The 56,665-nt window shown below is 71.6% G+C and carries 51 protein-coding genes and 1 pseudogene (2 of these 52 running past the window's edge); 24 read left to right on the top strand and 28 right to left on the bottom strand.

Annotated features, from left to right (window positions below; genetic code table 11):
- The 3 genes from MQE23_RS30080 to MQE23_RS30090 all read left to right on the top strand — a co-directional run.
- A protein-coding gene (locus MQE23_RS30080; RefSeq protein ID WP_243380779.1) for an MMPL family transporter crosses the window boundary here: on the top strand, positions 1-612 show its 3' end. Its footprint begins 1,473 nt before the window's first position; 612 of the gene's 2,085 nt are visible here — the last part of the coding sequence; the start codon falls outside the window, past its left edge; the stop codon is at positions 610-612.
- A gap of 61 nt (positions 613-673) precedes the next feature.
- Entirely contained in the window at positions 674-1,942 is a 1,269-nt protein-coding gene (locus tag MQE23_RS30085; RefSeq protein ID WP_243380780.1) for a histidine kinase, read from the top strand.
- A complete protein-coding gene (locus MQE23_RS30090; RefSeq protein ID WP_020273170.1) occupies positions 1,939-2,601 on the top strand; it encodes a response regulator transcription factor in 663 nt (220 codons plus the stop codon). The genes MQE23_RS30085 and MQE23_RS30090 overlap by 4 nt, the downstream gene beginning before the upstream one ends.
- Here the strand turns inward: MQE23_RS30090 and MQE23_RS30095 are convergent.
- From MQE23_RS30095 to MQE23_RS30115, 5 genes are read right to left on the bottom strand one after another with little or no spacing between them, the layout of a single operon-like run.
- Complete coding sequence (locus tag MQE23_RS30095; protein ID WP_243380781.1) at positions 2,565-3,563, bottom strand: dihydrodipicolinate synthase family protein; 999 nt, start codon at positions 3,561-3,563, stop codon at positions 2,565-2,567. The two genes, MQE23_RS30090 and MQE23_RS30095, sit on opposite strands and share 37 nt — an antisense overlap.
- Positions 3,560-4,588, bottom strand: coding sequence for an ABC transporter ATP-binding protein (locus MQE23_RS30100; protein WP_243380782.1), 1,029 nt, complete (start codon positions 4,586-4,588; stop codon positions 3,560-3,562). Before MQE23_RS30100 ends, MQE23_RS30095 begins: the two co-directional genes overlap by 4 nt.
- Positions 4,585-6,561 carry a dipeptide/oligopeptide/nickel ABC transporter permease/ATP-binding protein gene (locus MQE23_RS30105; RefSeq protein ID WP_037669710.1) on the bottom strand — a complete coding sequence of 659 codons (1,977 nt, stop codon included), beginning with the start codon at positions 6,559-6,561 and terminating at the stop codon, positions 4,585-4,587. Before MQE23_RS30105 ends, MQE23_RS30100 begins: the two co-directional genes overlap by 4 nt.
- Positions 6,562-6,569: 8 nt before the next feature.
- Positions 6,570-7,532 (bottom strand): ABC transporter permease, encoded by a 963-nt coding sequence (locus tag MQE23_RS30110; protein WP_020273165.1) that lies wholly within the window; start codon positions 7,530-7,532, stop codon positions 6,570-6,572.
- Between the two features lie 4 nt (positions 7,533-7,536).
- Entirely contained in the window at positions 7,537-9,168 is a 1,632-nt protein-coding gene (locus tag MQE23_RS30115; RefSeq protein WP_243380783.1) for an ABC transporter substrate-binding protein, read from the bottom strand.
- Between the two features lie 204 nt (positions 9,169-9,372).
- Here MQE23_RS30115 and MQE23_RS30120 point away from each other — a divergent pair, with 204 nt between their 5' ends.
- Both MQE23_RS30120 and MQE23_RS30125 read left to right on the top strand, forming a co-directional pair.
- Positions 9,373-9,819 (top strand): hypothetical protein, encoded by a 447-nt coding sequence (locus MQE23_RS30120; protein WP_037669708.1) that lies wholly within the window; start codon positions 9,373-9,375, stop codon positions 9,817-9,819.
- A 101-nt stretch (positions 9,820-9,920) separates the two neighbouring features.
- A pseudogene (locus MQE23_RS30125) lies at positions 9,921-10,088 on the top strand (abortive phage infection protein); the annotation flags it as partial.
- A gap of 2 nt (positions 10,089-10,090) precedes the next feature.
- Here the strand turns inward: MQE23_RS30125 and MQE23_RS30130 are convergent.
- Both MQE23_RS30130 and MQE23_RS30135 read right to left on the bottom strand, forming a co-directional pair.
- Complete coding sequence (locus tag MQE23_RS30130; protein ID WP_243380784.1) at positions 10,091-11,572, bottom strand: alpha/beta hydrolase; 1,482 nt, start codon at positions 11,570-11,572, stop codon at positions 10,091-10,093.
- A 66-nt stretch (positions 11,573-11,638) separates the two neighbouring features.
- A complete protein-coding gene (locus MQE23_RS30135; protein WP_243382812.1) occupies positions 11,639-12,118 on the bottom strand; it encodes a GNAT family N-acetyltransferase in 480 nt (159 codons plus the stop codon).
- 190 nt (positions 12,119-12,308) lie between these two features.
- Here MQE23_RS30135 and MQE23_RS30140 point away from each other — a divergent pair, with 190 nt between their 5' ends.
- The 4 genes from MQE23_RS30140 to MQE23_RS30155 are packed head-to-tail and all read left to right on the top strand — an operon-like array spanning position 12,309 to position 14,368.
- On the top strand, positions 12,309-12,515 hold the full coding sequence (locus MQE23_RS30140) for a hypothetical protein (RefSeq protein ID WP_243380785.1): 207 nt from the start codon (positions 12,309-12,311) through the stop codon (positions 12,513-12,515).
- Positions 12,512-12,727 carry a hypothetical protein gene (locus MQE23_RS30145; protein WP_020273158.1) on the top strand — a complete coding sequence of 72 codons (216 nt, stop codon included), beginning with the start codon at positions 12,512-12,514 and terminating at the stop codon, positions 12,725-12,727. The genes MQE23_RS30140 and MQE23_RS30145 overlap by 4 nt, the downstream gene beginning before the upstream one ends.
- A 26-nt stretch (positions 12,728-12,753) precedes the next feature.
- Complete coding sequence (recO, locus tag MQE23_RS30150) at positions 12,754-13,500, top strand: DNA repair protein RecO (RefSeq protein WP_020273157.1); 747 nt, start codon at positions 12,754-12,756, stop codon at positions 13,498-13,500.
- Positions 13,501-13,534: 34 nt separating this feature from the next.
- A complete protein-coding gene (locus tag MQE23_RS30155; protein WP_243380786.1) occupies positions 13,535-14,368 on the top strand; it encodes an isoprenyl transferase in 834 nt (277 codons plus the stop codon).
- 90 nt (positions 14,369-14,458) lie between these two features.
- Here MQE23_RS30155 and MQE23_RS30160 read toward each other — a convergent pair whose 3' ends face one another.
- The 4 genes from MQE23_RS30160 to MQE23_RS30175 are packed head-to-tail and all read right to left on the bottom strand — an operon-like array spanning position 14,459 to position 17,601.
- Complete coding sequence (locus MQE23_RS30160; RefSeq protein WP_037669688.1) at positions 14,459-14,878, bottom strand: transcriptional repressor; 420 nt, start codon at positions 14,876-14,878, stop codon at positions 14,459-14,461.
- Between the two features lie 58 nt (positions 14,879-14,936).
- Entirely contained in the window at positions 14,937-15,839 is a 903-nt protein-coding gene (locus MQE23_RS30165; RefSeq protein ID WP_037669706.1) for a metal ABC transporter permease, read from the bottom strand.
- Positions 15,839-16,606: a metal ABC transporter ATP-binding protein gene (locus tag MQE23_RS30170; RefSeq protein WP_243380787.1), complete on the bottom strand. Its 768-nt coding sequence runs from the start codon at positions 16,604-16,606 to the stop codon at positions 15,839-15,841. The genes MQE23_RS30165 and MQE23_RS30170 overlap by 1 nt, the downstream gene beginning before the upstream one ends.
- Positions 16,607-16,626: 20 nt before the next feature.
- A complete protein-coding gene (locus tag MQE23_RS30175) occupies positions 16,627-17,601 on the bottom strand; it encodes a metal ABC transporter substrate-binding protein (protein WP_037669687.1) in 975 nt (324 codons plus the stop codon).
- Between the two features lie 183 nt (positions 17,602-17,784).
- On the opposite strand from MQE23_RS30175, the gene MQE23_RS30180 reads away from it, so the two are divergent.
- The 5 genes from MQE23_RS30180 to MQE23_RS30200 all read left to right on the top strand — a co-directional run bounded on the left by MQE23_RS30180 (position 17,785) and on the right by MQE23_RS30200 (position 22,598).
- Positions 17,785-19,167, top strand: a complete 1,383-nt coding sequence (locus MQE23_RS30180; RefSeq protein ID WP_020273151.1) for a glycine--tRNA ligase — start codon at positions 17,785-17,787, stop codon at positions 19,165-19,167.
- 144 nt (positions 19,168-19,311) lie between these two features.
- Positions 19,312-19,926 carry a LysE family translocator gene (locus MQE23_RS30185; protein WP_037669686.1) on the top strand — a complete coding sequence of 205 codons (615 nt, stop codon included), beginning with the start codon at positions 19,312-19,314 and terminating at the stop codon, positions 19,924-19,926.
- Between the two features lie 92 nt (positions 19,927-20,018).
- A complete protein-coding gene (locus MQE23_RS30190) occupies positions 20,019-21,023 on the top strand; it encodes an aldo/keto reductase (protein ID WP_037669705.1) in 1,005 nt (334 codons plus the stop codon).
- Between the two features lie 26 nt (positions 21,024-21,049).
- Positions 21,050-21,637, top strand: coding sequence for a TetR family transcriptional regulator (locus MQE23_RS30195; protein ID WP_020273148.1), 588 nt, complete (start codon positions 21,050-21,052; stop codon positions 21,635-21,637).
- 103 nt (positions 21,638-21,740) lie between these two features.
- Positions 21,741-22,598: a GNAT family N-acetyltransferase gene (locus MQE23_RS30200; RefSeq protein WP_037669703.1), complete on the top strand. Its 858-nt coding sequence runs from the start codon at positions 21,741-21,743 to the stop codon at positions 22,596-22,598.
- Positions 22,599-22,613: 15 nt separating this feature from the next.
- Here MQE23_RS30200 and MQE23_RS30205 read toward each other — a convergent pair whose 3' ends face one another.
- Both MQE23_RS30205 and MQE23_RS30210 read right to left on the bottom strand, forming a co-directional pair.
- Complete coding sequence (locus tag MQE23_RS30205; protein WP_037669683.1) at positions 22,614-22,820, bottom strand: hypothetical protein; 207 nt, start codon at positions 22,818-22,820, stop codon at positions 22,614-22,616.
- Positions 22,821-22,936: 116 nt separating this feature from the next.
- Positions 22,937-24,370 carry an MFS transporter gene (locus MQE23_RS30210; RefSeq protein WP_243380788.1) on the bottom strand — a complete coding sequence of 478 codons (1,434 nt, stop codon included), beginning with the start codon at positions 24,368-24,370 and terminating at the stop codon, positions 22,937-22,939.
- 101 nt (positions 24,371-24,471) lie between these two features.
- Between MQE23_RS30210 and MQE23_RS30215 the strand changes: the two genes are divergently transcribed.
- Entirely contained in the window at positions 24,472-25,383 is a 912-nt protein-coding gene (locus MQE23_RS30215) for a helix-turn-helix domain-containing protein (RefSeq protein WP_020273144.1), read from the top strand.
- A 107-nt stretch (positions 25,384-25,490) separates the two neighbouring features.
- Here the strand turns inward: MQE23_RS30215 and MQE23_RS30220 are convergent, their stop codons facing one another.
- The 3 genes from MQE23_RS30220 to MQE23_RS30230 all read right to left on the bottom strand — a co-directional run bounded on the left by MQE23_RS30220 (position 25,491) and on the right by MQE23_RS30230 (position 28,688).
- On the bottom strand, positions 25,491-25,922 hold the full coding sequence (locus MQE23_RS30220; protein ID WP_051185586.1) for a hypothetical protein: 432 nt from the start codon (positions 25,920-25,922) through the stop codon (positions 25,491-25,493).
- Positions 25,923-26,058: 136 nt separating this feature from the next.
- The gene (locus tag MQE23_RS30225) at positions 26,059-27,042 is read right to left on the bottom strand and encodes a DUF5937 family protein (protein WP_020273142.1); all 984 of its coding nucleotides are present in this window, start codon (positions 27,040-27,042) and stop codon (positions 26,059-26,061) included.
- A gap of 167 nt (positions 27,043-27,209) precedes the next feature.
- Positions 27,210-28,688 (bottom strand): MFS transporter, encoded by a 1,479-nt coding sequence (locus MQE23_RS30230; RefSeq protein ID WP_243380789.1) that lies wholly within the window; start codon positions 28,686-28,688, stop codon positions 27,210-27,212.
- A gap of 78 nt (positions 28,689-28,766) precedes the next feature.
- On the opposite strand from MQE23_RS30230, the gene dusB reads away from it, so the two are divergent.
- Positions 28,767-29,900 (top strand): tRNA dihydrouridine synthase DusB, encoded by a 1,134-nt coding sequence (dusB, locus tag MQE23_RS30235; protein WP_020273139.1) that lies wholly within the window; start codon positions 28,767-28,769, stop codon positions 29,898-29,900.
- On the opposite strand, the gene MQE23_RS30240 is transcribed toward dusB, so the two are convergent.
- From MQE23_RS30240 to MQE23_RS30250, 3 genes are all read right to left on the bottom strand, one after another.
- Entirely contained in the window at positions 29,901-31,559 is a 1,659-nt protein-coding gene (locus tag MQE23_RS30240) for a sulfatase-like hydrolase/transferase (protein ID WP_243382814.1), read from the bottom strand.
- A gap of 304 nt (positions 31,560-31,863) precedes the next feature.
- Positions 31,864-33,801: a glycogen debranching N-terminal domain-containing protein gene (locus tag MQE23_RS30245; protein WP_243380790.1), complete on the bottom strand. Its 1,938-nt coding sequence runs from the start codon at positions 33,799-33,801 to the stop codon at positions 31,864-31,866.
- The gene (locus tag MQE23_RS30250) at positions 33,798-35,111 is read right to left on the bottom strand and encodes a hypothetical protein (protein ID WP_243380791.1); all 1,314 of its coding nucleotides are present in this window, start codon (positions 35,109-35,111) and stop codon (positions 33,798-33,800) included. The genes MQE23_RS30245 and MQE23_RS30250 overlap by 4 nt, the downstream gene beginning before the upstream one ends.
- 220 nt (positions 35,112-35,331) lie before the next feature.
- Here MQE23_RS30250 and MQE23_RS30255 point away from each other — a divergent pair, with 220 nt between their 5' ends.
- The 4 genes from MQE23_RS30255 (at position 35,332) to MQE23_RS30270 (ending at position 42,891) form a co-directional block, all read left to right on the top strand.
- Entirely contained in the window at positions 35,332-36,558 is a 1,227-nt protein-coding gene (locus MQE23_RS30255; protein WP_243380792.1) for an ROK family protein, read from the top strand.
- Positions 36,559-37,017: 459 nt separating this feature from the next.
- Positions 37,018-39,711, top strand: a complete 2,694-nt coding sequence (gene ppdK / locus MQE23_RS30260; protein WP_020275169.1) for a pyruvate, phosphate dikinase — start codon at positions 37,018-37,020, stop codon at positions 39,709-39,711.
- Between the two features lie 429 nt (positions 39,712-40,140).
- The gene (locus MQE23_RS30265; RefSeq protein ID WP_243380793.1) at positions 40,141-41,424 is read left to right on the top strand and encodes an NYN domain-containing protein; all 1,284 of its coding nucleotides are present in this window, start codon (positions 40,141-40,143) and stop codon (positions 41,422-41,424) included.
- 219 nt (positions 41,425-41,643) lie between these two features.
- Positions 41,644-42,891 (top strand): erythromycin esterase family protein, encoded by a 1,248-nt coding sequence (locus MQE23_RS30270; protein WP_243380794.1) that lies wholly within the window; start codon positions 41,644-41,646, stop codon positions 42,889-42,891.
- Positions 42,892-42,925: 34 nt separating this feature from the next.
- On the opposite strand, the gene MQE23_RS30275 is transcribed toward MQE23_RS30270, so the two are convergent.
- Positions 42,926-43,444: an NUDIX hydrolase gene (locus MQE23_RS30275; RefSeq protein ID WP_243380795.1), complete on the bottom strand. Its 519-nt coding sequence runs from the start codon at positions 43,442-43,444 to the stop codon at positions 42,926-42,928.
- A gap of 105 nt (positions 43,445-43,549) precedes the next feature.
- The gene (locus MQE23_RS30280) at positions 43,550-44,593 is read right to left on the bottom strand and encodes an NAD(P)-dependent alcohol dehydrogenase (protein WP_243380796.1); all 1,044 of its coding nucleotides are present in this window, start codon (positions 44,591-44,593) and stop codon (positions 43,550-43,552) included.
- Positions 44,594-44,687: 94 nt separating this feature from the next.
- Here MQE23_RS30280 and MQE23_RS30285 point away from each other — a divergent pair, with 94 nt between their 5' ends.
- On the top strand, positions 44,688-45,281 hold the full coding sequence (locus MQE23_RS30285) for a TetR family transcriptional regulator (RefSeq protein WP_243380797.1): 594 nt from the start codon (positions 44,688-44,690) through the stop codon (positions 45,279-45,281).
- 421 nt (positions 45,282-45,702) lie between these two features.
- Here MQE23_RS30285 and MQE23_RS30290 read toward each other — a convergent pair whose 3' ends face one another.
- From MQE23_RS30290 to MQE23_RS30300, 3 genes are all read right to left on the bottom strand, one after another.
- Positions 45,703-46,860 carry an alkaline phosphatase PhoX gene (locus MQE23_RS30290; RefSeq protein ID WP_243380798.1) on the bottom strand — a complete coding sequence of 386 codons (1,158 nt, stop codon included), beginning with the start codon at positions 46,858-46,860 and terminating at the stop codon, positions 45,703-45,705.
- Between the two features lie 132 nt (positions 46,861-46,992).
- The gene (locus tag MQE23_RS30295; protein WP_243380799.1) at positions 46,993-48,483 is read right to left on the bottom strand and encodes a HAMP domain-containing sensor histidine kinase; all 1,491 of its coding nucleotides are present in this window, start codon (positions 48,481-48,483) and stop codon (positions 46,993-46,995) included.
- Positions 48,480-49,265, bottom strand: a complete 786-nt coding sequence (locus tag MQE23_RS30300) for a response regulator transcription factor (protein WP_243380800.1) — start codon at positions 49,263-49,265, stop codon at positions 48,480-48,482. The genes MQE23_RS30295 and MQE23_RS30300 overlap by 4 nt, the downstream gene beginning before the upstream one ends.
- A 217-nt stretch (positions 49,266-49,482) precedes the next feature.
- Between MQE23_RS30300 and MQE23_RS30305 the strand changes: the two genes are divergently transcribed.
- The 3 genes from MQE23_RS30305 (at position 49,483) to MQE23_RS30315 (ending at position 53,756) form a co-directional block, all read left to right on the top strand.
- Complete coding sequence (locus MQE23_RS30305; RefSeq protein ID WP_020275163.1) at positions 49,483-50,088, top strand: carbonic anhydrase; 606 nt, start codon at positions 49,483-49,485, stop codon at positions 50,086-50,088.
- 935 nt (positions 50,089-51,023) lie between these two features.
- Positions 51,024-52,739 carry a SulP family inorganic anion transporter gene (locus tag MQE23_RS30310; RefSeq protein ID WP_243380801.1) on the top strand — a complete coding sequence of 572 codons (1,716 nt, stop codon included), beginning with the start codon at positions 51,024-51,026 and terminating at the stop codon, positions 52,737-52,739.
- A gap of 90 nt (positions 52,740-52,829) precedes the next feature.
- Entirely contained in the window at positions 52,830-53,756 is a 927-nt protein-coding gene (locus MQE23_RS30315) for an oxidoreductase (protein WP_243380802.1), read from the top strand.
- 3 nt (positions 53,757-53,759) lie between these two features.
- Here MQE23_RS30315 and MQE23_RS30320 read toward each other — a convergent pair whose 3' ends face one another.
- From MQE23_RS30320 to nirB, 4 genes are all read right to left on the bottom strand, one after another.
- Complete coding sequence (locus MQE23_RS30320; protein WP_243380803.1) at positions 53,760-54,701, bottom strand: superoxide dismutase; 942 nt, start codon at positions 54,699-54,701, stop codon at positions 53,760-53,762.
- Between the two features lie 118 nt (positions 54,702-54,819).
- On the bottom strand, positions 54,820-55,662 hold the full coding sequence (locus tag MQE23_RS30325) for a maleylpyruvate isomerase family mycothiol-dependent enzyme (RefSeq protein ID WP_243380804.1): 843 nt from the start codon (positions 55,660-55,662) through the stop codon (positions 54,820-54,822).
- A 73-nt stretch (positions 55,663-55,735) separates the two neighbouring features.
- Positions 55,736-56,086, bottom strand: coding sequence for a nitrite reductase small subunit NirD (gene nirD / locus MQE23_RS30330; RefSeq protein ID WP_020270018.1), 351 nt, complete (start codon positions 56,084-56,086; stop codon positions 55,736-55,738).
- Positions 56,083-56,665 carry the end of a nitrite reductase large subunit NirB gene (gene nirB, locus MQE23_RS30335; protein WP_020270019.1) on the bottom strand. The gene runs 2,015 nt beyond the window's last position, so 583 of the gene's 2,598 nt are visible here — the last part of the coding sequence; the start codon falls outside the window, past its right edge — the gene reads right to left on this strand; the stop codon is at positions 56,083-56,085. The genes nirD and nirB overlap by 4 nt, the downstream gene beginning before the upstream one ends.

Here is a 56,665-nt window from a genome sequence, read left to right on the forward strand (position 1 = left end):
GCGCAGCAGATCGATCTGGCCGACAGTGAGTCCCGGGACCGGAAGGTGATCGTGCCGCTGGTGCTGGGCGCCGTGTTCGTCATCCTGGTCGGGCTGTTGCGCAGTCTCGTCGCGCCGTTGCTGCTGCTGGCGGCTGTGGTGGCCGTGTGGGGTGCGGCTCTCGGGATCGGGGGGCTGGTGTTCGAGCCGGTGCTCGGGTTCGGCGGGACGGATCCCGGGCTGGGGCTGCTGTCGTTCGTGTTCCTGGTCGCCCTGGGGGTCGACTACGGCATCTTCCTGATGCACCGGATGCGGGAGGAGTCCGTGAAGGGGGTCGAGCCGGAGGCTGCGGCTCTTACCGCGTTGCGTACGACCGGTGGGGTCATCGCTTCCGCGGGTGTCGTGCTGGCGGCGACGTTCGCCGTGCTGACGACCTTGCCGATGGTCGGGCTCGTCGAGCTGGGGTTCGTCATCGCGGTCGGGGTGCTGCTCGATACGTTCCTTGTGCGGACGTATCTGGTGACCACGGCGAGTGTGCTGTTGCGGCGGCGGGTGTGGTGGCCGGGGCGGCTCTCCCGGGCTCCGGAACTGCCCGCTGTCGCTGAGCCGGGGCGGGTGCGCAGCCCGGCGTAGCGGGGTGCCGCTGATCGATCAGGCGTCCCTCCCTCCCGGAGGGACGCCTTCCTCACCGAGGATGATGCCCGTGCAGCAACCCACCCCGTCCGCGAGCTGGTCGCGTCCCGCCGAGCGGATCATGGCCGCGATCAACCGCGACCCCCTGACCGCCCCGCACGCCGTCCGCAACGACGCGCTGCTCGCCGTTCTGACGGCCGGGCTCTCCGTCGCCCTCGGGCTGTTCGTCGACGACGGCCGCAGGCCCGACGCGCTCGGCTGGGCCCTGCTGCTCGTCTCGCACGTGCCGCTGGTGTGGCGCCGCCGCAGTCCCGTGCTCGTCCTGCTCGCCGTGGTGGCCTGCGTCGTCCCCTACCACTTCCTCGAGTACACGCACACCGCGGCCACCCAGGCCGCGTACGTCGCCCTCTACACGGTCGCCGTCACCGGCCGGCCGCTGCGCACCGTCCTGGTCGGCATCGGCGTCATCACCCTGTCGGTGAGCGTGATGCTCACCATCAGCGCCCACGAGGCGCTGGGGCTGCTGAAGGCATCCGGCTGGGTCGTCGCCGTGCTGTTCCTCGGCGTCGACGTGCGCTTCTACCGCCAGTACGTCGCCTCCATCGTGGAACGCGCCGAACGTGCCGAACGCACCCGCGAGGAGGAGGCCCGGCGGCGGGTCGCCGAGGAGCGGCTGCGGATCGCCCGGGACCTGCACGACCTGCTCGCGCACAGCATCACCCTCATCGGCGTGCAGACCTCGGTCGCCGCCCACGTGCTGTCCGCCGACCCCGAGCGGCTCGACCGGGAGACGGTGGCCAAGGCGCTGGACGACATCGCCGAGACCTGCCGCGGCGCCCGCGGCGAACTCCGCACGACGCTGGAGGTGCTGCGCGAACACGATTCCCCGGACGCCCGCGGTCCGCTGCCCGGCCTCGACGGTCTGCCCGACCTGGCGGAGGCCGCGCGGCTCGCCGGTGCCCGGGTCGAGCAGACCGTACGGATACGGCAGGCACCACCAGCCGTCGGCGCCGCCGCCTACCGCATCGTGCAGGAGGCGCTGACCAACGCCGTACGGCACGCGGGACCAGAACCGGCCGTCCGTGTCGACCTGGTGGAACGGGAGGGCGCCCTGCACCTGTCGGTCAGCGACGACGGCACGGGACCGGCCCCGGGCGGCACCCCGGGCTTCGGACTCGTCGGAATGCGCGAGCGGGCCCGCACCGTGGGTGGCACACTCGACGCCGGTCCGCGTGCGGACGGCGGCTTCGAGGTGACCGCCGTCCTGCCGCTGACGAAGACGGGGACGGGGACCACGGGGACGGGAACCGTGGGGGAGGGGACCGGATGACCATCAGAGTGCTGCTCGCGGACGACCAGACCCTGGTACGGGAGGCGTTCGCGATGCTCGTGGAGTCGGCCCGGGACATGGAGGTCGTCGGCCAGGCCGCCACCGGCCGGCAGGCCGTGCGACTGGCCCGCAGCGAGCGGGCCGACCTCGTGGTGATGGACATCCGCATGCCCGACCTGGACGGCATCGAGGCGACCCGGCTCATCGCGGCCGACGAGGACCTCGCGGGCGTCCGCGTCCTGGTCCTCACCACGTACGACACCGACGAGAACATCGTGGACGCCCTGCGCGCCGGCGCCTCCGGGTTCCTGGTGAAGGACACCAGGCCGGCCGAACTCCTCGACGCCATCCGTACGGTCGCGGCCGGGGAGTCCCTGCTGTCGCCGGGGCCCACGGCACGGCTGATCGAGCGGTTCCTGCGCAGCCCCTCGGCACCGGAGACCGGCGGGCCGGAGTGTCTGTCCGGCCGTGAGCGGGAGGTGCTGGCGCTGGTCGCGCGCGGCCTCAACAACACCGAGATAGCCGAGGCGTTGGGGCTGAGCCCGCTGACCGCGAAGACCCACGTCAGCCGCATCATGGGCAAGCTGGCGGCCCGGGACCGGGCGCAGCTGGTCATCGTCGCCTACGAGTCGGGGCTGGTGACGCCGGGGAGCGTCTGACGGGCGGGCAGGCACGGTCCGGGCGGCGAGCTCTGGAGCAGCCCGGCCGCCGTCAGGTACGTCCCGACCCGCTCCACCTCGCCCTGCGACAACGGCACCTGCGGCTCCGCCGTGGCCGGGCAGTCGATCACGCCCCGCAGGTGCAGCGCGGCCTTGAAGGCGCCGATCGCCGAGGAGCCGGGGCCCATGCGGGCCGGGTCTCCGACGCCGACCAGGCCGAAGAGGGCGCACAGCCGCTCCTGTTCGGCACGGGCCTGCTCCCACTCCCCGGCGCGGCACAGGCGGTCCAGGCGGACGTAGCCGTGCGGGTCGACGTTGCCGAGGCCGGGCACGGTGCCGTCCGCGCCGACCGCGAGCGCTGCGTCCACGATCAGCTCGGAGCCGGTCAGCACGCTGAAGCCGGAGATGCCCTGGGCTCGGGCACCGGTCACGACCTGGCGGAAGGCGGCCAGATCGCCGCTGGAGTCCTTGAGCGCGGCCAGGACACCGTCGGCGGCCAGCTCCAGGACCACGTCCGCGGGCAGCTTCGTGTGGACGGCGACGGGGATGTCGTAGGCGACGACCGGGACCGGGCTCGCGGCGGCGACCGCGCGGTAGTGCCGGGTGATCTCCGCCGGGTGGGTGCGGGCGTAGAACGGGGCGGTGACGACGACCGCGTCCGCGCCCGCCGCCGTCACCGCCGTGACGTGGTCCAGGACCCGGGCCGTCGTCATGTCGATCGCCCCGGCCAGCACCGGGAGCTGCCCGCCCACGTGGGCCGCGACCGACTCGACCACCAGTCTGCGCTGCGCGTCCGTCAGATACGCCGCCTCCGAGGTCGAGCCGAGCACGAACAGGCCCTGCACTCCGCCGTCCACCAGATGGTCGACCAGCCTGAGCAGCGAGGGGACGTCCACCTCGCGGTCCGGTGTCAGGGGCGTGCAGACGGGCGGGATGACACCGGTCAGCGGGGTGAACGTCATGGGGCCTCCATCGGGTCGCTCCGGAGGGCGAGCTCGCGGGTCGACTCGTCCTCCTGGACAGGATGGTGGCAGCGGAAGCGGTGCGCGGGGGCCGACGCGGCCGAGAAGTCCGGCATCGCCTCCGCGCACGTCCCGTCCGCCTTCCAGCAGCGCGTGCGGAACGGGCAGCCGCTCGGCGGGCGCGTCGCCGACGGGACCGGGCCGGCCAGCGGGATCGGGTCGATCGGGTCGAGCAGGCCGGGCGTGGCGGAGAACAGGGCGCGGGTGTACGGGTGCCGGGCCCGGTCGGTGACCAGCGCGGCCGGGGACTCCTCGACGATCCGGCCCAGGTACATGGTGATCACGCGGTCGCTCATCCGCCGGACGGTCTGGATGTCGTGCGAGACGAACACCAGGGCCAGGCCCAGGCGTTCCTTCAGGTCCAGCAGCAGATTGAGGATCTGGGCGCGGACCGACACGTCCAGGGCGCTCGTCGGCTCGTCCGCCACGACCAGGTCCGGGTCGAGCGCCAGCGCCCGGGCGATGGCGACGCGCTGTCGCTGGCCGCCCGACAACTGGCCCGGCAGGGCGTCGGCGAGGGCCCGGGGGAGGCCGACCAGGGACATCAACTCGCGCACCCGATCCTCGCGTCGGGCTCTCGTACCCCGGTCGTGCACGTCCAGCGGGTCCCGCAGGATCTGCCGTACGGTCAGGCGGCGGTTCAGGGCGGTCGACGGGTCCTGGAAGATCATGCCGGTGCTGCTGCCGACGGCCCGGCGGCGTTCGGCGGGAGGCATCGCCCACAGGTCGCGGCCCCGGAACGACACCGTGCCCCGCGCCGGCCGCTCCACCCCCACCAGCACCTTCGCCAGGGTCGACTTCCCGCAGCCCGACTCGCCCACCACGCCGACGGTCTCGCCGGGCGCGATCGCCAGGTCGGCTCCGGTCAGGGCGTACACCCGGTCGCGGGTGAACAGGCCGCCGCTGCGGGCCTTGTGCACCACATGCGCGTCGGACAGCTCCACGAGAGCGGGCTGTGCGTTCATGACACCGCCTCGGTCTCGGTGGTTGCCGGCTCTATGGCCGGGTGATGGCAGGCCGCCGTGTGCGCCGGCGTACCGGTCAGGGCCGGGGCCGTCGTGCGGCAGACCCCGCTCGCGCGCGGGCACCGGTCGGCGAACCGGCACCCGGCCGGGAAGTCGGCCGGGGACGGCACGACTCCCTTGATCTGGGTCATCCGCTCCTGCGCCGACTCCAGCGACAGCACGCTGCCGAGCAGGCCGCGCGTGTAGTGGTGGGCCGGGGCCTCCACCAGGTCGGCGGTCACGCCGATCTCGACGATCTGCCCGCCGTACATCACCGCCACCCGGTCGGTGACGTCGGCGACCAGCGCCAGGTCGTGCGAGACGAGGATCAGCGCGAAGCCGAGCTCCTCGCGCAGCCGCAGCAGCAGCTCTATGACCTGGGCCTGCACGGTCACGTCGAGTGCGGTCGTCGGCTCGTCGGCGACGATCAGCTTCGGGTCGCGGGACAGGGCCATGGCGATCAGGACGCGCTGCCGCTGCCCGCCGGACAGTTCGTGCGGGTAGCTGCGCAGGGTGCGCTCGGGGTCGAGGCCGACCATCGTCAGCAACTCGGCGGGTTCGCGCCGCCCGCCGCGCCGGACGACCTGCTTCAGCTGGGCGCGGATCGTCATGGCCGGGTTCAGCGACGACAGCGCGTCCTGGTAGATCATCGCCATCTCGTGGCCCAGGAGCCTGCGGCGTACGCGCATCGGTTCGGCGAGCAGGTCGCGCCCGCCGAACCGGACCTGGCCGCCGACGCGCGCCCCCTTCGGCTGGAGGCCCATGACCGCGAGGGCGGTCAGCGACTTGCCGCAGCCCGACTCGCCGACCAGGCCCAGGACTTCACCGGGATGCACCTCGAAGCTGATGCCGTCCACGATGTCCACGCCGCCGTGCCGCTGGTCGAAGCCGATGGCGAGGTTCTCCACCGCGAGCACCGGCTGCCCGTCGCGGGGCAGATGACGGGCCCGGGCCCGCAGCCGCCGGGCCGCCTCCGTCAGGCCGGGCAGCTGCACGATCTCCCCGCTGCCGGGCTCCGGCGCCTGGAGGCGGTCGTCGTCCTCGGGGACCTCCACCTCCCGCGCCGACGGGGCCGCCCACGCGTCGGACACCCCCTCGGACAGGATGTTCAGCGACAGCACGGTGACCAGCATCAGCAGGCCGGGGAACACGGTCGCCCACCAGCCGCCGGTCAGCACCATGTTCTTGCCGTCCGCGATGACACTGCCCCAGGACGGGTCGGGCGGCCGTACGCCCGCTCCGATGAAGGACAGCGACGCCTCGAAGACGATCGCCTCGGCGACCTGCACCGTGCAGAACACCAGCACGGGCGCGGCACAGTTGATCGCCACGTGCTTCAGCACGATGTGCGGGGTCCGGGCACCAATCACCCGTTCCGCCGTCACGTAGTCCTCGCCGTACTGGTCGAGGACGTTCGCCCGGACGACCCGGGCCACCGGCGGCGTGAACAGGAACGCGATCGCGCAGATCAGCACCGTGATGCCACCGCCGAACACCGCCACCAGCACGGCGGCGAGCGCGATGCCCGGGAACGCCATGACGACGTCCAGGCAGCGCATCAGCGTCTCGTCCACCGCCTTGCGGGAGGTCGCGGCGATCGCCCCGAGCAGCGCCCCGGCCACCAGTGCCAGGCCGGTGGCGCCGAGCCCGATCGCGAGCGACCAGCGCGCCCCGTACATCAGCCGGCTGAGGATGTCCCGGCCGAGGCTGTCCTGGCCCATCCAGTGCCCGGCGGAGGGATGCCCGGTGCCGTCGACGGGCGGCTGCTGGTCGAGCGGGTCGTGCGGGGCGAGCAGCGGGGCGAGCAGCGCCAGCAGCACGACGACCGCCAGGAAGCAGACGGCGGCCTTCGACAGCAGCGGCAGCCGGCGCCAGCCGCGCAGCCGCAGGCCGGGCCGGGACAGCGCCTCGGTGAGGCTCTTTCGGGTCATCATGCGGGTCATCACGTGGTCGCATCCCTCAGTCGCGGGTTGACCAGCAGGTAGAGGACGTCGATGACGAGGTTCACGACGACGAACCCGGCCGCCGTGGTCAGGACGACGCCCTGGACGACGGCCGGATCGCCGTTCTTCACGGCGTCGATCATCAGCTTGCCCATGCCGGGCAGCGAGAAGATCGTCTCGATGACGACCGCGCCGCCCAGCAGATAGCCGACGCGCAGCCCGAGCACGGTGAGCGGGTTGATGAGCGCGTTCCGCAGCACGTTCCGCCCGACCACCACGCGCGGCGGCAGCCCGCTGCCGATCGCCGTCCGTACGTAGTCCTTGTCCAGTTCCTCCACCACGGCCGTCCGCACGATCCGGGTCAGCTGCGCAGCCACCGGCAGGGAGAGGGCGAGGGCGGGGAGCGTCATGGTCTTCAGCCAGCCGGTGAACGAGTCGGCCGGGTTGATGTAGCCGCCGGTCGGGAACCAGCCCAGGTCGACCGCCAGGTACTGGATCATCAGCAGCGCCAGCCAGAAGCCGGGCGCCGCGACACCGGTCAGCGACACGACCCGGATGATCTGGTCGGGCAGCCGGTCCCGGTAGATCGCCGCGGTCACGCCGCCCACGAGGGACAGCACGACCGCGACGCCCAGGCCCAGGAACGTCAGCTGGAGGGTGAGCGGCAGTGCGGTGGTGACCTGGTCGATCACCGGCGCCCGGGTCAGCGCGCTGGTGCCCAGGTCGCCGTGGAGCAGGTCGGCGACGAAGTCGGCGTAGCGCACGGGCAGCGGGTCGAGCAGGCCGTGTTCCTCGCGGAAGTCGTGCAGTTGCTGCGGGGTCGGGTTGGCGCCCTGGAAGAACGCGGACGCCGGGTCGACGTCCGAGAAGCGCATCACCAGGAAGACGAACAGCACGATGCCGAGCATCAGCGGCACGAGCAGGGCGACGCGGCGGAGCAGGATGCGCAGGACTGCGGTCATGCCGCTAGGCCCACTTGGCCTGGAGGAGGTTGATGCCCGGGTAGGGCTGTGCCCTTATGCCGCTGAGCCGCTTCGGGTCCCAGGCCGTCATCAGCTCGTTGTGGACGACCGGGTAGAGCACGGCCTGTTCGGCGACGACGTCGATGTAGTCCTGGACCATCGCCTTCTTCTTCTCCGGGTCCGGCTCCCGGGTGGCCCGGTCCATGTCCCTGAAGAGCGCCTTGGCGACGGGGTCGCCGGCCCACCGCGTGTACTGCATCCACAGGTTCTCGGGCCCGTAGTTGTAGTGCATGATCAGGTCGGCGTCGAGGCCGAACTGGTTGGGATTCGAGGCGGCGGCGACGACCTGGTAGTCCTGCTTCTGGTCCATCTTCGTGAACACGGCCGTCGTCTCCTGCGGGGACAGGGTCGTCTTCACGCCGATCGCGTCCCAGGACGCCTTGATGGTCGGCAGGCAGTCGACGATCCAGCTCACGTTCACCGCGAGGATGTCGATGCTCAACCCCTTGACCCCGGCCTCCTTCAGCAGCGCCTTCGCCTTGTCCGGGTCGTAGTCGTACACGGTCTTCGCCCGGCGGTAGGACGGGTTGCTCTCGTCGAGGAAGGAACTCGACGGCTTCCCGTGGCCCTTGAGCGCGACCTCCACCATCTTCTCGGTGTCGATGGCGTAGTGCAGGGCCTGGCGTACGCGCACGTCGTCGAAGGGCTTGTGCTGGGTGTTGAACATCAGGAACAGGTTGTTCATCCCGGCCCCGCCGGCGACTGTCAGTCCACTGCTCTCCAACTGCGCGATGTTGGCGTACGGGATGTTGTCCGCGATCTGCGCGCCCGCGCTCGACCCCGAGATCTTCGCGACGCGGGGGGCCGCGTCCACGATCGTCAGCCAGTTCATCTTCCGGAAGGCCGGCTTGCGCGGGCCGTTGTAGTCGTCGAACGCCTCGAAGGTCGTGTTCGACTTCGGGTGGTGCGCGGTCTGCCGGTACGGTCCCGAGCCGATCGCCTTGCCCTTGATGGCGTCGTCCCAGGCGCCCGGCTGCGAGAACACGTGCTTCGGCATGATCTTGGCGAGGGCCAGCCGCGCGAGACCGTCCGGGAACGGGAACTTGAGCACCAGCTCCACGGTCCGCGCGTCGATCTTCCGGACCTCCTTCAGCCAGCTCGCGAAGAAGCCCTTGGCGAGGGTCTGGGTGTCCGGGTCGAGGATCCGCTCGAAGACGAAGACCACGTCGTCGGCGGTCACGGGCTTGCCGTCGTGGAACTTCGCCCCGGCCCGCAGCGTGAGCGTCCAGGACGTGCCGCCCGGGTCCTTCGGCACCTCGGTCGCCAGGGCCGCGTACGGCTCGCGGGAGATCGGGTCGGTGTCGAGCAGGCCCTCGTAGATGTGGTTGTTCGCGGCCATGCAGAACGCGGACGCCGTCTGGGTGGGGTCCCAGCTGCCGTCGTTGCCGTAGCCGATCACGGCGGTCAGCGTCCGGTTCGCGCCGCTGCCGCCGCCACCGGTGTCGTTCGTGGACTCCGGCCCGGACGAACAGGCAGACAGCGACGCGGAGACGGCGGCGGCCGCGCCCAGCGCGCCGGTGTACTTCAGGAACGTCCGGCGGTGCGGCGCCGGCACGTCGTGGGTCACGTCGCGCACGGGGTCCTCCAGCGAGAGGTCTGGAAAGGAGACAGGGGGAGGGTGAGCTGCGGAGATACGACGTCCTACGTCCGGCGGTCAGCGCGACCATAAGAGGGGCCGTGGGGGCGGTCAAGAGATCGCACACGAATGGCGTATCTGCCACAGGTCGGACCAATGACGCCGGTGAGGGACGTGAGTTGACGTCTTGTCAGGGCAGGCATGATGAGGGACGTGACTGAGCTGTGGAGTGAGAGTGACGCCGGCGTCCTGAGACTGCCTTCCGGCCGGTTGATGCGGGGGCGAGGCCTCCGCCACCCCATGGACCCCGGCGCGCCCCTTCCCTCCTACGGTGTCTACCTGCTCGGCCGGCGGCCGCCCGAGGTCCCCTGGGAGGCGCGCTGGATCCGCTGGCCCGACTTCCGCCTCCCGTCGGACCGGGCAGCCGCCCGCGAGGTGCTGGCCGATGCCTGGGAGCGGGCCGCCGGAGAGCGCGTGGAGATCGCCTGCGGCGGAGGACGTGGCCGCACGGGCACGGCCCTGGCCTGCCTCGCGGTCCTGGACGGCGTGCCCGGCGAGGAGGCGGTGGCGTACGTGCGCCGGCACTACGACCGGCATGCGGTGGAAACGCCCTGGCAGCGGCGGTACGTACGCCGGTTCGGCGAGGGATGAGCCTCTCCTTCGGCGCGGCGCCTCATACCTTGGTCGCGCCGCCGTAGACCGACGGCCGACAGCGGGGACTGGCGCCGGCTCGGCACAGTGAACGGTAACGCGTCCAGGACGTCTTCGAGCCGATGGGCCTGTACGCGGCGATGATCTTAGAGTTCATCAGCGCGGACGCCCCGCACCGCCCGGACGACCCCGCCTCCGGCTGGCACTGGGAGCCGAAGGAGGCGTTCCACGCGGTGGCCCGCCGATACGGGGCGGCGGGCCACCGCTGACGTCACGCGCAGGAGAGGTCGGATCCGGGCCGCTTCCCGGTGGCCAGGAAGCGGGAGACGGTCCGGTCGCCGCAGGCGTTGCCGTTGTCGAGGAAGGCGCCGTGGCCGGTGGAGTTCACGGTGACCATGACGGCCCGGTCGCCGAGCGCCTGCCGGAGTTTCAGCGCGCCGCTGAGCGGGGTGGCGACATCCCGCTCGTTCTGCACGAGCAGCACGTTGGACGGCCCGCGGTCGGTGATCCGCACGGGCGGTTCCCCCGGCTCGTACGGCAGGGCGGCGCACACCATCGGCCCGCGCGGCATGCCCGCCGTGAGCGGGTACTTCGCCCGGCTCTCGTGGACGTCCTTCTGGTACGCGGCGGCGGAGTCCGGCCAGTCGATGTCGTTGCACATGGTGCCGACAGTGATCGCGGCGACGTTCTGGATCACCGACTCGGGCGGGGACTCGGGCACGGGCGGCACGGTTCCCTTGCGGGCGGCCAGGATCGTCCGGGCCAGGACCGGGTAGTCGTCGGGGTCGTAGAGGCTGGTCAGCATGGTCTGACGCAGTACGTTGCCGTCCAGCCGGTCCGGGTTGGCGCCGGGCCAGGGGAGGGGCTCGCGGTCCAGCCGCGCGGCGAGGCGCAGGAAGCCGGAGCGCACCTCGGCGGCGGTACGCGCCAGCCGGTACGGATTCCCCGGCCGGGACGCCCACGTGGCGAACTCCGGGAAGTTGTCCTCGACGCCGGTCTCGAAGGCGGCGAGCCAGCCGCGGGTCACCCGGGTGGGGTCGGGGTCGTTGTTGCTGTCCAGCACGATGCGGTCGGTGCGGTCGGGGAACAACTGGCCGTAGACGGCGCCGACGTACGTGCCGTACGAGTCGCCCCACGCGGAGATCTCGGGTTCCCCGAGCGCGGCCCGGACGCGGTCGAGGTCGCGGGCCTCGTTGGCGGTGCTGATGTGCCGGATCAGCTCACCGCCGTTGCGGCCGCAGGCCTCGGTGACGCGCCGCGCGGTGGCCATGTTCTCGGCGACGGAACCGTCCGGGGCGGGCCAGGGCAGGAACTTGGTCCTGCCGAGGTCGGCGGGGTCGAGCTTGCAGTCGACGGCGGTGGAAGGCGCCATGCCGCGCGGCGCGAAGCCGATGAGGTCGTAGGCGTCACGCACCTTCTGCGGCAGCTTCTGCCCCTTGCCGGAGGGGTCGGAGAGGCTGTCCCCGCCCGGGCCGCCGGGGATGAGTAACAGCGCGCCGCGGCGGGCCGAGGGCTTCTCGCTCGGAATGCGGGAGACGGCGATCTCGATGGTCCGCCCGTCCGGGTCGGAGTAGTCCATCGGGACCTCGACGGTGGCGCACCGCTGTCTGGGGTCGAGGCCGCTGCCCCGGCAGGCGGACCACCGCAGCGGCTCGGTGGTGTCGGCGGACGCGGTCAGCGGGACGGCGAGCCCGAGCAGGACGGCGGAGGCCGCGGCGAGTGAGGCGTGACGCGTGATCTGCTTCTTGTCCATGAGCCGATCACGGTGCCCCCCCGGCCCCGCCCCACATCCGGTCAACTCCCGGATTCCGCCGGGGGTTTACCCCCTACTGGACGAAGTGACGACGGGCGCGGATTCGTGCTGGGGAGCCGTCCGGGGCGGGATGCGGAGCATGAAGACGTCCGTCGGGTCCTGGGTCTCCACCGTGAAGCCGTGGCGTTCGTAGAGGCGCCGGGCCGGGCTGCCCCGGAGGACGTTGAGGCGGACGGCCGTGCCGGTGGCGTCCGTTCCGCTCAGCAGGGTGCGGAGGACAGCGGAGCCGAGGCCTCGGCCCTGGACGGCCGGGGCGAGATAGAAGTGCTCCAGCCAGTGGCCGTCCTCCGACGGGCGCAGGGCGGCACTGCCCGCGAAGGCGCCGGCCACGAGGACGACCGACGTGTGCTCGGGGCGGAAGCCGTCCCGCAGGCGCTGCCGGACCCGGTGCGCGTCGTAGCGGCCCAGCCTTTCCAGATCCGGGCGCATCACCACCGCCCGCAGTTCCGCAATTGCCTCGACATCGGCCGGTTCCGCGGCCCGCAGCGACCATTCCAGGTCCGTACGCCGGCCGGGCTCGGTCTTTTTCGTCCCCGTATTCGTGTCCACGGCTCGATCATGCCCGAACCCCTTTGTGCCGCCCCGCAGTTGTACGGCACAGACCCTTCCCGAGTGTAGGCGCGGAGAGTCATCGCAGGGATGCGAAGAGTGAAACTCCGAAAGGAAGGGGAGCACGGTGGAGGCACGACACTCGGCGCTCTGCGTCGAAGAAGCGGAGGATGCGGTGAAAGAATTGCGGGCAGAACTCGCCAAGGGCGGAATTATCCAGCCGTCACCGGGACTTCACCCGGTGAATCTTGTGCGGGACGTACCCTGTCCGCTCGTGGAATCGGGCCGGTGTTCCGTTCGGACCGCCCGGCGGCTCGCGGCGGTGCCGCGATGAAGCCCCCGGTCGGCGCGTACGTCGTGGACACCCGCAGCGGCCGCATCGGCATCGTCATGGGGCATGAGGGGCCCTACGTACAGCTGAGGCCGTACGGGGGCGGCAAGGAGTGGGACGCCGATCCCGCCGCCGTCCGGCACGCCACCCCGGCCGAGCGGCTGCGCGCGGCGACGGCGTACGCCAACGCCCGCAGCAGGGGCGAGGTCCCTTGACGCCATGACCCTGCGAGAATGGCGCCATGAGTCTGTTCCGCGACGACGGCATCGTGCTGCGCACCCAGAAGCTGGGTGAGGCGGACCGGATCATCACGCTGCTCACCCGCGGTCACGGACGGGTACGGGCGGTGGCCAGGGGCGTGCGCCGGACGAAGTCGAAGTTCGGTGCGCGCCTCGAACCCTTCTCCCACGTCGACGTGCAGTTCTTCGCCAAGGGCAGCGAACTGGTCGGACGCGGGCTGCCGCTGTGCACGCAGAGCGAGACCATCGCCCCGTACGGGGGCGGGATCGTCAGCGACTACGCGCGGTACACCGCGGGCACGGCCATGCTGGAGACCGCCGAGCGGTTCACCGACCACGAGGGCGAGCCGGCCGTGCAGCAGTACCTGCTGCTCGTCGGCGGGCTGCGGACCCTCGCCCGCGGGGAGCACGCGCCGCATCTCGTGCTGGACGCGTTCCTGCTCCGGTCCCTCGCCGTCAACGGCTACGCCCCGAGCTTCACCGACTGCGCGAAGTGCGGCATGCCCGGGCCCAACCGGTTCTTCTCGGTCGCCTCGGGCGGTTCCGTCTGCGTGGACTGCCGGGTGCCCGGCAGCGTCGTACCCTCGCCCCAGGCCCTGGAACTCCTCGGCGCGCTGCTTACGGGAGACTGGGAGACCGCGGACGCCTGCGAGGCGCGGTACGTCCGGGAGGGCAGCGGGCTGGTGTCCGCGTATCTGCACTGGCACATGGAGCGCGGGCTGCGCTCCCTGCGCTACGTCGAGAAGTAAGCGAAGCAAGCAAGCACGAGGAGACGAGAAACACATGGCCGTACGCGGGATCCTGGGGCGGCAGCGCCGGGAGTACAGGACGCCGGAGCCGCACCCGTCCGGCGCGCGGCCGCCGAAGCTCCCCGGGGAGCTCGTACCGCAGCATGTGGCGATCGTCATGGACGGCAACGGGCGGTGGGCGAAGGAGCGGGGCCTGCCGCGCACCGAGGGGCACAAGGTCGGCGCCGAGCGGGTGCTCGACGTGCTCCAGGGCGCCGTCGAGATGGGCGTGGGCGCCATCTCCCTGTACGCCTTCTCCACCGAGAACTGGAAGCGGTCGCCGGAAGAGGTGCGCTTCCTGATGAACTTCAACCGGGACTTCATCCGCAAGACCCGCGACCAGCTCGACGAGCTGGGCATCCGGGTGCGCTGGGTGGGCCGTATGCCCAAGCTGTGGCGCTCGGTCGCCAAGGAGCTCCAGATCGCCCAGGAGCAGACCAAGGGCAACGACCGGCTGACCCTGTACTTCTGCATGAACTACGGGGGCCGGGCCGAGATCGCGGACGCGGCCAAGGCGCTCGCGGAAGACGTGAAGAGCGGCAAGCTCGACCCCTCGAAGGTCAACGAGAAGACCTTCGCGAAGTACATGTACTACCCGGACATGCCGGACGTGGACCTGTTCCTGCGTCCGAGCGGTGAGCAGCGCACCTCCAACTACCTGCTCTGGCAGAGCGCGTACGCCGAGATGGTCTTCCAGGACGTGCTGTGGCCGGACTTCGACCGCCGCGACCTGTGGCGGGCGTGCCTGGAGTTCGCCTCGCGGGACCGCCGCTTCGGCGGCGCCATCCCGAACGAGGAGCTGCTGGCCATGGAAGGCAAGCAGGAGTAGTCCCGCACTCAGGGGCGCGGGGAACTGCGCGACCGGCCACGGTGGACCCGCACCCGGGATGCGGGTCTCACCCCCACGGCGAACAGCGGCTCAACCGCCGGAGGCCTTCGCGCAGTCCGCGCACGTGCCGAAGATCTCCACCGTGTGGGCCACGTTCACGAAGCCGTGCTCGGCGGCGATGGCCTCCGCCCACTTCTCCACGGCCGGGCCCTCCACCTCGACGGCCTTGCCGCAGCCGCGGCACACCAGGTGGTGGTGATGGTCGTCGGTGGAGCAGCGGCGGTAGACGGACTCGCCCTCGGCCGTGCGCAGGACGTCGACCTCGCCGGCGTCGGCGAGGGACTGCAGGGTGCGGTAGACCGTGGTGAGCCCGACCGAGTCGCCCTTGTGCTTGAGCATGTCGTGCAGTTCCTGCGCGCTGCGGAACTCGTCGACCTCGTCCAGGGCCGCCGCCACGGCGGCACGCTGCCTGGTGGCGCGGCCCTTCACGGACGGTCCAGCGGTCGTCACCGTTGCCTCCTCACGTCTGCCTTGCCCGGGCCATTGTGCCAGCCCGGGGTGGGGGCGGTCAGACGCCGACTTCGTCGGCCGGCTCCCGGGTGGCCGGAATCGCGCACTCGGCAGGGTCGTGAGCGGGATCCGCGGCGTTCCTGGCGCGGGCGCGGCGGCGGGCCAGCGGAGTCGCCAGCGCCGTCAGCACGACGAAGGCGCCGATGGTCAGCAGTACGATCGTCGCACCGGGAGGCACGTCCTGGTAGTACGACGTGACGGTCCCGCCGATCGTCACGCTCACCCCGATGGCCACGGCGATCACGAAGGTCGCGGCGAAGCTGCGGCCGATCTGCTGGGCGGCTGCGACGGGCACCACCATCAGCGCGCTGACCAGGAGCAGGCCGACCACGCGCATCGCCACCGTCACCGTGACGGCCGCGGTGATCGCCGTCAGCAGGTTCAGGGCGCGCACCGGCAGGCCCGTCACCCGGGCGAACTCCTCGTCCTGGCTGACGGCGAACAGCTGCCGGCGCAGGCCGAGGGTGACCAGGACGACGAAGGCGGCCAGAATGCAGATGGCCGTGACGTCCGACTCGGACACCGTCGACAGGGAGCCGAAGAGGTACGACGTCAGATTGGCGTTGGAGCCCGTCGGCGCGAGGTTGATGAACATCACACCACCGGCCATGCCGCCGTAGAACAGCATCGCGAGGGCGATGTCGCCGCGGGTCCTGCCGTACCAGCGGATCAGCTCCATGAGCACCGCGCCGATGACCGAGACGAGGGTCGCCATCCACACCGGGGACCAGGTCAGCAGGAAGCCGAGGCCGACGCCGGTCATCGCCACATGTCCGATGCCGTCGCCCATCAGGGCCTGGCGGCGCTGGACCAGGTAGATGCCCACCGCGGGGGCCGTGATGCCGACCAGGACGGCGGCGAGCAGCGCCCGCTGCATGAAGGCGTAGTCGAGGATCTCCATCAGCTCAGCAGTCCCGTGCGGATCGGTTCGTGGCCCGCGGGTGCGTGCGGGTGTACGTGGTCGTGGCCGGGCAGGGCGTGCTGCCCGACCGCCTTGGGGGGCGGCCCGTCGTGCACGACGCAGCCGTCGCGCAGGACGACCGCCCGGTCGATGAGGGGCTCCAGGGGGCCCAGTTCGTGCAGCACCAGCAGCACGGTCGTGCCCTGCGAGACCTGCTCGCGCAGCGTGTGCGCGAGGACCTCCTGGCTGGCCAGGTCGACGCCGGCCATCGGCTCGTCCATGATCAGCAGTTCCGGCTCGGAGGCGAGCGCGCGGGCTATCAGGACGCGCTGGTGCTGGCCGCCCGAGAGGGCGTTGACCGAGTCCTTGGCCCGGTCCGCCATGCCGACGAGCTCCAGGGCCGCGCGCACGGCCGCGTGGTCCGCCTTGCGCAGCACGCCGAAGCGGGCCCGGGACAGGCGGCCCGAGGAGACCACCTCGGTCACCGTGGCGGGCACCCCGCCGGCGGCCGTGGTGCGCTGCGGGACGTAGCCCACGCGGTGCCAGTCGCGGAACCGCCTGCGGTCCGTGCCGAACAGCCGGATCTCGCCGGCGCCGGTCTGCACCTGGCCGATGATGCTGCGTACGGCCGTGGACTTGCCGGAGCCGTTCGCGCCGAGCAGCGCGACGACCTCACCGTGGCGCACGGTGAGGTCGATGCCGCGCAGGACGGGGCGCGAGCCGAGGTCGGCGCGGACGCCGCGCAGGGATACGACGGGCTCGGTCATGCCGTCCTCCGATGGGTCGATCACTTGGCTCCCAGGGCCGTCTGAAGGGCCTTGAGGTTGGCTTCCATGACCTGGAAGTAGTCGTCGCCGCGGGACTTGTCGGTGATGCCCTCGAGCGGGTCGAGGACGTCCGTCTTGAGCTTCGCGTCCTTGGCGAGGGTCTTCGCGGTCTTGTCGGAGACCAGTGTCTCGTAGAAGACGGTGGTGACGCCGTCGGCCTTGGCCTCCTGCTGGAGCTCCTTGACCCGGGCGGCGCTGGGCTCGCTCTCGGGGTCGAGGCCGGAGATGGCCTCCTGGGTGAGGCCGTAGCGCTCGGCGAGGTAGCCGAAGGCGGCGTGGTTGGTGAAGAAGACCTTGGTCTTGGTGTCCTTCAGGCCGGTCTCGAACTCGCCGTTGAGGCCGTTCAGCTTCTCGACCAGGGCCGCGGTGTTCTTCTTGTAGTCGGCGGCGTGGTCCGGGTCGGCCTTCTCGAAGGCCTTGCCGACGCCCTGGGCGACCTCGGCGTACTTCACCGGGTCCAGCCAGATGTGGGGGTCGCGGGCGTGCTCCTCCTCCTCGGAGTGCCCCTCCTCCTCGGCGTGGCCTTCCTCGCCCGCGTGGTCGTGCTCGGTGTTGCCGTGGTCCTCGAGGGTGGTCAGGCCGGCCGCGTCGATCTTCGTCTTGATGCCGGTCTGCGAGACCGCCTCGTCGACGGCGGGCTGGAGGCCCTTGAGGTAGAGCGCCGCGTCGGCCTCTTCGAGCTGTGCCCGCTGCTTGGTGCTGATCTCCAGGTCGTGCGGCTCCTGGCCGGGCTCGGTCAGACTGGTGACGTTCGCGTGGTCGCCGCCGATCTGCTCGGCGAGGAACGCCATCGGGTAGAACGAGGCGACGACGTCGAACTTGTCCGTGTTGCCCTTCGCCGCGCTGTCGCTGGAGCAGGCGGAGAGAGCACCGAGGCCGAGAGCGGTGGCCGCGGTGACCGCGGTGGCGGATATGAGGCGTCGTCGTACGTTCATGACACTCATTTTCAACAAATATGGAAACCGTTGTCAACAAACCGGCTGAGCGGGATCCGCGAGGGGGCCTGGCGGTCGCCGAGGGGGGAGCGATTTGATTGAGGGGGCGCCCCCGCCGGTAACCTGAAGCATTCGCTGGAAGCAACTCGCTTCGTCGCCCGTCGTCGTAATGAAGAGAGCACCGTGGCCGCCGACAAGATCGACACCATCGTCAGCCTGAGCAAGCGCCGTGGCTTCGTATTCCCCTGTAGTGAGATCTACGGCGGCCAGCGCGCCGCTTGGGACTACGGCCCCCTGGGTGTCGAGCTCAAGGAGAACCTCAAGCGCCAGTGGTGGCGCTACATGGTGACGTCGCGCGAGGACGTCGTCGGTATCGACTCGTCCGTGATCCTGGCCCCCGAGGTCTGGGTCGCCTCCGGCCACGTCGCCACCTTCACGGACCCGCTGACCGAGTGCACCTCCTGCCACAAGCGGTTCCGCGCGGACCACCTGGAGGAGGCCTACGAGGAGAAGAAGGGCCGCGCCCCGGAGAACGGCCTCCTCGACGTCAACTGCCCCAACTGCGGCAACAAGGGCCAGTTCACCGAGCCGAAGCAGTTCTCGGGCCTGCTGTCCACCCACCTCGGCCCGACGCAGGACTCCGGCTCCATCGCCTACCTGCGCCCCGAGACCGCCCAGGGCATCTTCACCAACTTCTCCCAGGTGCAGACCACCTCGCGCCGCAAGCCGCCGTTCGGCATCGCCCAGATGGGCAAGTCCTTCCGCAACGAGATCACGCCCGGCAACTTCATCTTCCGCACCCGCGAGTTCGAGCAGATGGAGATGGAGTTCTTCGTCAAGCCGGGCGAGGACGAGAAGTGGCAGGAGTACTGGATGGAGCAGCGCTGGAACTGGTACACCGGTCTCGGCCTGCGCGAGGAGAACATGCGGTGGTACGAGCACCCGAAGGAGAAGCTCTCCCACTACTCCAAGCGCACCGCCGACATCGAGTACCGCTTCCAGTTCGGCGGCAGTGAGTGGGGCGAGCTCGAGGGCGTCGCCAACCGCACCGACTACGACCTCGGCGCCCACTCCAAGGCCTCCGGCCAGGACCTCACCTACTTCGACCAGGAGGCCGGCGAGCGCTGGACCCCGTACGTCATCGAGCCCGCGGCCGGTGTCGGCCGCGCGATGCTGGCGTTCCTCCTGGACGCCTACATCGAGGACGAGGCGCCCAACGCCAAGGGCAAGATGGAGAAGCGCACGGTGCTGCGCCTCGACCCGCGCCTGTCCCCGGTGAAGGTGGCGGTGCTGCCGCTGTCCCGGAACCCGGAGCTGTCCCCGAAGGCCAAGGGCCTCGCCCAGGCGCTGCGCCAGAACTGGAACATCGAGTTCGACGACGCCGGCGCCATCGGCCGCCGCTACCGCCGCCAGGACGAGATCGGCACGCCGTTCTGCGTGACCGTCGACTTCGACACCCTGGAGGACAACGCGGTCACCGTCCGCGAGCGTGACTCGATGAAGCAGGAGCGCGTCTCCCTCGACCAGATCGAGGGCTACCTGGCGGCCCGCCTGGTCGGCTGCTGATCTCTCCTTGCGCACGCCGGTGCCGGGTTCCTCCGCGGAGGGGCCCGGCACCGGCGCGTTTCACGCGTGGACGGCCGAGTGGTCCTTCAGCGCCACCGCCGATTGGCCCTGTTTCCGGGAGCGGCGCGCCGCCAGGGTGAGGGCATGAGCATCGCCTTTCTGCTGACCACGCTCGTCGTCGTCGCCACGCCGGGCACCGGAGTCGTCTACACCCTCGCCGCCGCGCTCTCCCGGGGCCGGCGCGCGAGTGTCGTCGCGGCCGTCGGGTGCACGCTCGGGATCGTGCCGCATCTGCTGGCCACGGTCACCGGGGTCGCCGCCCTGCTGCACGCCAGTGCGACCGCGTTCCAGGTGCTGAAGTACGCCGGGGTCGCCTACCTCCTGTACATGGCGTGGGCGACGGTGCGGGACAAGGAGGCGCTCGTGGTGGAGGAGGAGCGGGCGGCGCCGGTGTCCGCGCGGCGGGTGATCGTGCGGGGCGTGCTGATCAACATCCTCAACCCGAAACTGACGATCTTCTTCTTCGCGTTCCTGCCGCAGTTCGTGAGCCCCGGGGAGCCGCACGCGGTGGTGCGGATGGTGGGGCTCGGCGGGGTGTTCATGCTGGCGACCTTCGCCGTGTTCGCCGCGTACGGGGTGCTGGCCGCGTCGGTGCGCAGTCATGTGATCGGGCGGCCCCGGGTGATGGCGTGGCTGCGGCGGGGGTTCGCGGGGTCGTTCGTGGCGCTGGGGGCGAAGCTGGCGTTCACGGCGCGGTAGCCGAAGGTCCGGGGCGGCGGTTCCGGGGTGGGCTGACAAGTATCGAATGACAGATATTGAAATCTGTCAGCTGTCATGGCACAGTGGACGGCATGACGATGCGAACCCGAACCCTCGGCACCACCGGCCCCCAGGTCTCCGCCCTCGGTCTCGGCTGCATGGGCATGTCCGCGCTGTACGGCGAGGCCGACCGGGCCGAGTCCGTCGCGACCATCCACGCGGCGCTCGAAGCGGGCGTCACCCTGCTGGACACCGGCGACTTCTACGGCATGGGCCACAACGAGATGCTGATCGGCGAGGCCCTGCGCGCGGCCCCCGCCGCCCGGCGTGAACAGGCCCTGGTCAGCGTGAAGTTCGGCGCCCTGCGCGACCCGGACGGCGGCTGGTCCGGCTACGACGGCCGGCCCGCCGCCGTGAAGAACTTCGCCGCGTACTCCCTCCAGCGGCTCGGCGTCGACCACATCGACGTCTACCGCATCGCCCGCCTCGACCCTGACGTGCCGGTCGAGGAGACGGTCGGCGCGATCGCGGAACTGGTCGAGAAGGGATACGTGCGGCACATCGGCCTCAGCGAGGTCGGCGCCGACACGATCCGGCGGGCCGCCGCCACCGCGCCGATCTCCGACCTGCAGATCGAGTACTCCCTCATCTCGCGCGGCATCGAGGACGAGATCCTCCCCACCACGCGCGAGCTGGGCATCGGCATCACGGCGTACGGCGTGCTCTCCCGGGGCCTGATCTCCGGGCACTTCACCGCCGACCGGCAGCTCGGCGCCGGCGACTTCCGGGCGATGTCGCCGCGCTTCCAGGGGGACAACCTCCGGCACAACCTCGACCTCGTCGAGGCGCTGCGGAAGATCGCCGAGCAGAAGGGCGTCAGCGTCGCGCAGATCGCCATCGCCTGGGTGCTCGCCCGCGGTGAGGACATCGTGCCGCTGGTCGGCGCCCGCCGCCGCGACCGGCTCACGGAGGCGCTGGGCGCGCTGGACGTCACGCTGGACGCGGCCGACCTGACCGCGATCGAGGAGGCCGTACCGCCCGGCGCCGCCGCCGGCGACCGCTACCCGGCGGCCCAGATGGCACACCTCGAGAGCTGAACCGGGCTCCAGGTACGGTCAGGGGCATGGCACCGACCAGCGAGACTCTGACCGCCGAGCGCATCCTCGAGGCGACCGAGGAGGTGCTGCGCCGCCACGGCCCGGCCAAGGCCACCGTGGTGGACGTGGCCCGCGCGCTCGGCGTCAGCCACGGCAGCGTCTACCGTCACTTCCGCACCAAGGCGGCGCTGCGCGAGGCCGTCACCAAGCGCTGGCTGGATCGCACGTCCGGGGAGCTGTCGGGCATTGCCGCGGGGGACGGTGCCCCGGAGGCCCGGCTGCGGGACTGGCTCGCCGCGTTGTTCGCCGCGAAGCGCCGCAAGGCGGGCGGGGATCCGGAGCTGTTCGCCACGTACACGGTCCTCACGAGCGAGAACGGCGCGGCGGTCGGTGAGCACATCGCCGACCTGACATCCCAGCTCACCCGCATCATCCGGGCCGGTGTCGAGACCGGCGACTTCGCCGCCGGGGACCCGCAGGCCACGGCCCGCGCGGTCTTCCAGGCGACGGGTCGCTTCCACGACCCCAGTCATGCCCGGGAGTGGGAAGAGCCGGGGGCCGAGGCCGACTTCAGGGCGGTCGTCGACCTGCTGATGCGAGGACTGCGGCCCTGAGGGGATCGCCGTACCCACCGGGTGCGCCCCGGCCGGGAGAGGCACAGGATGGGAAGGGAGGGGCGGGTCGCCGCGAGGGGGCGCTGAGAAGGAGATGGCGATCATGGATCTCGTACTGCGTCCGGGCACTGCGGACGATGCCGCAGAGTGCGGAAGGATCTGCTACGAGGCCTTCGCGGGCATCGCCGAGGAGCACGCGTTCCCACCCGACTTCCCGAGCCCCGACGTGGGTGTGGCGGTGATCGAGGGAGCCCTGACGCACCCGGGTTTCTACAGTGTCGTCGCCGAGCTCGACGGGCGGATCGTCGGCAGCAACTTCCTCGACGAACGCTCGGCCGTCGTCGGGGTCGGGCCCATCACCGTCGACCCCGCCGTGCAGAACGCGGGCGTGGGCCGCCGCCTGATGCGGGACGTGATGGAGCGCGCCGACGAACGCGGGGCGCCGGGCATCCGGCTGTTGCAGACCGGCTACCACAACAGGTCGTTCTCGCTGTACGTGAGCCTGGGCTTCGTCCACCGGGCCACGGTGGCCTGTGTGCAGGGCCCGCCGATCGGGCGTGCGATGCCCGGCTACGCGGTGCGGGAGGCCACGGACGCGGACCTCGGCGCCTGCAACGACGTGTGCCGGCAGGTCCACGGCGTCGACCGGGGCGGCGAGGTCGCCGACGGGCTCAAACAGGGCACCGCCCGGGTCGTGGAGCGCGCGGGACGCGTCACCGGGTACGCCACCGACCTGGCCTTCTTCGCGCACGCCGTCGGCGAGACCACCCCTGACGTACAGGCCCTGATCGCGGCGGCCCCGCAGTTCGCCGGCCCGGGCATCCTGGTGCCCGTGAGCGACAGTGTGCTGCTGAGGTGGTGCCTGGCCAACGGCCTCAAGGTCGTGCAGCTGATGAGCCTGATGACCATCGGTCTGTACAACCAGCCCGACGGTGCGTACCTGCCCTCGATCCTCTACTAGGGCCCGCCCGGCCGTTCACGCCGCCGTCGGGTCCACCGTCGCCTGGTGGGCCTCCGCCAGGTGCTCCTCGGCCTTCAGCCAGGGCAGGAACTGGGCGCCTCTGCGCCAGCCGCAGGTGTCGCATCTGATCGTGCGCTGCACGCCCGTGCGCCGCACCCGCACCACGTGCTCCCGGCCGTGCTGGTCCCAGCGGCTGACCTTGCTGGTGTCGCTCTGCGCCATGACGTCTCCCGCGTCCAGGAATCCGGCGGATCCGGTCTGCTCGCAGCAAGGAGTGTGCTGCAAGACCAACATCAACAGGGTTTTCCCGGACGCGAGTTATCAGGCCGTGAGATACCTCAAGCGACCGTGCGCGGCAGCCGGAGACTCAGCAGGCCGGTCAGCACCACACCGGCGAGCTGCACCAGCAGCGTCGTGACCAGGGCGTCCCGCATGCCCATCCCCGGGACCAGGGACAGGAACAGCGTGCCCAGGGTCGCCACCCCGAGTGCCAGCGCCGACTGCTGAGTGGTGATCATCACGCCGCTGCCGACACCGGCGCGGGCGGGCGGCACCTCGGAGAGGATGACCCGGTAGATGACGGGGAGTTGCAGAGCCTGTCCCGCACCGGCGACCGCCGCTCCGGGGAACAGCTCGACGAAGCCGAGGTGCGGCCAGAAGCGCCAGGCGGCCAGTGCCATCAGCGCCAGACCCAGGCCCTGGAGCGCGGCGCCCGCCGTCACCACCCGCGTGCCGTACCGGGCGACCAGCCGCGGGCCCAGCAGCGAGAAGACGAAGAACACCACCGCCAGCGGCGCGAGCGCCAGCCCCGCGGCGACCGGGTCGAGCCCGGCGCCCTGCTGCAACGCCACCGCGATCACGAACATGAAGCCGCTGAAGCCGATGGAGAAGGGCAGCACCAGCAGCAGCCCGCGGCGCAGGGAGGTGAGCGCGAACAGGCTCGGCGGAACCAGCGGTGTACGGCCCTCCCGGTCGGCCCGCCGCTCCACGACGTAGAACGCCGCCGCCGCGAACGGGAACGCCACCAGCGACAGCCAGGTCCACAGCGGCCAGCCCGCCGCCCGGCCCTCGGTGAGCGGGACGAGCAGCGTGAGGAGCGAGGCCGCCAGGAGGACCGTGCCCGGGACGTCGACCGGCTCGGGGCGCGTGGAGCGGGTCTCGGGGACCGCGCGGGCGGCCAGGAACAGCCCGGCGAGGACGACCGGCACGTTGACGAGGAACACCGACCGCCAGCCGGTCCCCGCGATGTCGGCGGCCACCAGGACCCCGCCGAGGATCTGCCCGGCCACCATGGACAGCCCGGCGGTCGCGCCGTACAGGCCCATGGCCTTCGCCCGCCGGGGGCCGGTCGTGGTCGCCTGGATGGTGGCCAGCACCTGCGGCAGCATCGCGGCGGCCGACGCGCCCTGGGCGACCCGGGCCGCGACCAGCGACCAGGCGCCGGGCGCCAGCCCGCACGCCAGCGAGGTCAGCCCGAAGGCCGCCATGCCGACGAGGAACAGTCGCCGCCGGCCGAACAGGTCACCGAGCCGGCCGCCGAGGACCAGCAGGACCGCGTACGACACCCCGTACCCGGCGACGACGAGTTCGAGGACCGACTCGCTCGCGGCGAGGTCGGCGCCGATGGTGGGCAGGGCGACGTTCACGATGAAGAAGTCGATGAGCGGGAGTGCCGCGGCCAGCAGCACCGTGAACAGTCCGAGCCCGCCGAGCACGGGAGCCGGGGCGGCGGGGGGGCGGACGGGACGTGAAGTGAGGGATTCCGTGGTCACGTCATCAGCCTGCGGCGACGCTCAGGCTGGTACCAGAGTGTTCTTATCCTGGTAGCAGCAGCACCTGGAAACAGGGTCCGGGCGGCGGCAGGCTGAAGGGTATGACGACCATGGCGCAGCGGACACCGGCCCACCCGCCCGAGGCGTCCGGTGACGCGGACGTCCGGCGGCACGAGCTGGCGGCGTTCCTGCGCAGCCGCCGGGAGCGGATCGCCCCCGAGCAGGTCGGCCTGCCCCGCGGCCGCCGTCGCCGCACGCCGGGGCTGCGCCGCGAGGAGGTCGCCCAGCTCTCCGCCGTGGGCGTCACCTGGTACACGTGGCTGGAGCAGGCCCGGGACATCCAGGTCTCCGTCCAGGTCCTCGACGCGCTGGCCCGCGCGCTGCTGCTCGACCCCAGCGAGCGCGCCCACCTCTTCCGGCTGGCCGGGGCCGCCGACCCGACACCGGCGACCACGTGCCCGTCGGTCACGCCGGCGATGCGGGCGGTGCTGGAGCAGATCGAGCCGTTCCCGGCGTGCCTGCAGAACAGCCGGTACGACATCCTCGCCCACAACCGCACCTACGGGCTGCTGCTGTGCGACCTGGACGCGGTGCCGCCCGAGGACCGCAACTGCATGGTCCTGTCCTACACGCACGCCGAGTGGCAGTCGTCGATCGTGCACCTGGAGGAGACGCAGCGGCTGATGGCCGCGCGCTTCCGGGCCGCGATGGCCGGCCATCTCGCCGAGCCCGCCTGGACGATGCTCCTGAAGCGACTGCGCACGGAGTCCCCCGCCTTCCGCACGGCCTGGGACCGCCACGAGGTCGTCGCCCACCGCACCAAGCGCAAGGAGTTCCTCAACCGCCACGTCGGCCGCATCACCGTCCACCACACGGACTTCTGGCTGACGCCGGGGACGGGCCCGCGGATGGTCACGTACGTCCCGGCGGACCAGGACTCGCGAGAGCGCCTCGAGAAGCTGCACGCAATAGCGAAAGGCCGACGTGACGTTACCGCCGCGCACCTGCGGTAACGGATTTCCGGCCGTCGCTGTTCGGATCCGCGTGACCCCGGCCCGCTCCACTCCCCGGCGAGCGGGCCGGTTGCTCGCGTACGTCAGCGGCTACCGCAGGCAGCCGGTCAGTAGCAGTTGCGGATCTTCCACACCGGGGTCCAGTTGTAGCTCGTGCTGGAATCCCCGACCGGCACGTTCTTCAGGACGTTGCCGGACTGCCCGTAGAACGTCGCCGTCGCGCGGCTGCCGGTCTGCCTGTTCACGTAGCCTCCGGTACCTCCCCAGTTCGACAGCGAGTAGGTGTGGCAGTCGTAGAGCTTGAACACCTTGAACTTGTTCACCGTCGGGTCCCATACGCGGGCACACAGATTGCCGGTGGGGCAGGTGTAGCCGGGGCCCGAGGTGTGGAAGTAGCTCGCGGCCGGTGACACCGTGGGCGCACTTGCCGCCGTGCTCTGGCCTGCGGGGGCCGGTGCGGCGCTGGCTGCGGGAACCATGCCGGCGGTGAGAAGGGCGGTTGCTGCGGTGGCCGTGGCGAGGACGGAACGTGTGCGCATGCGGATTCCCCCTGGTATGTGTGCGGTTGGCTTCCTGCAGCAGCATGCGGTGGCCTGGGCGCCGGACGCGCGTGGTTTTGGCTGCAGCCAAAACGTCGGTCACATCCGCGGCTTGCTCGCACCCGGAACCGGGGCGTCAAGAGTCGCCAAGGAGCCGTCGTCCCAAGGGGGTTGCGGTGTGCAGGGCGCGTTTGCCGTCCCGCCGGGACGTGATGAGTCCACTGTTTCGCAGCACGGCCAGTTGCTGGCTGACGCTCGGCAGGGAGACCCCCGTCGTGTCGGCGAGCTCGGAGGTGGTGGGGCAGGTGAGTGTGGCAGCCTCGTACAGGAGTGCCGCGCGGGTGGGCCCCAGCAGACGGGCCAGCGACGCCGTGGAAGTGGCAGGCGTCGAGTGGGTCTTGTCGACCGGGTAGATGAGCACAGGTCGCAGTTGGCCGTCGGCCAGGGTGATGGGGCGCCGCCAGCAGAAGTACGAAGGGACCAGCAGCAGGCCGCGGCCCTGCAGGTGCAGCTCGCGCTCGACCGGGTAGTCGACGGTCAGCACGGGCGGCTCCCACACCGCCATCGGTCGCAGACTGTTCAGCAGCGCCCTCGTACCGCCGTCCACGAGGGCGCGGGTGCGCAGGGCCAGGTCCGCCGCCGTGGCCGCGCTGATGCGGTTCCAGAGCGGCGCGATGAACTCCTGGTGGTAGGTGCGGAGTTTCCCGCCCAGCGCGGTGAGCGCGGTGACGTCACCACGTGCCAGTGCAGCGCCCGCCCACGGCCGTCCGCCGCTCGCCGTCAACAGGGTCAGCTCCTGGCGCAGGCGGCGTCGCGGCGTCGCGAGCACCCTGTCGATGCCCGTCTGGAGATCATCTGGACCGTCCTCGACGGGCGGGGTGAGGAAGTCCGGGAAGTAGGCGGCACGCGGCACCAGACTGAACAGCGCCGACGCTGCCCCTCGGGCCGTCTCGTCCCGGCGGACCAACCCGGCGACCGTCTGCCGCCACGGGTCGAAGGCGACGGCGCCCTCCCGTGCTTGTAAGCGGCACACACTGCACACGATCTCCCACAGCGGGTCCGGGCGGCGGGCGATGCGCACGCTTTCCAGATCACTGCCGGTGAAATGGATGCGCAGCATGGCTTCCCCCCGTTGGCCATTGACACTCAACGAAGAGCCTCGCCACGCGCGATGTCCCGGACAAGGTCAATCTCGGCCAGGCCCTCGACCGGCTTCGTCCGGGCCTTCTCGCCGTGCTCGGCGTGCGGCGGGGCGGGTTGCGCCGGACGTGGTGATCGCGGTCTCCTTCATATCCCGGTCGACGCCGAGCGCGTGCCGCGGCCGCCGTCACATCCCGCCGCCTCCCGCACCTCCGCCGCCTCCAGCCTCTCGGCCGTCCGCTCGGCGGTCCCCCGGGCCCAGTGCCCACTGCTCACCGCCCCCAGCACCAGCACCGCGAACCCGCACGCCGCGATGATCCACCAGCCCGGCCGCGCGGCCGGCACGAACAACTCGCGGTACGTGGACGCGCCCACGCCGGAGGCGAGCACCGCGCCCACCACCGCGACGCCGAGCGTCTGGCCGAGCTGGCGGCTCGTGGAGGCGACGGCCGCGGCGACACCCGCCTGGGCGCGCGGCATGCCGGAGACCGCCGTGTTGGTGATCGGCGCGTTGACGAAACCGAAGCCGATGCCGAACAGCACGTACCCCGCGAAGAGGGTGGTCTCGGAGGTCTCCGCCTCGAACGCGGCGAAGAGGATGCCGCTGACCGTCATCGCGCAGCCCGCGATCAGCAGCGGCACGCGCGGGCCCCGGCTGCCGACCAGGCGGCCGGAGAGCGGGGCGCACAGGAACGTCGGGACCGCCATCGGCAGCATCCACAGACCCGCCTCCAGGGCGCCGAGACCGCGGACGTTCTGCAGGTACAGCGTGGACAGGAACAGGAAGCCGCCGAGGGCGGCGAACGCGCTGATCGCGATCACGGTCGCCCCGCTGAACGGCGCCGAGCGGAAGAAGCGCAGGTCGATCAGCGGCTGCGCGCGGCGTGGCTCGTACCACAGCAGGCCGATCAGCGCGGCCAGGGCGACGACGGCCGGCGGGACGATCGAGGCGAACGGCGTGCTCGGCGCCTCGATGATCGCGTACGTGAGCGTGCCGAACAGCACGATCACCAGGAGCTGCCCGACCGGGTCCGGGCGGCGGGCCTCGGGGGCCCGGGACTCGGGGACGAAGCGCAGGGTGAGGAGCAGGGCCGCCAGGCCCACCGGCAGGTTGATCCAGAAGATCGAGCGCCAGCCGACCGACTCGACCAGGAGGCCTCCGACCAGCGGGCCGGCGGCCATCGATATGCCGACGACCGCGCCCCACGCGCCGATCGCCCGGGCCCGCTCGCGCGGGTCGGTGAAGGTGTTGGTGATGATCGACATGGCGACCGGGTTCAGCATCGAGCCGCCCACGGCCTGCACCATCCGGAAGGCGACCAGCGCCTCGAGGCTGGGCGCGAGGGAGCACAGCACCGAGCCGAGGGTGAAGACCACCAGGCCCGCCATGAAGACGCGCTTGCGGCCGATCCGGTCGGCCGTGGAGCCCGCGAGCATCAGCAGCGAGGCCAGGACCAGGGTGTAGGCGTCGATCGTCCACTGGAGGCCGGAGGTGCTCGCGTGCAGGTCCTGTTGCATCGAGGGCAGGGCCACGTTCAGGACCGTGTTGTCCAGGCTCACGATCAGCAGGCTCATACAGCAGATCGCGAGCACCAGCATGCGGCGGCGGGGGCTGAGCGCAGGCATGGCCGCCATCGTACGCCGATTTCGATAGTGTGGCTAACTAATGAAGTTTGCCATCTCATGGCACGGCACAATGGAGGCATGTCCACGCCCCTCCAGATCGGTCCGCACACCGTCCAGCCCCCCGTCGTCCTGGCCCCCATGGCCGGGATCACCAACGCGCCCTTCCGCACGCTGTGCCGGGAGTTCAGCGGCGGCAAGGGCCTGTTCGTCAGCGAGATGATCACCACCAGGGCGCTGGTCGAGCGCAACGAGAAGACGATGCAGCTCATTCACTTCGACGCGAGTGAGCGCCCCCGGTCCATCCAGCTGTACGGCGTGGACCCGGCGACCGTCGGCAAGGCCGTCCGCATGATCGCGGAGGAGGACCTCGCCGACCACATCGACCTGAACTTCGGCTGCCCGGTGCCGAAGGTGACCCGCAAGGGCGGCGGATCCGCGCTCCCGTACAAGCGGAACCTGCTGCGGGCCATCCTGCGCGAGGCGGTCAGCGGCGCCGGCGACCTGCCCGTGACGATGAAGATGCGCAAGGGCATCGACGACGACCACATCACCTTCCTCGACGCCGGCCGGATCGCCGTCGAGGAGGGCGTCACCGCCATCGCCCTGCACGGCCGCACCGCCGCCCAGCACTACGGCGGCACCGCCGACTGGGACGCCATCGCCCGGCTGAAGGAGCACGTGCCGGAGATCCCCGTGCTCGGCAACGGCGACATCTGGTCGGCCGAGGACGCCCTGCGGATGGTGCGGGAGACCGGCTGCGACGGAGTGGTCGTGGGGCGCGGGTGCCTCGGGCGGCCCTGGCTGTTCGCGGACCTCGTCGCGGCTTTCGAGGGGCGCTCTCAGGACATTGCACGGCCCACCCTCCGGGAAGTCGCCGACGTCATGGTCCGGCACGCCACGCTGCTCGGCGAGTGGATCGGCGACGAGTCCCGGGGCGTGATCGACTTCCGCAAGCACGTCGCCTGGTACCTGAAGGGTTTCGCGGTCGGCTCCGAGATGCGCAAGCGGCTCGCGATCACCTCGTCGCTCGAAGAACTGCGGGCCGGTCTCGACGAGCTGGACCTCGACCAGCCCTGGCCCGCCGGCGCCGACGGGCCCCGCGGCCGTACGTCCGGCAACAACCGGGTGGTGCTGCCGGACGGCTGGCTCAAGGACCCGTACGACTGCGCGGGCATCAGCGAGGACGCGGAGCTGGACACCTCCGGCGGCTGATCAGCCGCCCGAGGCGTGCGGTGTGGAACCGAACGCCGTGAGGAAACGGTCGCGGAACGCGCTCATCTTCCAGACGGGGGCGTCCCGGTCCGGCTTGAGGCCTTCCGTCCAGTTCCAGCCGGCGACCTTGCCGAGGACCTTCCGGTCCTTCGCGACGATCGACACCGGCACGTCCCGGCTCGCGCGGTTGCCGCTGACGCGGGCGATGGGCTGGTGGTCGCCGAGGAAGACCAGGACGGTGTCGTCGGTGCCGTAGCGCTCCAGCCACTGGGTGAGGCTGGTGACCGAGTACTGGATGGACTTGCCGTACTCCTGGCGGGACCTGGTGGTGTCGGTGAGGACGTCCGACGCCTTGTTGCCGGACTTCTGGATGGCGTCGAAGACCGAGCCGTCGCCGAGTTCGTCCCAGCCGACCGTCTTCGGGAGGGGCGCCCAGGGCTGGTGGCTGGAGGTCAGGATGACGAACGACATCAGCGGCTTGTCGCGCTTCTTTCCGTGCACCCGGCGCTGGAACGCCTCCAGCGCGTACTGGTCGGGCATCGTCGACCAGCTGAACTTCGGGCCCTTGTAGCCCAGGTCGAAGGCGTCGTAGAGCTTGTCGAGGCCGTACCACTTCTCCTCCGGCCAGCCCTTCTGCACGCCCGGCATCACACCGACCGTGTCCCAGGCGCCGGTCTTCTGGAACGCCTTGGTGAGGGTGAGGTGGTCGCCCGCGGTGACCGTCCGGTAGCGGCGCTGGTTGTCGATCCACAGGCCGGACATGGTCGTGGAGTGGCCGAGCCAGCTGCTGCCGCCGTAGGTCGCCGAGGTCAGCCAGCCGCTGCGGGCGTGGAAGCCGGCCTTCGCCAGGGCCTCGGTGCTCGTCGCGAGGGTGCGGTCGACGCCGGGTGCCATGATCGGGTCCTCGACGGCGCTGCGGCCGTAGCTCTCGATGAACGTGAAGATCACGTCCTTGCCGCGCAGGTCGGGCAGGAGCTGACCGGGCGGGGTGTTGCCGAAGGTGTCCGCCTTCGACTGCCGCACGAACGCCGCCTCGTCCCGCAGCGACTCCACCGTCCGCTGCGCGTGCACCCGCAGGGCCCCGGCCCCCCGCTCGGAGGCGATCGGACCGCCGAACAGCGTCAGGCCCAGCGCCGAGCAGGTGACCCAGACCGTGCCGGCGAGCAGGGCGCCCTTGGTCGCCCGGGGCCGGTGGCGGGCCAGTACGTCGCTGAGCCGGATCGTCGCCGCGACCATGACGGCCGCGACGAGCAGGACGAGCACGACCGCGCCGACGGCGGCGGCGGTCGCGACGCCCCCGCCCAGCGTGTCCTCGACGTACGCCTGCGCGTCCGGCAGCAGGTCCCAGTCCAGCGCGGCGTTGAAGCCCCGGCCCAGATACTCGTTGAACCCCATGTCGAGCAGGTTCACCGTGGTCAGCGCGGTGAGACCGAGCCCGTACAGCACCGCCGCCGCCAGCCGGGGACGGCGCGGCAGCGCCAGCATGACGACGGCCCCGACGACCGCCTCCGCGGGGATCCGCGCGAAGCGGTCCGGTTCGACGGCGGGGAGGGTGTTGGGCAGGAGCAGGGCCCCGAGGACCAGGACGGTGGCGACGGTGGTGGTGGTCAGACGGAGGGCACGGGCGGCCCGGGGGTGACGGGTGCGCCAGGTGCGCAGGTGGGTGAACCGGGATCTGGGCCCGGGAGTCTCCACTTCCTCGGTGACGGCATCCCCCCTCGCGGCACGCTCCGCCTCGGCCCCGTCCCCTGGTGTGCCCGGCTGCGATGACTGGCGGAAGCGTGTGAAGACAGGCACCCGGAGGTCCTTCCCGTACGAAACCCGGTGAGGTGGCGGACCCGCGTGGGGGTACGGGTCCGCCGCAGTTCCGTACGGGGCGCCCACCAGGTGCGTTCAGCCCCACCGGGCCAGCGCTCGGCAAACACCGGGCAAACGGCCGGCCAACCGGCCGGCCGACCCGCCCTCAGGCGCCGCCGACCGCCGTGAGCAGAGCCAACGGGGCCGACGCCGACCGGGATTCACGGACGCACGCGTGCGGGTACGGCACCGGCTCGGGGTGGGTGTCGCGGCCGTAGCCCGCGAGGACCTCCGGCAGCCGGTGGCCGGTCGCGCTCGCCGCGTCGACCAGACCGCGGGCGATCGCGCGGGCCTCGTCGTGCAGCCCGTAGCGGGCCAGGCCCAGCGCGATCAGCGCGTTGTCGTGCGGCCAGACCGAGCCGCGGTGGTAGGAGAGCGGGTGGTAGGCGGGCTGGCCGGCGGCCAGGGTGCGCACGCCCCAGCCGGAGAAGAAGTCCGGCTCCAGCAGACGCCGGCCGACCTGTTCGCCGTACTCCTTGTCCAGCAGGCCCGACCACAGCAGATGCCCGGCGTCGGAGGCGAGCGCGTCGACCTGGTTGCCCCGGCCGTCGAGCGCGAGCGCCGGGAAGGAGCGCTCCGGCATCCAGAAGTCCCGCTGGAAACGGTCGCGCAGATCACCGGCCGCCTGCTCCAGCAGATCCGCGTACGTCGCGTCCTGCCACACCGTGCGCGCGAGCCACGCCGTGCGGCGCAGCGCGTCGTACGCGTAGCCCTGGGCGCCCGCGGCCGTCACCGGGCCGTCGGGGCGGGTGCCCTCGGCGGAGCAGATGGCGCCGGGGGAGTCCTTCCAGTTCTGGTTGGCGAGGCCGCCCTGGTCGGCGCGGTAGACGAGATAGCCGCGCGAGGTCAGGCCACCGTGGTCGAGCATCCAGCCGACCGCCGCCCGGGCATGCGGCTCCAGACGGCGGGCCTGGCCGGTGTCGCCGGTCTGCTCGGTGTACGCCCCGAGCAGGACGAGGAACAGGGGAGTGGCGTCCACCGAGCCGTAGTAGCGGCCGTAGGGGACCTGGCCGAAGTGCGCCAGTTCGCCGTGCCGCACCTCGTGCACGATCTTCCCGGGCTGGGCGACCTCGCTGACACCGGTGTCCGTGGCCTGGGTCGCGGCCAGCGCGGGCAGCGTGGCGGCGGCCAGCCGGGGCCGGTAGGGCAGGGCGAACAGCGAGGTCAGCAGGGCGTCCCGGCCCAGCAGGGTCAGGAACCAGGGGGCGCCGGCGGCCGGGACGCGCAGCTCCTCGCCGTCCGGGCCCTTCGCCGGGACCTGGAGCGCGGCCAGGTCGGCGAGGCCCCGGGTGCAGGCCGCGGACAGCTCCGGCCAGCCGGCCGGCAGGGCCACGCCCTCCATGAACCGGCCCTCCCGGGCGAGGAGTTGCTCCTTCAGGGCGGCGGGGGAGCGGGGCACGCGTAGGGCGCGCCTGTCGCCGTGCGGGCGGGCCATGACCCGCAGGACCAGCTCGGCGGTGCCGTGCGGTTCGAGGTCCAGGGTCCACACCAGGCGGCGGGCGCCGGTGCCGGTCTCCTCCACGGTGTCCGGCTGGGGCTCGGCCGTCACGGTCGTGACGGACCGCCACTCTCCGCGCCGGTAGCCGAACTCCACGCCGTGCCCGAGGACCTGGCGGGAGCGGACGGCGCCCGCCTTCGTGTAGGTGCGGTGGTCGGAGCGCAGTTCGAACTGGTCGGTGAAGTCGGCGTCGGCGGTGACCGCGAGGCGGACCGTCGTCGGCACCGGGCGGTTGCTGGTGACCCGCAGCGACTCCACGAACGAGGCGTCCCCGACGGCCTGTTCGCGGAAGAGCGTGTACGCGGGCGGCTCGTTGCGGCCGCCGCGCGGCACCAGGACACAGCGCGCGGTGTCCCCGTCGGCCACCGGCGTCAGCGTGTCGGGCACGGCCCCGTCGACGGTGAGCTGCCACCGGCTCAGGTGCCGCGCGTCTCGTACGAACATTCCGTCCGGGGCGCTGCCGCCCCGGTAGCCGCTGATGTCGCCGCGGTCGCCGACGGCGGCGAACGTCCCGCCGTGCACGAGCAGATGATGCCGGTCCGTCATCCCCGGTGCCCTCCCTTGATCGCCGTGACGCCGTTCCTGTCGCCTGCGGGCCGGTCGTGCAGCAGGTCGAGCGTGAGCGCGGCGGTCCAGCCGAAGCCGGTGGCGCCGCAGGCCTGCGCGGTGTACGGGTCCACGTACTCCGCGAAGTCGGAGGCGCCCGCGGTGTGCAGGATCCCCCGGCGCAGGGCGTCGGCCCGGCCGCGCTCGCCGTGCAGCCGCAGCCCGCGCTCCAGCAGCCAGCTGGTGTTGAACCAGGCCGGGCCGCGCCAGTAGCGGTGCGGGTCGAAGGCCTCGCCCAGCAGGTCGTAGCTGGGCACCAGCCGGGTCGTGCCGCCGAGCCCGAAGTGCGGGCCGCACAGGGTGCGCACCAGGGTGGCCGCGAGGTCGCGCGGCAGGCTCGGCAGCAGCAGCGGGACCAGCCCGGAGACACCGCGCTCGGGGATCAGCTCCCCGGCGCGCACGTCCCGGCACAGGAACATCCCCGCCGACGGCTCCCACAGCCGCTCCACCAGGGCGGTGGTGAGCCGCTCGGCGCGGTCCTGCCGGGCCGAGGCCGCAGCGCCCAGTTCGCGGGCGATCCGGGCCAGGGCGTACTCGGAGGCGATGAGCAGGGCGTTGAACGCCGGGTCCTCCACGGCGAAGTCGCCCGGTCCGTCGGCGTACCCGCGGTCCCGGTAGTCGCTCGCCAGCCGCACGTACCGCCCGTAGTCCAGATCCGTCGGCCGGTCCTCGGGGGAGCCGTGGTCGAGGTCGGCGCGGCGGAAGGAGCGGGCCGGGGCCGGAGTGACCCGGGAGAGCGGGCGGTCCCAGCAGGGGCTGTTGTCCATACCCTGTTCCCAGGGGTGCCCGACGGACACCAGTCCGCCCCCGCCCAGGTCGCGCCGGTGCAGCAGATAGCGGTGCCAGGCCGCGAGCCGCGGATACAGCCGGGTGAGGAAGCCGCGTGCCCGGGACAGACCGGGGTCGGCGAGGTGCACCAGCCACGCGGCCAGCGCGTGGACCGGTGGCTGCACGATCCCGGAGGTCTGTACGGTGCGCGGGGCGCCCGCGGAGCGCCCCGCGGTCGAGGAGCGCCAGAAGTCGGGGCTCGGGAAGTACGCGTCGAGGGGGACGGAGGGGTTGAAGACGATGTGCGGGATCCGCCCGTCCGCCCACTGGGCCGCCAGCAGCGTCTCCAGCTCCGTCTGCGCCCGTAACGGCGAGACGTGCCGCAGGCCGATCGCGATGAACGCCGAGTCCCACGACCACTGGTGCGGATACAGACCGCGCGAGGGCACGGTGGACGTGCCCGTCCAGCCGGCCTCCAGCACGGCGGCTGCCCTGACGTGCAGGGGTGGCGCGGGACGGGACGGATCGTATGCAACGGTTCGTCCCGTGGGACGAGGGGCGCGTTGGGCGGTGCTGTCCACTCGGGGCTCTCCGGAAAGACGTCCGGCCGACAGGTTCGGCTGCGGCTACCGTGGGGTTACGTCTATTTAACACGCAAAACCCACTATGTAAGGCAAGGTTGAGAAACACAAGGGGGTGTGCATGACCGGACGGCCCGTCAGAACGGGACGAGGTGCCGGCCAGGCGAGCGCCGGCGAACTGCTCGAACTGGTGCGCAGTCGCCGCGCCGTGACCCGGGGTGCGCTCCAGCAGGCGACCGGACTGTCGCGGGCCACCGTCGGGCAGCGGCTGGACCGGCTGTTCCGCGCGGGCTGGCTGCGCGAGGGCGCCGGGGGGCCGGTGGACTCCCCGCTGGGCGGGCGCCCCTCCATCACGCTGGAGTTCGACGACGAGCACGCGGTGGTCCTGGCCGCCGATCTCGACACCCGGCACGCGCGGGCGGCCGTGCTGTCGCTGAGCGGCGAGATCCTGGCCGAGCACTCCGGCACCCTCGTCGTCGAGGACGGGCCGGACGCCGTGCTGGGCGAACTCGGCCGCTGGTTCGGCGAACTGCTGGAGAAGACCGGCCGCGGGGCCGAGTCGGTGTGCGGGGTCGGGCTCGCCGTGCCCGGCCCGGTCGACACCGACACCGGCCGCGTCGTCCAGCCGCCGATGATGCCCGGCTGGGACGGTTACGACATAAGGAGCCGGCTGGCCCGGGCGCTCGCCGAGCACACGGGCGCCGCCGCCGTGCCGGTGCTGGTGGACAACGACGCCAACCTCATGGCGTACGGCGAACAGCGCACCAACTATCCCGACTGCTCCGCCTTCGTGCTGGTCAAGGTCTCCACCGGCATCGGTGCCGGGGTCGTGGTGGACGGCGCGGTGTTCCGGGGCATCGACGGGGGTGCCGGGGACATCGGGCACATCCGGGTGCCGGAGGGCGCCCAGACGCTGTGCCGGTGCGGTTCCTACGGCTGTCTGGCCGCCATCGCGAGCGGTGGCGCGGTGGCGCGGCGGCTGGCGGAGACCGGGGTGCCGGCGGCCTCCGGCTCGGACGTGCGGGACCTGCTGGCCTCCGGCCATCCCGACGCGGTCGGCCTCGCCCGGGAGGCCGGGCGCCGGGTCGGGGACGTGCTGGCGACCGTGGTGACGCTGCTCAACCCCGGGGTGCTGATGATCGCCGGGGATCTGGCCGGAACCCCCTTCCTCACGGGCGTGCGCGAACTGCTCTACCAGCGGGCGCTGCCCCGCTCCACCGCCCATCTGGACGTCGTGACGGCACGGCTCGGCGAGCGGTCCGGGCTGGTCGGGGCCGGGGCGATGGTCGTGGAGCATCTCTACGCCCCCGAGCGGGTTGAGGAACGGCTGCGCGCGCTCGGGGTGTGACCGGGACATTTCGCCCCCGAGACGCGTCCGCATGGTGAAATCTCGTCGGCTGTGGCAGCGTGATTCTCGCCACCCTTGATAAGGGTTGCGCTCAGATGAGCGGATCTTGAGCGGCTGCACTTCTCCAAAGGGTGGCACTGAGTGCCACCCTTTGATCGTTCATCGAGCGAAATCAAGCGTGCCGATTGCCGCTCATATGAGCGTTGGGCGGGCTCAATGGAGGTTCGTGCGTTCAAGAAGTGAAAACATACGGCTGTGATCGCTTGCCGAGCCTTGACTTTCGATCCGCTGGCGGACGAGTGGTTACAGGCGTATGACGCGCGAGTGGACGTACCCAGAAGCCTTTGATCTGGGTATGTTCCTCGCCGTCAGGGCAGCCACCGCGTCCTCGAGGAGTCGAGACCCGTGTCGGAAAACAAAGATCCCCACGTAGCTGAGCACGGTACGAGTGTTGAGGGCGTGAAGTTCGTTTACGACTTCACCGAGGGCAACAAGGACCTCAAGGACCTCCTCGGTGGCAAGGGCGCGAACCTCGCCGAGATGACGAACCTGGGCCTTCCGGTCCCGCCCGGCTTCACGATCACCACCGAGGCGTGCAAGGTCTACCTGGAAAGCGGCGAGGAGCCGGCGGCGCTGCGTGACGAGGTGAGTGCGCACCTCGACGCGCTGGAGCAGCGCATGGGCAAGAAGCTCGGCCAGGCCGACGACCCCCTGCTGGTCTCGGTGCGCTCGGGCGCCAAGTTCTCCATGCCGGGCATGATGGACACCGTCCTCAACATCGGCCTCTCCGACAAGTCGGTGCAGGGCCTGGCCAAGCAGGCCGGCGACGACCGCTTCGCGTGGGACTCCTACCGCCGCCTCATCCAGATGTTCGGCAAGACGGTCCTCGGCGTCGACGGAGAGCTCTTCGAGGACGCGCTGGAAGCGGCCAAGGCGGCCAAGAAGGTCACGGTCGACACGGAACTGGAGGCGGCCGACCTCAAGAAGCTCGTCACCAAGTTCAAGAAGATCGTCAAGACCGAGGCCGGCCGGGACTTCCCGCAGGACCCGCGCGAGCAGATGGACCTCGCCATCCACGCGGTCTTCGACTCCTGGAACACCGACCGTGCCAAGCTCTACCGCCGCCAGGAGCGCATCCCGCACGACCTGGGCACGGCCGTCAACGTCTGCTCGATGGTCTTCGGCAACCTCGGCCCCGACTCCGGCACCGGCGTCGCCTTCACCCGCGACCCCGCCTCCGGCCACCAGGGCGTCTACGGCGACTACCTGCAGAACGCGCAGGGCGAGGACGTGGTCGCGGGCATCCGCAACACCGTGCCGCTCGCGGAGCTGGAGCAGATCGACAAGAAGTCGTACGACCAGCTGATGCAGATCATGGAGACGCTGGAGAACCACTACAAGGACCTCTGCGACATCGAGTTCACCATCGAGCGCGGTGTGCTGTGGATGCTCCAGACCCGGGTCGGCAAGCGCACGGCGGGCGCGGCCTTCCGCATCGCGACCCAGCTGGTGGACCAGGGCCTGATCGACGAGGCCGAGGCGCTCACCCGCGTCAACGGCGCCCAGCTCGCGCAGCTGATGTTCCCGCGCTTCGACGAGAGCGCGAAGGTCGAGACGGTCGGCCGGGGCATCGCGGCCTCGCCGGGCGCGGCGGTCGGCAAGGCCGTGTTCGACTCCTACACGGCGGTCAAGTGGTCGCGCTCGGGCGAGAAGGTCATCCTGATCCGCCGCGAGACCAACCCCGACGACCTGGACGGCATGATCGCAGCCGAGGGCATCCTGACCTCGCGCGGCGGCAAGACCTCCCACGCGGCCGTGGTCGCACGCGGCATGGGCAAGACCTGTGTCTGCGGCGCCGAGGAGCTGGAGGTCGACACCAAGCGCCGCCGGATGACCGTGCCGGGCGGGCACGTCGTCGAGGAGGGCGACGTCGTCTCCATCGACGGCTCGACGGGCAAGGTGTACCTCGGTGAGGTCCCGGTCGTGCCGTCGCCGGTAGTGGAGTACTTCGAGGGCCGGATGCACGCCGGTGCCGAGGACGCCGACGAGCTCGTCGAGGCGGTCCACCGCATCATGGCGTTCGCCGACCGCAAGCGCCGCCTGCGCGTGCGGGCCAACGCGGACAACGCCGAGGACGCGCTGCGGGCCCGCCGCTTCGGCGCCCAGGGCATCGGCCTGTGCCGCACCGAGCACATGTTCCTCGGCGACCGGCGCGAGCTGGTGGAGCGGCTGATCCTGGCCGACACCCAGGCCGAGCGCGAGGAGTCCCTCAAGGAACTGCTGCCGCTGCAGAAGCAGGACTTCGTCCAGCTCTTCGAGTCGATGGACGGCCTCCCGGTCACCGTCCGCCTCCTGGACCCGCCGCTGCACGAGTTCCTGCCCGACATCACCGAGCTCTCGGTGCGCGTGGCCCTGGCGGAGTCCCGCCAGGAGCCGCACGAGAACGAACTCCGCCTGCTCCAGGCCGTGCACCGGCTGCACGAGCAGAACCCGATGCTCGGGCTGCGCGGCGTGCGCCTCGGCCTGGTCATCCCCGGCCTGTTCACCATGCAGGTCCGGGCGATCGCCGAGGCCGCCGCCGAACGCAAGGCCGCCAAGGGCGACCCGCGCGCCGAGATCATGATCCCGCTCGTCGGCACGGTGCAGGAGCTGGAGATCGTGCGCGAGGAGGCCGACCAGGTCATCGCCGAGGTCGAGGCGGCCTCGGGCACGCAGCTCAAGCTCTCCATCGGCACGATGATCGAGCTGCCGCGCGCCGCCCTGACCGCCGGCCAGATCGCCGAGGCCGCCCAGTTCTTCTCCTTCGGCACGAACGACCTGACCCAGACGGTGTGGGGCTTCTCCCGGGACGACGTGGAGGCCAGCTTCTTCACCGCGTACCTGGAGAAGGGCATCTTCGGCGTCTCCCCGTTCGAGACGATCGACAAGGACGGCGTCGGCTCCCTGGTGAAGCTCGCCGCCAAGGCCGGCCGCGAGACCCGCCCCGACCTCAAGCTCGGCGTCTGCGGCGAGCACGGCGGCGACCCGGAGTCGGTCCACTTCTTCCACGAGGTGGGACTCGACTACGTCTCCTGCTCCCCGTTCCGCATCCCGGTGGCCCGGCTGGAGGCGGGCCGGGCGGCGGTCCAGTCGCAGGGCAGCGACCACCGGTAGACCCGTGGCCCGTGCGGGGCCACTCGAGAACCCGGAGCCGTCGGCGGTCCCCGACCACCCTCACCGATCGCGGCGGCTCCGGTGCACGGAGGAGAGCGGGGGCGGCACCTTGTGCGGAGGTGCCGCCCTCTCTGCGTCATCTGCTCCGGCCGCTTGGCCAACGCGGCGGAGCGCGAATCCGCGGTCGGGCGCCGGCTGGACCGTCATCGCCGCCGCAGCCGATCACTATCGGTCACGCGTGGCCCTGTGCGACAAACGCCTCGGTCAAATCCCTGACCGTTCGTTCCGGTCAGCTTTTCGGTCCAGGAACGCGGTTATGCTCCCCGCATCCGTGTCATGACTGCCTGGATCGCTCCCTCTTGAGCGCTCCAGGCAGTGATCAGTGGAGGTGGGTCGTTGAGTAAAGAGCCATTCGATGGCGCCAATTCGGTGACGATCAAGTCCGCATTATTCGTGGACTTCGACAACATCTACTTGGGACTTCGCGATATGGACCCGGGGGCAGCTGAAGCGTTTGCCACCCGTCCGGACAGATGGATGAGTTGGTTGGAAGGCAAGAGCGACACAGGCGAAGCCACCCAGGGCGGCCCCGCTCGCCGCTTCCTCGTGCGGAACGTGTATATCAACCCGGAAGCTTTCGGAAAGTACCGGGCCTTCTTCACGCGCAGTGGGTTTCGGTCGATCGACTGCCCACCTTTGACTTCCCGGGGCAAGAACAGCGCCGACATCTACATGGTGCTCGACATCATGGATGCTCTCGCGGATGAGACCCGGTACGACGAGTTTGTGATCATGTCGGCGGACGCCGATTTCACCCCCGTGTTGCAGAGGCTCCGGGCCAAGGACCGGTGGACGACGGTGGTGGCGGCCGGCCTGAGCGCCGCTGCCTTCCGGGCGACGTGCGATGTGTTCGTGACGCCTGAGCAGCTCGCCGCAGCCTCGCTCTGGGACGAGTTCCACGCGACTGAGGTGACGCTCGGCGGCGACGCCGAGCAGGTTGCGGTCGTCCTTCCGCAACAAGCGGGCAGCGACCAGCGCGAGGCAGTCGTCAAGGAGATTTACCGCGTCGTACGGGCGGCGCCCCGTCCGCTCGCCTCGGCCTCCGCGGCACAGGCGGCGCTCAACATCGATCCCTCGGTAAAGGATTCCGCATGGTACGGCGCCGGAAGCTTCAGTGGGTTCGTGAGGACTCATTGCAGTGATCTTGAATATGTCGCCACGCCGCCCGGATACATTCTCGATCCAACGCTGCACTCCTTTGAAGACAAGGGTGGTCGGGCACAGCTTCCTCGTATTCTCGCTCAGGTGAGTGCCCTGACGGGTGTGCCGGCGTTGCAGCCGGACGCCTATGCTCTGCTGTTCGAGGTCCTCGCCCAGGACTTGCAGGGTTCTGAGTTTCAGCTGTACCCGACGTCGAAGAGAGTCCGAGACGAAACGGAGTCGCGGGGAAACCCCGTAACTCGCAACGCCGTCAACTTCGTACTCAAGGGGCTTGTCTACGTGGGCCAGCGGATGGCCGAAGGCGTGACAGCGGAGGCACTTGCCGACGCGTGGGTGGAAAACGTCTACACGTTGTGCGCGAACGCACGGATGTCGCTCTCCGAGGAGGACCGGGAACTGATCCGCAGGTGGATCACCGGGGGCGACATCAGCGGATTCGAGGTGGGGTTGGCAGCCGGCAGCCCTGAGGAGACAGCCTCTCAAGCCATCTGACCAGGGGCATCCGCCAAGACGATGGCCCGGGCTGGGATCGTGGACACACCGTTGGGTCTCGCGATCCGTTCAGGTATGGGTGGGTTCGGGAAAGCCAGGTGCCGGGCACGTATGCGGACATGTCGCGCCTGCGTCCGTGGACGTTCCTCGTTCTCGTGCTGGTCCTTCTCGCCCCGGCCCCTGCCGCCGCCGCTCCCGGCACGGCCGGGGGACCCCGTCGTGCCGGTGCTGGAGCGGGCCGCGAGCCCGCTGCGCACCCCAGAACCCGGCGGGGACCCGGGCGAGCTGCGCCCGGTCGGCACAGCGGTCTGGGACGCGGTCGTGGTCGGGATAGGCGAGGCGACGCACGGCTCGCACGAGTTCCTCACCATGAGGGACCGGGTCTTCCGGTACCTGGTGGAGCGCCGGGGCTTTCACACCTTCGCCCTGGAGACGGCCTGGAGCACCGGAGTGCGCCTCGACGACTACGTCGTGCACGGCAAGGGCGACCCGGAGCGCATCATGCGCGAGGACTTCCAGTACACCTACGCGCTGAACCCCACCGCCGAGAACCTGGCCCTGGTCGAATGGATGCGGGACCACAAACGCCGCCACCCGCACGACCCGGTCCGCTTCATGGGCGACGACTGGGGCTACACCGGGCCGGAGCTGTACGACCGGGTCACAGACTACGTCGCCCGGGTCCGCCCGCACCTCACGCCGCGCTTCGAGAAGCTGTACCGAGGGCTGCGGCCGACCCTCCCCTCCGGCGAGTACCAGAAGACGTATCTGACCCTGCCGCTCGCCGAACGGCAGGAGATGGCCTCCCGGACCGGACGCGCCCTGGAGCTGCTGGACTCACCGGCGCCGCACGGCGAGGCCGGGCGGGCGGAATTCGCCGAGGTGCTGCGGCACGCGACGGTGATCGACCAGACGGCCACCGGGTACGGCTTCGACTTCGAGGATCCCCGGCAGGTCGCCGAGGCCATGCGGTGGCGGGATGAGGTCATGGCGGACAACGTCGTCTGGTGGCGTGAGCACACCGGGCACCGGATCCTGCTGGCCGGCCACAACAACCACATCGGCTACGACCCCGAGGACCCGCAGGTCCTGCCCAGGACGCAGGGCGCGTACCTGCGCGACCGGCTCGGCAGCGGGTACGTGAGCGTCGGACTCACCTTCGGCCGCGGCTCGTTCAAGGCCACCGACCCGGAGGAGGTGCACATGCTCACCCACATGGTCGGTCCCGCCCGGCCCGGCAGCAACGAGCACACCCTCGACCAGGTGCGCCACGACCGCTACGTCCTGGACCTGCGGACTGCCCCGGGCCTGGCCCGCACCTGGCTCGCCGAAGCCCGGCCCACGCGCAGTGCCGGCACCGCCTATCCGGGAGATCGGAACTGGTTCGACATCGCGCTGGGCCGCTGCTTCGACGTGCTGATCCATCAGGACCGGGTGTGGGAGGTGGACCTGCTGCCCACGTCCTGAAGGGCCTGAGGGGTCTTACGGGCCTGACGGGCTCTCACTGGAGCAGACCTTCCCGCAGGCGGACAACGGTCCCGGTCAGGGCCGCCGTGTGCAGGGCGGTCAGGGCCGGCAGCGGCGTCGACAGCCGGGTGGATTCCAGGTCGGCCAGGGCGAACAGGCCGTCCCGGTCGTGCTCGCCGCTGCGCCTGACGGTCTGCCCGGGGGCGAGACGGCCGCCGTGGAAGTAGAAGTCGATCACCGGGCCCGTGCCCTTCACATCGGCCCGGTGGTCGTAGCCGATGAACCGGGGCGGGCGGTCGAGCACGATGCCGGTCTCCTCGCACACCTCACGGTGCGCGGCGGTGACGGGGTCCTCTCCGTGATCGAGCATGCCGCCCGGCAGCCCCCAGAGCCCGACACCGGGCTGGCCCTCGGCGTAGCGCAGCAGCAGGACCCGGTCCTCGGCGTCGAGGAGCAGCACGCATGACGCGACGATGGTCTGCGGCAGCGTCTTGACCCACTCGTCACGCGGCAGCACGCGCTGTACGTCGGTGGCGGGCACGGTCGTGTCCACGGTGGTGTTCCTTCCGTCGTCCGGGCAGCCCGGGACGAGCTGCCCAAACGGTGGAACGGCCGGACGCGCCGATGGTCACCGGCAGGTCCGGATGGCCCTCGTCGTTCAGCCCAGGTCGTACATGTCGAGGACGAAGCGGTAGCGGACGTCGTTGCGCCGGAGACGGCCGAGGGCCTCGTTCACTCGCGCCGAGGGGAGCAGTTCGATGTCGGCGGTGATGCCGTGTTCGGCGCAGAAGTCCAGCATGGCGACGGTCGCCAGCCTGCCGCCGCTGCCTGCGGAGCTGAGCTTCTTGCGTCCTATGAGCAGGTCGGTGGTCTCCACGGTGAGGGGTCCCAGGTACCCGAGGTGGCTGAGCGTGCCGTCCATGGAGACCAGGCGCAGGTAAGGACCGAGGTCGTGGCCGGCGGAGATGGTGTCGATGACGACGTCGAACCGGTCGCGGGCGTCAGCCATCTGTTCAGGGTCGGTGGAGACGACGAGACCGTGGGCGCCGAGACGACGAGCGTCGGTGGCCTTGTCCGCTGAGCGGCTGATGACCGACGTGTCGGCGCCGAGCGCCACGGCCATCTTGACCGCGAGGTGGCCGAGGCCGCCCAGTCCCGCCACCGCGACGCGGGTCCCCGGCCCCACGCCGAGGGCGTGCAGCGGCTCCCAGACGGTGATCCCGGCACAGAGCAGAGGAGCGGCAGCGGCCGGATCCAGACCGACGGGAAGGAGGTAGGCGAAACGGTCGCGGACGACGTACTCGCGGGAGTAGCCCCCGAGTGTGGTCGATCCGTCGTGCCGGTCGACGCCGCCGTAGGTCAGGGTCGGGAAGGCGTGGCAGAAGTTCTCCTGGCCGGTCCGGCACATGGCGCACTCGCCGCAGGAATCGACGATGTTGCCCACCGCGACCGGGTCGCCGACGGTGAAGCGGGTGACCGCGGGTCCGGTCTCGGTCACCACGCCCGTGAACTCGTGCCCGGGCACCAGGGGCAGGCCTCCTTCGCCGCCCCGGGCGCTGACGGCGTGGAGATCGGAGTGGCATACACCGCAGTAGTCCACGCGGACCGCGAGGTCGTCGGGGCGCAGGTCGCGCCGTTCCAATGGCGTCCGCCGCAGGGTGGACGACGAGCCTTCCACCTGCCAGCCAACGGTGCTCCTCATGACGTCCTCCTCATAGACAGACTGTTCGGTCTATTGACCGTACAGGTGTCCGCCCGCCAGGAAAACCAACTGTTCTGTCTGATAGCGTCGGCGCATGGCTGATCGGCCCCTGTCCTCGCGTGGAGCCGCGACGTACCAACGCATCCTCGATGTGGCGACCCGGGAGTTCGCCGAGCATGGGATCGCCGGTGCGCGCGTCGAGCGGATCGTGGCCGCGGCACGCACGAACAAGGCGCAGCTCTACGCCTACTTCGGCAGCAAGGAAGGGCTCTTCGACGCCATCTTCTTCGGCTCGCTGGAGCGGATCGTGAACGTCGTCCCGATCGACGCCACCGACCTCGCGGAATGGGCCGTGCGCCTTTACGACGAGTATCTCCACCGCCCCGACCTCATCCGACTGGCCACCTGGGCGCGCCTGGAGCGACGCCCGGCCGGCCATCTGGTCGACGACCCCGACCGCCTCGACGACCACAAGCTGCGCGCCATCGCCGAGGCCCAGGCCGCCGGTCTGGTGCGCCAGGGGGACCCGTTCGACGTGATGGCCATGGTGATCGCCATGTCCATGGCCTGGTCACCGGTCAGCAATGTCTACGCGGCGACCGCGCAGGAGCCCCCCGAGCTGCACGAGCAGCGTCGAACCCTGCTCCGCGAGAGCGTCCGACGCGCCATGGCGGCCGACCGCATCTAGTTCTGCCCCCTCCAGCCACGTCCGTGTGTCGGTCGTACAGAAGCTCGCCCGCTCGGTTCATGCCCTGTGCGACGGCTACGAGAGCCTGTCCGGCGAGGGTGCGTCGTGATCGCGCCCGTGACGGAGAACCCGCCCCGGTCGGCGGAATGCACGCTCGCTCAGCGGCCCGAGTACATGGGGCTGCACGGCGACTGCCGCCAGACGAAGGACATTCCGCTGCCCCACGCGTCCGGCATCCTGCTCCAGCGCCGCCCTGGCTGCAGCTGCCACAGACACACCAGGCCCAGAGCCTGACCGCCCGCCCCGGCGAAACGGGGCCCCTACGGCGACCGGAGGGGTCCAACAATGCCCGTCCCGTCGGAGGACCGCGAGCCTCCGGCGGGACGGGGTCCCGGACTACTGCCTGAAGCCGGGCTCTTGGTTACGAACGAAACGGGCCCCTCACCTCGTACGTGATGCCGCCCGAGGAGCTGCCGCTGGTGCCGCGCTGGCTGGAGAAGTACAGGCGGGTGCCGTCCGGGGAGAAGGCCGGGCCCGTGATCTCGGAGCCGGACTGGCCGTCGATGCGGAGGAACGGGGCGACGACGTCGGCGGGGGTGATGACGCAGATCTCCATGTTGCCGCCGTCCTCGGCGACGAAGAGGTCGCCGGAGGCGGTGCCGGTGACGTTGTCGACGCCGGTGAGGGGTGCCGTGCCGCTCGTCACCAGGGAGTCGTCGTAGGCGAGTTCGATGGTCTGGGCGGCGGCGTTGTACTGCCAGACGCGGTTGTCGCCCTTGGTGGTGAACCAGCAGGTGTCGTTCGCGTAGTAGCAGCCCTCGCCGCCGTTGAAGCGCTTGGCGCCGGAGACCTGGCTGCGGGTGGCGGTCGCGCCGGAGGGGTCGGGGACCCGGGCCCAGGTGACCGGGCCGCTGGTGCCGCTGCCGGCCACGAGGACCTCCAGCGTGCCGGAGGACAGGTCGCCCCAGGTCGTCGGCCGGAAGCGGTAGAAGCAGCCGTCGGTGACGTCCTCGGTCAGGTAGACGACCTGGCGGACCGGATCGGCCGCCGCCGCCTCGTGCTTGAAGCGGCCCATGGCGTCCCGGCGCACCGCCGCCTTCGCGCCCCAGGGGTCGGTCTCGTAGACGTAGCCCCGGTCCACCTCCTCGCAGGACAGCCAGGTGTTCCACGGCGTCTTGCCGCCCGCGCAGTTCTGGCGCGTGCTCGACAGGATGCGGTACGCGCCGGTGATCGCGCCGGTCGAGGAGAACCTCACCGCGCTCGCGCCGCCCGACGGGTTGATCTCGGAGTTGGAGACATAGATCCAGCCCGTGCCGTCGGCGTAACAGGCGCCGCCGTCCGGGGCGTTGTGCCAGGTGTACGACGTGGTCCCGACCCGCTGGCCCGAGCGGGCGATCACCCGGCTGGTGAAGCCGCTGGGGAGTCTGATGCCGTTGGCGTCCGGGGAGCCCAGCGGCCCGTAGGGGCCGGTGCCGGGCTGGGCGGGAGCCGCGTACGCGGCGCCGCGCCACAGGGTTCCGCCCAGGGCGGCCGAAGTGCCGCCGAGGACGGCCGCACGCAGGAGGCTACGACGTTCCACTCTCACTCCAAGAGGTGCCGTACCGCCCTGCCGCCGGTCGACGGCAGGGTTGTGCGTGGGGGGAGGCGGGAGGGACGCTAAGCGGGCAGGGTTGACGGGGCATGGACAACTCGTGGCCGTGGGGCGGCAGGCTCACGCGGGCAGCGCCGGGGCCTCCCGTCTCCGGCCGCCCCTCGGCCGGTCGGCACCCGGTGCGTGTCCCTCGGCCGGTGGCCGTACGGACGGCAGCCGGATCACCACGTCCAGGCCGCCCGTCGCCGCCGCGTGCAGGGTCGCCTCGCCGCCGCTGGCGTGGGCGAGTCGCTGCACCAGGGCGAGGCCGAGTCCCGAGCCGCCCTTGGGAGCGCCCGGGGCGCGCCAGAAACGGTCGAAGGCGCGGGCCCGCTGCTCCTGCGTCATGCCGGGGCCCTCGTCGGTGACGTGCAGGTCGACCCAGCGGGGACGGCTGTCGCGCAGGGCGCGGCGGGGCGGGGCCGGCATCCGCAGCTCGATCGTGACGGTGCTGCCGGGCGGGGACGCCCGCAGGGCGTTGGACAGCAGGTTGTCCATGATCTGCTCGACGGCTCCCGGCACCGCGAGCACCGGGCCGACGCTGCCCGCGAAGAGCACGAGGGAGACGTCCTCCCGTGCGAACAGGGGCTGCCAGGTGCGGTGCCGTTCCGCGCAGACCGCGCCCAGGTCGACGGTGGCGGGGATCGCCGCGTGCTCCTCCAGCCGGGCCATCGCCAGCAGGTGCTCGACCATCCGGGCGAGCCGGTCCGTCTCCGTGACGGCCGCGGTGAGACTGCCCCGGGCCCGGGCGGCGACGTCCGGCTCCAGATTCTCCAGGCGCAGCCGCAGCGCCGCGAGCGGGGTCTTCAGCTGGTGCGAGGCCTCACCGGCGAACGCCCGCTGGGAGGCGAGCAGATGCGCGAAGCGGGCCGCGGTGCGGTTGAACGCCGCCGCCAGACTCCGTACTTCCGGTGGGCCCTTCGTGATCGTCACCGGGGTGAACCGGCCGCTGCCCTCTCCCAACTCGTGCGTCGCCTGCTCCAGTTCGCGGATGGGGCGGCCGGCCCAGCGGGCGAAGGCGAAGCCGACCACGGCCACCGCCGTCAGCACGGCAAGACCGCCCAGGGCGAGCAGCAGCCACACGTGGTGGACCCGCTCGTGCACCGTCCGCGTGGGCACCGTCAGCCACACGGCGCCCACCGGGCGTGCCTCCTGACCGACCGGCGCGGCCACCGACAGGTACTCGACCCCGCCGATCGTGGAGGTACGCACGTCCACCGTCGAGGTGCCCCGCAGCGCGGCCGCGATGCCCGGCCGGTCGGCCAGCGCGCCGGACACCGAGGTGTCCACCGGATGCGAGGTGGCGAGCGTCGCGCCCGAGGCGGCGACGATCACCACCTTCCCGCCGATGCGCTCCGCGCAGTGCGCCACCCGCGCGGGCAGGTCCCGCTCGGCCCGCCCCGCCGCGAGCGACAGTGCGGCGTAGGCGGAGACCGACTCGGCCTCGTCCTTCGCCGCGTTGACCACCTGCTCCCGCTCACCGCGCGAGTAGACGAAGCCCAGCGGGATCTCCAGGCAGAGCAGCACCAGCGCGGCGAGGCTGAGATAGCTGATCAGCAACCGGCGGGTCATGGAGAGGCCACCTGCGGGGCGTTCGGCCCCGTGTGCACCGCCAGCCGGAAGCCGACGCCGCGCAGTGTCCTGATCCACGCCGGGTGGCCCAACTTGCGGCGCAGCGCGGCCACATGGACGTCCAGCGTCTTCGTCGGGCCGTCGTAGTGCGGATCCCACACGCGGTCGAGGATCTGCTGGCGCGAGTAGACCGCGCCCGGGTCCTCACTGAGGAGGGCCAGCAGGTCGAACTCCTTGGGGGTGAGCAGTACGGGGGAGTCGCCGACCCAGACCTGACGGGTGCGGCGGTCCACGACGAGCGGGCCCGGGTCGTGCGGAGGGTCGGGGGCCGGGTCGTACGACGGAGTGGCAGGGGGGTCGGCTGCTGTGGCCGGTGTGACCGGTGTGGCCGGTGTGCCCGGGGGCTCCGGGAACGCCTGCTGGGTGCGTTGCGTGCGGCGGGTCACCGCCCGGACCCGGGCCACCAGTTCCCGCACGCTGAATGGTTTCGCCAGATAGTCGTCGGCGCCCAGTTCCAGGCCCAGCACGCGGTCGGCCTCCTCGCCGCGGGCGCTGAGGATGACGATGGGCACGTCCGAGACCTGCCGGATGCCGCGGCAGACGTCGATGCCGTCCATGTCGGGCAGTCCCAGGTCGAGCAGGACGACGTCGTTGTACGGGCCTCTCAGCCCGTCCGTGCCCGTGGCGACGTGGTCGACCGTCAGCCCGAAGTGGCCCAGCCCTTCGGTGAGCGGTTCGGCGATCGTCTCGTCGTCCTCGATGAGCAGCACTCGTAGGCCCATACGTCCTGTCTCTCCGTGAAGCCGACATGAATCCGGGCAGCGTGAATTCGCATTCTCCGCCCTGGAGTTCACACGCTACAAGATGACCGTTCGTATGGGTATCCGGACAAAGAATGTTCAATTCCTGGCCGGGCTCTTCAGTTCGCTTAACCTTCCGTTGTAGGTCGTCCGTCTACGGTGGGGTGAACAGAACGAAACCGCAGCTCAGGAGGCGGAGTTGAAGGCATTGCTGGATCGTGCCCGCACGTTCAGGACGCGCGTCGATTTCGACAGCGGGGAATACCGGAAACTGGCCGAAGGGCAATATCCGGAGGCGTTGTTCATCACCTGCTCGGACTCCCGGGTCATACCCGCACTCATCACGGGCGCACGGCCCGGGGAGATATTCGAGCTGCGCAACGCGGGCAATATCGTGCCGCCCTACGGACGGCCCGGGGCCTCGGGAGAGGCGGCCACCATCGAGTACGCACTGGAAGTGCTCGGGGTTCAGGACATCGTGGTGTGCGGTCACTCACACTGCGGCGCGATGGGCGCGCTGAAGTCCGGCGACGACCTGTCCGCGCTGCCCGGCGTGGACGCCTGGCTCCACATCGCCCGCCCCGAACTGACCCCCGTACTGGAGTCAGCGCCGGACGATCCGTCGCTGCCGGAGGTGTCCCAGGGCAACGTCGTCAACCAGCTGGCCGCGCTCAGGAGTTACCCGGTGGTGCGGCAGCGGCTCGACGCGGGCCGGCTGCGGCTGCACGGCTGGTACTACGAGGTCGACACGGGGTTCGTCTACGAACTCGGCGACGACGGCGCCTTCCGGGTGCATGCCGCGTGAGCGGGGCGCATGCGCGGGGGCGGGTACGGGGCGGCGGCGCGCCGGGGGGCCGGCAGGCCGGGCCTGCGGGAGACGCGGGGGGCCGGCGGTCGGCTGGTTCTGAGGGGGGTGCTGCGGACTGGGGGCCGGACGGTTCCTCGGAGGGCTCGGGGGGCTGGGGGCCCGGCGGCGGCTTCCCAGGGGGCCCGGGCGGTCGCGGTGAGGGCGCGGCGGGTTGGGGGGCGGCCGGTTCCGAGGGGGGTTCTTCGGACTGGGGCACGGGCGGTTCCTTGGAAGGTGCGGGGGATTGGGGGTCGGGCGGCTTCGCAGAGGGCCCGGGGGATTGGGGGTCGGGTGGTCGCGGGGAGTCCGCGGCGGACTGGGGCCCGGGCGGTCGCGGTGAGGGCGCGGCGGGTTGGGGGGCGGCTGGTTCCGACGGGGGCGCTTCGGACTGGGGGCCGGACAGGCCGGTGGGTGGTTCGGAGGGGGGTGCCGCGGGCTGGGGAGCAGGCGGGCCGGCGGGCGGTTTGACGGGCCGTCGGTCGGGTGGCCCCGGTGGTGGCCTGGTCGGGGACTCGGCGGGGGGTGCCGCGGGCGGCCGGTCGGGTGGCCCCGGCGGTGACCCGGCATGGGACTTGCCGGGGGGTTTTGCGGGCGGCCGGTTGGGGGGCCCGGGTGGCGGCCAGGCGTGGGACTCGGCGGGGGGTACCGGGCGTGGACGGCCGGGTGGTCCGGCGGGTGGTCGATCGGGTGGCCCGGGCCACGCTCCGGACGGCCGTCCCGGCTACGGCGCGGATGGCGGCCCGGGCTACGGCCCGGACGGCAGCCCCGGCTACGGCCCGAGTGGCGGTCCCAGCCGTGGCCCCGCGTGGGACTCGGTGGGCGGCGTCGCAGGGCGGCGCTCGGGCGGTTCCGCCGGTGGCCCGGGGGGCGGCTTGGGCGGGGTGCTGGGTGTGATGGGTGGGCTGGTCGGGCGGGTGAAGGGCGGGGGCGGCAAGGCCCGGACCAAGGCCGACCTCGTCACCGACATCACCGCCTCGCTCGTCGTCTTCCTCGTCGCCCTGCCGCTGTGCATCGGTGTCGCCGTCGCCTCCGGCGTGCCCGCCGAACTCGGGATCATCTCCGGGGTGATCGGCGGTCTGGTCGTCGGCGCGGCACGCGGCAGTACGCTCCAGGTCAGCGGGCCGGCCGCCGGCCTCGCCGCGCTCGTCTCGGAGACCGTCGCCGAGGTCGGCGTGGCCATGCTCGGCGTGATCGTGCTGTTCGCCGGCCTCCTCCAGATCATCCTCGGACTGGTGCGGCTCGGCCGGATGTTCCAGGCCATCTCGGTCGCCGTCGTCCAGGGCATGCTGGCCGGCATCGGCGTGCCGCTGATGTTCAGTCAGGCCTATCCGATGGCCGACGCCAAGGCACCCGGCACGGCGCTCGAGAACATGGCCGGCATCCCCGCCCTGCTGGCCGGCATCCTGACCGACCCGCAGGCGATGATCGCCACCCTGCTCGGCGTCGTCACGATCGTGCTCAGCTTCGTGTGGAAGAAGGTGCCGGGCCCGGTCGGGAAGATTCCGGCCGCGCTGGTCGCCGTGGGCATCGGCATCGTGGTCGCCGCGCTGCCCGGCGTGGACGTGAAGACGCTCCAGGTGGGCAATCTGCTCGCGTCCGTGTCGGTGCCCGGGCCGGAGCAGTTCGCCGGGCTCGCGGACGGGGCGATCATCACCGCCATCCTCACCTTCACGGTCATCGCGTCCGCCGAGAGCCTGTTCACGGCCGCCGCGGTGGACCGTATGCACAGCGGCCCGCGCACCCGCTACAACACCGAGCTGATCGCCCAGGGCGCCGGCAACACCGTCGCCGGCATCCTCGGAGCGCTCCCCATCACCGCGGTCGTGGCCCGCAGTTCGGCCAACGTCCAGGCCGGGGCCAAGACCCGGCTCTCCCGCACCCTGCACGGCCTCTGGCTGCTCGCGTTCGCGCTGCTGCTGCCGCAGGTGCTCGCGCTGATCCCGATCTCGGTGCTCGCCGGTGTCCTCGTGCACAGCGGCTGGAAGCTGTTCGGGCCCGCCGAGTTCCCGAAGATGTGGCGGCAGGACAAGGGCGAGTTCGCGGTGATGACGCTGACCACCCTGGTCATCGTGGTGACCGCGCTGCTGGAGGGCGTGCTGATCGGCCTCGCCGCGGGCATCGTGCTGGCCGCGCTGCGCATGTCCCAGACCGCGATCCGCCAGCACGTAGAGGACGACACGGCGAAGGTCGTCATGGCCGGCAACGCGACGTTCCTGCGGCTGCCGAAGGTGATCGAGGCGCTGGAGGCCGCCGCCGCGTCCGGGAAGCCGAGGATCCGGCTCGACCTGACCGGCGTGACCCACCTGGACCACGCCTGCCGCAACCAGGTCGAGGAGTTCACCGCCCAGCAGCGGGGGTTGGGGCTGCGGGTGGAGCTGCTGATGCCCGGGGAGGCGAAACCGGCCGGCGGCCGGGCCGCTGCGCCGCCCGCCGGAGAGGCCCAGGCGCCGCTGCCCAAACGGCCTGTCACGGCCATGGCCGAGGAACCGTGGGGCGAACCCATGGGGGAACCGGTCCCGCCCTCTCCCTGGCCCACCGCCGACGCCGAGTGGTTCTACCTCGACACCCGTCCCCTCCCCGACGACCAGCGGTCGAGCCCGGTGGGCTGACGGAGCGGCCGGGAGCCGGGGGCCCGGGCCCGTCTCGCCTCCAGGCCTCCTCGTAGGCTGGATCGCGGCCACCGACGGAGGGAGCCTGCCATGCCAGGCTGGAACACACAGGACGTCCCGGACCAGAGCGGCCGCGTCGCCGTCGTCACCGGCGCCAACAGCGGGATCGGGTTCGTCACGGCACGGGAGCTGGCCCGCAAGGGCGCGCGGGTGGTGCTCGCGTGCCGCAGCGAGGCCCGGGGCAACGAGGCCGTGGAACGGCTCCGGGCGGAACTGCCCGAAGCCCGGGTCGAGCTGGGCCGGCTAGACCTCGGGGACCTGGCCTCCGTACGGGAGTTCGCGGCCGGATTCCCGTACGAGCGGCTGGACGTGCTCGTCGACAACGCCGGGTTGATGGCGCTGCCGTACGGGACGACGGTGGACGGCTTCGAGACGCAGTTCGGGGTCAACCACCTGGGGCACTTCGCGCTCACCGGCCTGCTGCTGCCCGCGCTGCTGGCGGCACCGGGGGCCCGGGTCGTGGTCGTCTCCAGCGGGATGCACGCCCTCGCCAACATCGACATCAACGACCTCAACAGCGAGCGGCGCTACCGGCGCTGGATCGCCTACGCCCGTTCCAAGACGGCCAACCTGCTGTTCACGCACGAGCTGGCGCGCCGGGTGGCGGCGCACGGCACGGACCTGGTGGCGGCCGCGGCCCACCCCGGGTACGCGGCCACCAATCTCCAGACCACCGGACCGCTCGCCGAGGGGCGCCCGGCCGCCGAGCGGCTCGTGCGGATCGCCAACCGGGTCGTCGCCCAGCCGGCCGAGGCCGGTGCGCTGCCGATCCTGTACGCCGCGACGGCACCCGGCGTACGGCCCGACTCCTTCACGGGCCCGCACATCGCCATGTGGCGCGGGACGCCCGCACCGTCCTGGCGGGCACCCTGGACCCTCAACGACACGGCGGGGCAGCGGCTGTGGGCCGCGTCCGAGGAGCTCACCGGGGTGACGTACGACGCCCTGAAGGCATGACGCTCACAGGGACACGGCCACCGCGTTGAACGTCGTCTCCGGCGTCTGCGGGCTGGTGAAGCGGGCGTTGACCAGGTAGAGGCGGTCGCCGTAGCGGGCGGCGGTGGTGGGGACGTCGAAGCGGGGGTCGGTGATCGTCCTGGTCAGGGTGGCGGTCGTGGCCTTCCGGTCGAGGTCCCAGACCGTGATCTTGTTCAGGCGGTTCTGGACGACGTACAGCGTGCGGCCGAGGCGGACCAGGCCGTCGCCGCCCGCCACGTCCGGCGCGCCCTGCAGCGCGACCTTGGTGGCGTGCCCGGTCCTGAGGTCCACGCGGTACAGCTGACCCGCGTTGACGACGATCAGGCCGCGACCGTCCGGCGTGGCGACCAGGCCGTTGGCGCTGTTGGTCCCGGAGGGCGCCTGCACCCACTCGCCGGTGAGCGGCAGGGCGCGGACCTCGCCCCGCCGGCCGCGCGGCACGCCGTGGAGGACGGCCGCACGGGAGTCGGTGAACCAGGCGCGGTCCTCGTGCAGGACGACGTCGTTGATGAACGGGGCGGCATCCCGCGTGAGTCGATACGTGGTGAACAGCTCGCCGGTGCGCGCGTCGACGATCCTCGCGGTGCCTCCGGCGCCGCCGGCCACGTACAGCAGGCCGTCGCGGTCCAGCTTCAGGCCGATGGACGCGAGACCGGCGGCGCCCTCGTGCAGCACACCGCCCTCGCCGGTCCGCAGGTCGGTGCGGTAGATCGCGCCGTCGGCGCGCGAGCCCATGTACGCGTACGGCCTGCTGCCGATGGTGATCCCCTCGGGGAGCCAGCCGTCGGGCAGCGGGAACTCGGTCGGCCAGCCGGTCCCGGGGGCCGCCTGGGCCGTGCCGGTGGTGCCGGCGGCCACCGCGAGCGCGGCGACGGCCCCGCCGAGCACGGTCCGCCGGGACGGCCGGGGATGGTTCCGAGTCATGGTCGGGCCTCCGTGGAAGGAAGGTGGGGATGTGACTCGATGAAACGCGAAGGACTCCTGGTACGGCAGTCGAGTCGGTGAAGTCGACAGCAACTCGACAGCAGGGCACGGCAGTTGATCAGTAGACGATCGACACGATCCCGCACACGGCCTCGGCGAGCCGCCGGTCCCCCTCGACCCGGGCCCGGGCGAGGGCGTCGGCCGGCTGGACACCCCGCGTGCACAGCCGCCAGGCGGTCTCCGTGTCCAGCTCCACGGTGGCCGCCGGTCGGCCGCCGGAGTCCTGCGCCAGGGACCAGCCCTCCGGGCCGGCGGTCACGGCCCACGTGCCCCCTCCCGGGCCGGGGACCGTCACCTCCACCCGCGTGCCGGCCGGCGCGGCGGTGTCGCGCAGCGTGTGGGGCAGCGCCCGCATGAACGTGTCCAGGACCATGGACAGGGCCCCCGGCTCGGGGTCGGTGCCCAGCCCGGCCGCGTGCCGGATCTGCTGGCGGTGCGTCCAGTACTCGGTGAACTCCCGGGCACAGTCCAGCCACATCGGCGCCGGGTCCACCCCGGCCCAGGACACGCCCAGGGACGGCGCGTCCAGGTCGGCGTGCGCGAAGCGGCGGGCCAGTGCGGAACCGGCCTCCTCCAGGGCGTCGACGAGCGAGGCCGGGTCCATGTCCCGGTGGCGGTCGACCCACTCCTGGTTGGCGCGGTGGATGAACGCCTCCAGGGTCTCTCCCGGCGCGAAGGCACCGAACTCCCGGCGGCCGAGGCGGGCGCAGCAGTCGCCGAGGATGTGCACGGCGACATCGTGCACGGTCCAGCCCGGCACGGCCGTCTCGCTCCACTGCCCGGGCCGCAGCCCCCGCAACAGGCCCAGCAGCGCCCCTAGTTCCGGCTCGAACAGCGAGCGGGCGTCGATCGGGGCGCCGAGCCAGGAGAGGCCGGGCCTGTCGTTCGGCTGCGCAACCATGGCCCCAGCCTGCCAGGGGACAAACAGGAACGCCCCTCCGGGGAGGGGCGTTCCGAGCCGGGCGTCCGCGTTCCTACGCGGTGCGCACCTTGTACGTCGTGACCTGGACCTCCTCGTCGTCCAGGCACTGCCCGGACGCCAGGTCGAAGCGCTGCTTCAGCAGCGGGGAGGCGACGAACGGGCGGCCCTGGTGGGTGCCGGTCAGGCCGCGGGAGAGGACCGCCGCGCCGGTGAACGGGTCGCGGTTGTCGATGGCGAACAGCTCACCGGTGCGGTCCCGGAAGATCGCCGCCTGGCGGCCGTCCGGCAGCAGTGCCGCCACCCCGCGGCCCGGGAGCAGCATGCTGAGGTCGCAGACGGTGAACCAGTCGCCGTCCAGAGCGAGTTCGACCTTCAGATCGGTGGTCTCAGGTGCCAGGGTCATCGCTGGGCGCTTCCTTCCAGTACGTCTTCGGCGGGTCGCATACCGATGGACAGCAGCGGCAGGTCGGGCTTCATCTGGTCGCGCTCGGGCACGAAGGCGACGACCGGGTCCGGGGTGTCCGGCGCGTTCACGAAGGACACGAACCGGGCGAGCTTCTCGGGGTCGTTGATGGTCTCGGCCCATTCGTCGCGGTAGTGCGCGACGTGCGCCTGCATCAGCTTCTCCAGCTCGTCGCAGATGCCGAGCGAGTCGTGGACGACGACGTCCCGTACGTGCTCCAGGCCGCCGGGGATCCGCTCCAGCCAGGTCGAGGTGCGCTCCAGGCGGTCGGCCGTACGGATGTAGAACATCAGGAACCGGTCGATCAGCCGGACCAGTTCGGCGTCCGACAGGTCCTGCGCGAGCAGGTCCGCGTGGCGCGGCGTGGCGCCGCCGTTGCCGCCGACGTACAGGTTCCAGCCGTTGGCGGTGGCGATCACGCCGAAGTCCTTCGACTGGGCCTCGGCGCACTCGCGCTGGCAGCCGGAGACGGCCGACTTCAGCTTGTGCGGGGAGCGCAGGCCCCGGTAGCGCAGCTCC

It is taken from the genome of Streptomyces sp. HP-A2021 (assembly GCF_022807935.1).
Taxonomy (GTDB): domain Bacteria; phylum Actinomycetota; class Actinomycetes; order Streptomycetales; family Streptomycetaceae; genus Streptomyces; species Streptomyces afghaniensis.

Excerpts from the sequence above, each read along its gene's own strand:
- MQE23_RS30085 (WP_243380780.1), top strand. The coding sequence starts at position 674 with ATGATGCCCGTGCAGCAACCCACCCCGTCCGCGAGCTGGTCGCGTCCC.
- MQE23_RS30090 (WP_020273170.1), top strand. The coding sequence starts at position 1,939 with ATGACCATCAGAGTGCTGCTCGCGGACGACCAGACCCTGGTACGGGAG.
- MQE23_RS30095 (WP_243380781.1), bottom strand. The coding sequence starts at position 3,563 with ATGACGTTCACCCCGCTGACCGGTGTCATCCCGCCCGTCTGCACGCCC.
- MQE23_RS30100 (WP_243380782.1), bottom strand. The coding sequence starts at position 4,588 with ATGAACGCACAGCCCGCTCTCGTGGAGCTGTCCGACGCGCATGTGGTG.
- MQE23_RS30105 (WP_037669710.1), bottom strand. The coding sequence starts at position 6,561 with ATGATGACCCGAAAGAGCCTCACCGAGGCGCTGTCCCGGCCCGGCCTG.
- MQE23_RS30110 (WP_020273165.1), bottom strand. The coding sequence starts at position 7,532 with ATGACCGCAGTCCTGCGCATCCTGCTCCGCCGCGTCGCCCTGCTCGTG.
- MQE23_RS30120 (WP_037669708.1), top strand. The coding sequence starts at position 9,373 with ATGAGGGACGTGACTGAGCTGTGGAGTGAGAGTGACGCCGGCGTCCTG.
- MQE23_RS30130 (WP_243380784.1), bottom strand. The coding sequence starts at position 11,572 with ATGGACAAGAAGCAGATCACGCGTCACGCCTCACTCGCCGCGGCCTCC.
- MQE23_RS30145 (WP_020273158.1), top strand. The coding sequence starts at position 12,512 with ATGAAGCCCCCGGTCGGCGCGTACGTCGTGGACACCCGCAGCGGCCGC.
- recO (WP_020273157.1), top strand. The coding sequence starts at position 12,754 with ATGAGTCTGTTCCGCGACGACGGCATCGTGCTGCGCACCCAGAAGCTG.
- MQE23_RS30155 (WP_243380786.1), top strand. The coding sequence starts at position 13,535 with ATGGCCGTACGCGGGATCCTGGGGCGGCAGCGCCGGGAGTACAGGACG.
- MQE23_RS30165 (WP_037669706.1), bottom strand. The coding sequence starts at position 15,839 with ATGGAGATCCTCGACTACGCCTTCATGCAGCGGGCGCTGCTCGCCGCC.
- MQE23_RS30170 (WP_243380787.1), bottom strand. The coding sequence starts at position 16,606 with ATGACCGAGCCCGTCGTATCCCTGCGCGGCGTCCGCGCCGACCTCGGC.
- MQE23_RS30175 (WP_037669687.1), bottom strand. The coding sequence starts at position 17,601 with ATGAACGTACGACGACGCCTCATATCCGCCACCGCGGTCACCGCGGCC.
- MQE23_RS30185 (WP_037669686.1), top strand. The coding sequence starts at position 19,312 with ATGAGCATCGCCTTTCTGCTGACCACGCTCGTCGTCGTCGCCACGCCG.
- MQE23_RS30190 (WP_037669705.1), top strand. The coding sequence starts at position 20,019 with ATGACGATGCGAACCCGAACCCTCGGCACCACCGGCCCCCAGGTCTCC.
- MQE23_RS30195 (WP_020273148.1), top strand. The coding sequence starts at position 21,050 with ATGGCACCGACCAGCGAGACTCTGACCGCCGAGCGCATCCTCGAGGCG.
- MQE23_RS30200 (WP_037669703.1), top strand. The coding sequence starts at position 21,741 with ATGGATCTCGTACTGCGTCCGGGCACTGCGGACGATGCCGCAGAGTGC.
- MQE23_RS30205 (WP_037669683.1), bottom strand. The coding sequence starts at position 22,820 with ATGGCGCAGAGCGACACCAGCAAGGTCAGCCGCTGGGACCAGCACGGC.
- MQE23_RS30215 (WP_020273144.1), top strand. The coding sequence starts at position 24,472 with ATGACGACCATGGCGCAGCGGACACCGGCCCACCCGCCCGAGGCGTCC.
- MQE23_RS30220 (WP_051185586.1), bottom strand. The coding sequence starts at position 25,922 with ATGCGCACACGTTCCGTCCTCGCCACGGCCACCGCAGCAACCGCCCTT.
- MQE23_RS30225 (WP_020273142.1), bottom strand. The coding sequence starts at position 27,042 with ATGCTGCGCATCCATTTCACCGGCAGTGATCTGGAAAGCGTGCGCATC.
- MQE23_RS30230 (WP_243380789.1), bottom strand. The coding sequence starts at position 28,688 with ATGCCTGCGCTCAGCCCCCGCCGCCGCATGCTGGTGCTCGCGATCTGC.
- dusB (WP_020273139.1), top strand. The coding sequence starts at position 28,767 with ATGTCCACGCCCCTCCAGATCGGTCCGCACACCGTCCAGCCCCCCGTC.
- MQE23_RS30245 (WP_243380790.1), bottom strand. The coding sequence starts at position 33,801 with ATGACGGACCGGCATCATCTGCTCGTGCACGGCGGGACGTTCGCCGCC.
- MQE23_RS30255 (WP_243380792.1), top strand. The coding sequence starts at position 35,332 with ATGACCGGACGGCCCGTCAGAACGGGACGAGGTGCCGGCCAGGCGAGC.
- MQE23_RS30280 (WP_243380796.1), bottom strand. The coding sequence starts at position 44,593 with ATGAGGAGCACCGTTGGCTGGCAGGTGGAAGGCTCGTCGTCCACCCTG.
- MQE23_RS30285 (WP_243380797.1), top strand. The coding sequence starts at position 44,688 with ATGGCTGATCGGCCCCTGTCCTCGCGTGGAGCCGCGACGTACCAACGC.
- MQE23_RS30295 (WP_243380799.1), bottom strand. The coding sequence starts at position 48,483 with ATGACCCGCCGGTTGCTGATCAGCTATCTCAGCCTCGCCGCGCTGGTG.
- MQE23_RS30300 (WP_243380800.1), bottom strand. The coding sequence starts at position 49,265 with ATGGGCCTACGAGTGCTGCTCATCGAGGACGACGAGACGATCGCCGAA.
- MQE23_RS30310 (WP_243380801.1), top strand. The coding sequence starts at position 51,024 with ATGGGTGGGCTGGTCGGGCGGGTGAAGGGCGGGGGCGGCAAGGCCCGG.
- MQE23_RS30315 (WP_243380802.1), top strand. The coding sequence starts at position 52,830 with ATGCCAGGCTGGAACACACAGGACGTCCCGGACCAGAGCGGCCGCGTC.
- MQE23_RS30320 (WP_243380803.1), bottom strand. The coding sequence starts at position 54,701 with ATGACTCGGAACCATCCCCGGCCGTCCCGGCGGACCGTGCTCGGCGGG.
- MQE23_RS30325 (WP_243380804.1), bottom strand. The coding sequence starts at position 55,662 with ATGGTTGCGCAGCCGAACGACAGGCCCGGCCTCTCCTGGCTCGGCGCC.
- nirD (WP_020270018.1), bottom strand. The coding sequence starts at position 56,086 with ATGACCCTGGCACCTGAGACCACCGATCTGAAGGTCGAACTCGCTCTG.